The organism is Oceanobacillus alkalisoli, from assembly GCF_022213125.1.
Classification (GTDB): domain Bacteria; phylum Bacillota; class Bacilli; order Bacillales; family Amphibacillaceae; genus Oceanobacillus; species Oceanobacillus alkalisoli.
In genome coordinates, this window is record NZ_JAKNRA010000011.1 from 1 (window position 1) to 57,671 (window position 57,671).

Sequence of the window (57,671 nt, forward strand, 5' to 3'; positions counted from 1 at the left end):
GCTCGATCCACAATTCGTCACTCCGAAGAGATCTGAAAAGTTTCACGCGCTCGACTTGCATGTATTAGGCACGCCGCCAGCGTTCGTCCTGAGCCAAGATCAAACTCTCCATAAAAGTGTTTGTGATTGATGACACCGTCATCTATTCTTAGCTTCAAAAATTGATTCAGGGATAAAAAGCTTTCGTTAGATCAATCCAACGTTTTACTTCTTACCTCTTTTTCATACTGGTTGTTTTGTTCAGTTTTCAAAGAGCAATTGAATTTCTTGTCGTTTTTTGCGACGACTTTTAATTTATCATGTTTCCAATTGGCTGTCAACACTTTTTTTAAATCTTTTTTAATTTTCTTTCAGAACGGTCAAGTAATCGTTCGGATTGACGAACCGCTGAAAATCACAACAGAATTAACTATACCATAGTATTTTTATTCATGCAAGAGAAATTTTACATTTCTTTATTTCATCTTAATAAATGCTGTCACTTAGCCTTTTTTTACACAAACCTCTTGCCGGTAGATAAGGGAGGCACTCTTCTGTGCTAGCTACGCGTAATAAAAGTTGAAAAAGCTTTTCATATCTTTCTCTCATCGATTTCTTTAGTAATGCATCGATACGATTGTCTTCCAAATCCAATAATAGCTCTTCTAATTCTCGTTTGATTAAATACTCGATTTCCTTTTGTTCCATTTCATTTATTAATAATCCCAACATACTGTTCACTCCAAACATATTAACTTCTTCTACTTCCTTCATCTAAAACAAGATACAAGAACAAAACAACTTAACACCTATCATAAATATACGCAGGAAAAGCATAATTCCGTCGGTTATTTATAGATTTTCTGTTTTCATGTTGATTTACTATTCCCGAATTCCATCCATATACAACCTGTTTTTTTAATTTTCTTCTAAACCTATCGCTACTCCAGGATGTTTTTCATTTTTTGAAGTTCTCCCTCATATATATGAAGTAAGGACAAGTTATCCAAGGAGGAACGAAAATGGATCATTTCTATGTATTCAGCTTTAAAAAGAGAAGAAGATATTTTACGCTTAGTCTTATATTGCTATTAGCCGCTGGTTTTTTCATATTCCAATCCAGCATACTTGGCAGTAATGCAAGTGATGATGTTGCACTAACAAGGGGGAGCGTGGAAGAACCGAACATTGCACTTACCTTCAACATCAGTTGGGGAGAGGAGAAAGTACATGATATTCTCGATGCATTGGCAAAAGAAGAAGTACAAGCTACCTTTTTCCTGAGCGGAGAGTGGGCAGAGCGTCATCCGATAATTGTTGAAGAAATAACAGAGGGTGGACATGAAATTGGAATACTTGGGTATAGATACAAAAGTTATGTAGAACAGGATTTGGAAGAAGTGAGAAGGGATTTATTCCTTGCTCAAGAAGCTTTTGAAAAACTCGGATTTGAAGATATCAACTTACTTCGGACTCCTAGTGGGCGGTTTAATGAAGAGATACTAGATTTAGCCGAATCAATGGGCTTTGAAGTCGTGCATTGGAATATTAATCCGAATGATTGGAAAAATCCAGGTACAGAAAATATTGTAAATGTCGTCATGAATGACACGACGAATGGAGATATCATCCTACTTCACGCCTCCGACAGGGTCAAACAGACGGCCGCAGCGCTGGAAACGATTCTGCCAGGATTGAAAGGGAAAGGATTAAACTTTGTGCCAATCAGCGAGTTAATCAGTCAAGCCCATGCCGATATTGAATTGGTGGAATAAGTTTTACAAATACGAGAGCCGGGATAATGAACGATAGTAAAAGTCGTTACGATACCCCGGCTTCTCATATAAAGCACTCCCATATTTCTTCCACTATTTTCTGACATCCCCTTTCTTCTTACTAGAAATTTATTAAACATTTCACTATAATAGTACAAATTAGAACTTACTATATCTGCTGCAAAGACCATACAAATAGGAAGGAGTTTAAAAAATGAGTGAAAATGGGACGAAAAAAAGGAATCCATCCTCTCTAAATTATTAAATGTTATTTCTGGAAGCTTTGCACCTATCAGCGGAGTGCTTGCAGACGCAGGACTATTGAAAGCTGCACTTTCCATTCTCAATTCTGCTCATCCACCGTATTCCCAATCTTCATCGCCATCTTCGTTTATGCTGCCCTGGATAAGCTTTTAAGAAAAATCATTTATAAAGACATCCAGATGTTCATCAATCCTCTCATTTCATTACTTAGTCCCAGTTACTTTCTTGTATATGGACCATTTGGAAACCTGATTGGTGAGGGACTGGGAGCAACGATCAATTTCCTGAGTGACCGAAGCGGACTAAAAGCCGGTGCGGTCGGTGTCTTCATCCGTACAAAAGACAACGCTCTAAAATCACTTGCAGCGAGCGGTATTCTCCCAGGTTCATTAGACAGGACGACAGAGGCGATTTATTACAGGATTTTACTTCGTTTCATTTATAAGGCTTCTCGTCTAATGCTTTAAGCGGCTTATCTTCTGTGATTTCAAGCTCAAGCAAACCAGGCGTCACATCAACGTAAGTACCTGACTTCGGCTGTTAGAAGAGAAGCGCAATATCTGCTTCTTCATAGTTATCGGTTAACGTAAACTCTTCTAATTCACTAACTGCTTAGCTGCTTGTTTTCTATACGTTTCAAACATTTCCGTTAGCAACTTCACATTTGCTTCATTAATTCGTCTCTCACTAATCCAGCCATTTTCATATGCTGCTTTTAAGTTCTCGATATCATTCGAATCCGCAACAATATCTGTTCCAGCATTGACAGCTTTCGCAAAACACTCTGGGATACTCATCTCTTCCACGCCCCAGCTCATATTATTCACAATACCGCTGTTACCATTAATATTAGCCTTTAAAATCTAATCGTTCGTTCGCGTAAAATATCATTTAAGAAATAATAGTTGAAAGCAAAGCCAACTTCTTCAAACGGAATATCTTTCCCTTCGAATTCTTGGACAGTACTCACGGGTTCCTTCCGCCAGCTCATTCATTTTATTAACTCATTCCGCTGTTTCGGACGGGCTGAAGTTATCTCATAAAATAAAATGACGAAGATGTCTCTCTTCAATAGTGTGCGTCGTACCGTATACTTTACTCGTCGCAAAGATACTTTCACCTTTTTCTACAATTTCTTCATCAAGGATGCCATCATGGCTTGTCTTACTTTTATCCTCTTGATAAAGCCCCATTCTTCGGGAGTTAATAAGCATCATCCCAATTTTTTCGTCATTATCCATTAATGACACAAGCTTCTGCTCGCTCCTCTGGACTTAGACGCCGGTCTTCATAAGGATCGAACTTTCCATTCCAATATCTTTAAATTGTAATCCGTCTACCTTAATAAATTGCTTTCTTCTTAATTCCAAATTGGGCTGTTTTACACTTATCTTGACATTCCTCCTTGATATCGTCCTCTTTTTTTCCAGAAAAGACTTACACACGTGGAAAAGCCAGGCTATACTTGTATTAATGAATTGAGACTTCCCTTATAGACTCAGTCTTTTATGCTTTCGTTGTAGCGCTTTGTTTGCCCTTCTTCGGTGTTGCAGTTTCATTTCTTGCTGGGTCTTTCTTGGACTTGCCGTCTACTCGATTTGCGATGCGGTGCAAGCCAATGATCTGGTAGGTGTTACACGCAAGTAGCGGTGCAAACATTAACCAGACGTAATCCGAACCTTCCGCCATGAGTGCTGGTGTCCACTCTAACGTTGTAATCACAATCATAAAAAACAATGTTGGAATAAAGGCAGATGTATTTGTTTCCTTCTGTTTCCACTTGGCGACGAACCAAGAATAAAGGAAGAAGAGTAACGTGCCGAAAATCAACCAATATATTCCTATTCCACCATCTGACCCTCTGTATGGGAAATAAATTAAATCAAATAATATAAATGCAATCAACAGAATCTGCACCGCCGGCCAAAAGGAACGAAATAAGCTAATTCCGAATCGGTGAATATATAAATAAGCAAAATAACCGGTCATACTGACAACGGCAAAGGTAAGGCCTAAACCGACGAAAAACGTCAGTAATCCTAATAATTCCATCCAATTGATGGGATTAAGATAGGCAACATATGTATCCCATTTAATAATAAAGCTAATGATAATACCGGTAGCTCCGCCAATTACGAGCGTATTCCATAAAAACTTAATCAGTTTACGAATATTCACTGTAAATCCTCCTACACTTTCCATGCGTATGATTGTATTTTAACACGAACAGCAGCTTTTTTCCTCATTTTAACTGTATAGTTAGGAAGTTTGTCATACAAATTATAAATAGCAAGAAAGGTGGTGCATCATGAAAAAGCTTTTCTTCTTCATTTTCTTCCTCGTTTTCCTAACAGCTTTAACAGCTTGTGGCGGTAATCAGGCAGGAAAGGAGCAGGCAGATTATGAACAGACAAAAAAAATGGTGGTCGATATCCTGCAAACAGAAGATGGCAAAAAGGCATTGACCGAATTATTCCAAGATGAGAAAGTGAAGCAAGAACTAACCATCCAATCCGATGTCGTGAAATCTGCGATAAATGAAGTTTTAGTAAGTGACAAGGGAAAGGAAATGTGGCAATCACTCTTCAAGGATCCGAGTTTTGTCAAAGGATATACAGAAGCTATTCAAGAAGAGCAAACAAAATGGATGAAGGATTTAATGAATGATGCAGAATATCAAAAACAGATGCTTGAATTACTGCAAAATCCGGAAGTTACGGCATTGATTTTAGCAACATTGAAAAGTCAGCAATTTCGTGCCCACTTGGAAGAAACAATTCAACAAACATTAGAAACACCGCTATTTCAAGCAAGAATCCAAGAGATACTTCTGAAAGCTGCTGAAGAACAAGCAAAACAAAGTGGCGAAGACGAAGATAGCAGCGGAGGAAGTGGTGAACAGCAAGGTGGCGAAGAACAAAGCGGAGGAAGTGAAGGTGGAGGTGGTGGAGGTGGGTAAAAATAAAAAAGAGCCCTGGGCTCTTTTTACTTACCTACTCCACTTGGGCAACAATTTTTGCAGCAATGCGGCGAAATTCCTGTCCAGTTGGATGGTCTTCCTGATAAACCGACGGTGCAAATTCTTCCTCATCCATGTATGGCTGTTGGAGCGGAAGTTGGCCAAGTACTTTCGTTTTCAGTACTTCGGCTAGCTTTTTCCCGCCGCCTTTACCGAAAACATGTTCTTTTTCGCCAGTCACTTTACTTTCAAAATAGGACATATTTTCCACAACACCAAGAATCTCATGATCCGTCTTCATCGCCATCTGACCAGCACGTGCAGCAACAAATGCTGCAGTCGGGTGCGGGGTGGTGACGATTATTTCTTTACATGTCGGAAGGAGCTCATGCACATCCATTGCAATATCTCCTGTACCCGGTGGTAAGTCGAGCAATAGATAATCCAAGTCACCCCATTCAACCTCTGAGAAGAAACTATTCAGCATCTTACCGAGCATAGGACCACGCCAAATGATCGGCGAGTTATCCTCAACAAAGAATCCCATGGAAATAACCTTTACACCGAACCGTTCTACTGGTATGATTTTCTTGCCACGAACAACTGGACGCTCTTCAATTCCCATCATATCCGGTACACTGAAACCATAAATATCAGCATCAATGACCCCGACTTTTTTTCCGAGTCTTGCGAGAGCTGTTGCAAGGTTAACTGTGACCGTCGATTTACCGACTCCACCTTTTCCGGAAGCTATCGCAATAAAATTCGGATTCGATCCGCCCATGAGAGAGGCTTCTTTTGCTTTTTCAACAGCTGGTTGATGTTTCCGGATGATTTCATCTGGCAGCTGCTCGAAACGGAGCCCCACGGTAGTCGCACCATTTTTCTTTAGAATTCCGACAATTTCCTGTTGCATCTGCATCTGTTCACCGGTATTCATCTTGGAAATTCCGACTTTCACACTGACGTGATTCTTTTCCTCTCTAATGGTAACGCTCTTCACCCCGTCAGTTTCTGCCAAAGTAGTATGTATAAACGGATCTCGCACTGGACCCAAGAGTTCCATCACCTGTTCTTTTGTTAGCAATGTTGTCACCATCCTTATTTGCATTTATGTACATCCTCAAGTATAACACAAATGACTGAAAACCTAAGCGAAATGCATTTTGATGACGGTTTCACTCTTTCTCCTCTGCCGGCTCTGTAATGTAGCGTAATACCCCTCGGTAAATGCTTGCTGCCATTTGTTCCTGATAGTCATCCTGCTTTAACAATTCTCTTTCTTCCTCATTCGATAAGAAGCCAATTTCAACTAATGCTCCTGGTGCTTCAGCGTGTTTCAGAAGATAAATTCCATCTATCTCCAGCGCTTCCCGGTCTGTATTCTCTAGATTACTCCTTATTTCCTCTTGAACCATGCGAGCAAGATGCTCATTTTCATCAAATGATGGATAATAAAAAGCCTGCGCACCCCGCCAACGCTCAGAAGGCAAGGCATTCAAGTGGATCGTTAAAAACAGATCTGCCTGCTTATGCTCAATAAACTGCAGGCGATTTCTGATATCCTCTGATTTTCTTCGTGAGAGTCCCTGAGTATCTTCATCGGCGAGATCCTCGTCCGTTTCGCGGGTTAAATAAACAAGCGCACCTGCCTGCTGTAAATAGCGCTGCAGTTGCTTCGTAACCTTTAGCGCGATATCCTTTTCCACTGTATCATCTCTCCCAACCGCTCCTCCATCTGACCCACCGTGTCCCGGATCAAGTACAATCACTTTCCCAGATAAGGGGAGTGACCAAGACGCCCAAGTCGTATCTGTTTCCTTAATCGGCATCTGAATTAAATATACTAACAGGATCAAGCCAAAGGCCCACGTACCCATTTTAAAAAGACGTTCCATCCCGTCGCCACCTTTACTATGTCACTCAACCTTCGAACCTGAAAAAATTCACTACGAATCACTTTCATTCAGCGTAAGTATCCGAAACCGAAACTCTCTTCTGGAGATCCGCAGTCCAGACACCTCTCGCACTGCTGAGCGAACGTCAAGCCTCCTCGCGCTGAGCACTAAGGGGTCTCGCCAGGCTTACCTCCGAACAGGAAGTTCTAATGCCGGCGTTGGTCACAGGACGTGACCGTTTTTAGCCGGCCTCCCGCAGGAGTCTCGAGGTGTCTGGACTGCTACCAGAAAAGACCAAATCGGGCTCACTATTTAATGTACTGGAAAGAGGCAGGAATAATTTGTATTTAAAATAATCATCCCAACCAGTTCAGTTGCCCGGTGGACGGTGACTTCTGCGGGAACAGCACGAGTCTGGAGACCCCTTAGTGCTCAGCCCGAGGAGCTCCGGCAGTTCCCAAGGATGCGCATCCGTCCACCGGGCAACTGAACGGCGACTAGAGATACTTTCAAGAGAATGAGCAAATACTTACGCTGAATGAATACGACACTCGAGTGTTTTGGACTGTGAAAGTTGAGTATGTTATTAAAATTTTATGGGAGACAGGAGAGGATTATGACTAGGGAAATGTGGTATGCTAAGAAAGGAACGTTTATCACAAAAAGAAATGTGGTATGAAAAATATATAATGATGGAGAGGAGTTTTGTGATGATTTGGGTAGGAATTGGATTAATCATCATCGGAATTGCCCTATTTGCACTAACCGGCATCTTAATTAAACCACTTAATAAAGTAGCTGCTATTCTTTCTGATGTAAAAGAAACGACGAAAGAACTCCCAGAAACGGTCAAGGATATCAGCGGCCAAGCAAATGAAGCACTCCACACTGGTGTAGATACGCTTCAGCAAATAAATGTACAATTAAAGGAGCTCACTCCTATCTTTTACCTTGTTGGAGATGTAGGAAGAGCAACACATGAACTCTCCTCCAATATGGTAAATGCGGTGGAAGAGTTTGAACAGAAAGAAACAGGCACCTTTGCTACAAGGAAAAATTTAGAATCATTATACGGTGCTGCTACCTTAGGGATGATGATTTTTCAGAAGGCAAGAGAGTTCAATAATGAGAGAAATGTAATCGACAATGAATAGTTTTGAAAAAAATGCATGGTAACTGCAAAAAAACAGTTACCATGCATTTTTTTATTTCTTTGCAGCTAAACGTGCATCTTGTTTTATCTTTTCAAGCAGGTCAGCCCGTTTCTCACCGTCCTGATAGAACTTCCTTTCCCACGCTTGCGCCTTTTGGAGTAAGGAAGGGCCACCCGCATGCTCGTCCCGATAATTCGCAAAAACAGCAAGCATCGCGCCACTTACAACGCCACTAGCAATCGAAATAATTAGACTTTTAGTTTCCACCAGTAAATTCCCCTTCAGCATAATCATTTTTCAATTGCTGGCGTCGCTTTAACCAATAATAACCGAGGGCGAAAGAGCCGTATATACCACCTAGTTTATTCGTATCGGCAATACCTTTACCTGTCTCACTCTTCTCTTTCATCGACTCCGTTACATCAACAAGGGACGATGTCAGTTTTCTCGTCGCATTTCCAACATCTCCAACAATATAAAATAATGGACTTAATTGTTCCATTTTCTCATTCACATCCGCTAAGGTCTGATTACTTTCACGAATGATATTTGAGGTTTCATTCAACATATCATCGAGTTGTCCAGGAAGCTGCTGCACCGTCTTATCCACACCATCAAGTACACCGGCTAAATTATTCAACACATGTGCTACGAATACGGCTAATACAAGAAATGCAACTCCAATTAATAATACTCCAACACCTACTAATGTCATATCTATCCCTCTCTCCCTGTTACTTTTACGATATCATGCTTTTCACGAATTTTAAGTTCATTTTTAATCATCAGCTCATTTTTTTGCTTTGGTTGCTGACCTTTCCACGTGCCATATAATTGTACTGCTACCTCACTCCATTTGATCCCTTCAATAAACGGCTTCACTTTACGGTCCATTTCCGCATCCGTTAAATTACCTAGCCCATTTTGCAGAGCAGTATTGGCAGATTGAACAGATTCACCAAGTAATTGGACAGAATCAAACATACTATCCGTTGCTTGGACTTTTTCCGTCACGTCACCGATTAATTCATCTGTCTCTTTTATCGTCTGCAAAAGCACAGGGGTCATTTTCCCGACCTGTTCCTCAGCACTGCCTAATGTAACACTTAATGACCTCATTGTATTCGTCAACCGCTTCAGGACGAAACAAATATAAACTGTTGCAATTAGAAAGGCAATGGCTACAAGTAAAATACTAAGATATATAAGTCCCATATGTACTGTTCCCTCCTTTAGCATCCACATACTCAGGCATCTATTATAGAGATATTATACCACTAGATGGCGTAATTAAAACTTTTAACGTTTTAATGAATTTCATAATACGTATTTAATGCTTCACCATCAGCATATGTAGTTGAGTTGGTTCGTTCCCAACTACATATGGTGATGGAAAAGCTGACTTTGGTAATTATGAAATTCATTCGTTTTACAAAAATATTCTTTCCCATTTTTTAAAAAAGATTAATTTAAAACAAGTAGGGTATATAGTCTGTACAATATCTTGGTAATGTTAGTGGAGGTTAAAGGATAATGGGTAAAATTAAAACAACTGGAAAAGAACTATTAGAAAAATTCAAGGAAGATAACATAACATTTCTGGCAGCTGCTCTAGCTTATTATTTTCTGTTGGCAATTTTCCCGTTATTGATTGTCGGCTTTGCAATCATTCCATATTTTAATATTTCCGCAGATGATGCGCTCGGTTTCTTCTCAAGTGTTTTACCTGGAGAGATTGCAACTTTATTTGAAGAAAATATTATTAATCTGATTGACACTCCAAGGGGCGGGTTACTGACCATCGGGATTATCGGTGCGTTGTGGTCAGCGTCCAATGGAATTGATGCGTTCATCAAGTCATCGAACGAAGCATTTGATGTGGAAGAAACGAGGTCGTTTATCGTCGTTCGTTTAATTTCCCTCGGACTGACAATCGGACTGATTATCTCAGTCATTGTCGCAATTCTATTACCGGTCCTCGGAGATGTTATTTTACAACTTGTTGGATCCATCATTGGAATAACGGCTGGGATGGGAATTTTACTGCATGTCTTGCGCTGGTTGATTAGTATTATTGTGCTCACCACATTTATCATGTTACTATACCGCTTTGCACCGAATAAGAAAATACCTTTTAAGCACATCATTCCCGGAGCTTTACTTGCCAGTTTGCTCTGGCAGGTTATTTCATTCGGTTTTTCAATTTATGTCAGTAACTTTGGTAATTATTCAGCGACGTACGGGACGCTCGGTGGAGTGATTATTCTTATGACATGGTTCTTCTTGACAGGTCTTATCTTAATGCTTGGTGCAAGTATTACGGTTATTTATCATCGCCATAAAATCCAGAACGCTGCAGAGCTACATAAAGCAGCAAATATTTAGAAAAAGAACCTGTGGAGGATTCTCAGGCTGTCGCGAAACCCTCGGCAGCCTATTTATTTCTTTTAATAAAAAAGCTTGTAGTGAAACAACACCTACAAGCTGGCTCAGAGTAAAACGCTTATTTTTATCTTTTTGGTCTATTATTTACTTTTAACAATTAAAGTTCCAATTCCGTACAAACACATATATATAAGTACTATAATCCACAATAAAGATGTAGGAACACTCTCAATACTTAAAAAAGTTGTAATTATCAATGATAGAAAGAGAAGACCTATAAATATTTGAGATGCAAATATCTGAAACTTCAATATGTTTCTTAACGTTCTTTCATCCATATTAGGTGTACTGTCAGATTTTCGTTTAACTTGAATTATATTTACTACAATTAATATTATTGAAACAGGCAACGTCCCTATAAATGGCGCTACTGTGAACCCATCCCCACGAATGACAACTCTTATGAATTGAGCTAGTAACTCCTAGTAATTACTGAGTATAATGGTGAATCTGGAGAGATTCTAATGCAGAATACACTAAATGAAAAGGGAGAAGTAGAAGAATCTAATAGTCTAAGCGAAATTGATCGAGACAGCTACTGGTTTAAGGTTATTTGCGGTTTGGCAACTAGCGGTTCTTGTTCATTGGGGTGTCTAGCTTTAATTGGTGTACCTGGGGGATATCCAGCATGTACATTACTATGTGGTGCCCTTGCTAGTGGAGCTGCATGCTAATTTTGTGAAAAAGTCTTAACTTGAAGTTGGAACTAAAATATAAGAGTACATTAAAAATAATAAACCAATTTCCTCATTAGCTGGTGAGTGTAAACTAAACTGTGTAAGTAAAAGAGCGTACGAATCTTACTTCACAGTTTAGTTTTTTATTGCCAGACCAATGTTATAACGATTGGGAATTTATTCTATCGACTAAATCAAAGCGAAAAGGAAAACAGCTGAATTAACGAAACAAATTCTAGTAAATGTAGAAGATACGCAGAATGCACCTATAGATATATTTGAGTCCATGTTTGAGTTCGAATAATTGCCACAAATAGAAGGATATTCGGTAATAGTTAAGAAAATATTATCTGGATAATAACCCACTAACAAATGGCTGTAACCAGTCATTCTCCTTCATATGGAATGATTCCTTCGTTACCTGCCTCCATTTCAGCGGGGTAATGTACGTTGCCCCTTCTCTAAGTTGGCGAACAGGTCCTTCAGCTAGTGAGGTATCTACTTCAAGCCCGGAAGTTATTTCAAACTGGTTATCTTCATATAACCCGGTCTCAACGGCTTTCTGTTCCAGCTTCCCAGCACTTGTCATTTGCCATACGCCCCCATTTAATAAAGCACCATCAAAAATAGTCGTCGCATTCATCGATTCTTCCAGCGTAATGGTAAGTGTCCCGTGATAACCTGGTAATAACTCTGATTCCATTTCGGCCCCAGTTTCCTTTTCCGTTTCTGTTTCTTCACCTTCTTCATCTTCCTCTGGCGTATCTTCTGGGAAATTTGCAGTAAATGGGTAAATACTTTCTTTTTCCACATCAAGTTCGACCGGAGAATCATCGAGTGAATCAACAGAACCTTCTAAAAGAACATCTGTCTCTTCTAACTGTAAAATAGCGGGCATACCTGTCTCTACTTCTAATCGCTCTGCTTCACTTAAATCACCTGTTGCGTGAAGATCCGTACTTTCGATAACAATTAAAGGATTACCGAGATCTGTAGAAATCTGCTTTATTTTCCCTGCGAAAGGACTTTCATATGTAATCATGTCACCCGTATCCCGGAGCTCTGACAGTTGATTTTCCACTGTCGTTAATTCCGTCGTTTTCGCAGCTAATTCTTGCTCTTTCTCTGCAATGAATTGTTCTTTCATTAGTTCTGCTTCAACCGGGGATTCTGGAAGTTCAACGAAAATATCTTCTTCCGTAATCAAAACCGAGCTCGCTGGATTAAATTCATTCGCAGGAATATGATATGCCTCCATTTGAGATATCGCTTGTTCAATTGCTGCCATTTCCCCTTGTACACGTTCCATCTGCTGAAGTAAATCTGATTCCGTTTCATAATAATTTTCCACTCGGTAGGTGAATAAACTTGAACCTGGTGTTACTTCTTCCCCAACCGCAACGAGGAACTGCTGGAAGACTCCCTCCGTCCGGTCAAAGTAAATTTCTTCTTCATCTGCAGCCTCTAAGACAACTGGTTTATACAACTCTTTCTTTAAATCAGCAGTCACACTTTCCGACCATTTATTCACGTAAGAAACTCTGTCTACTCGTGCTTCATCGTCTAAATATACAAGAAGTAAATTCAACGCGATGAACACAAGTATCCCTAATTGAATAAAGCGATTCTTTCTCATTCAAACCACCCACTTATCATATAAGAGTCAGCGAATGCTATGGTTCCCGCAAGCACCCAGCCGAGCACATGGAGCAACAAGATAAATGCCCATAACGTCCGGCTTCCGATTTCTGAAAGCGTATGTAAGAACCGGTATTGGAACCAAATAATCCAAAATTGAAACAATGTGATTGCACCAAAGAAATAAATAAACCAATCCATTTCCGTAATATAGGAAGCGATAATTCCAAAGGAGAGCGGTGATGCAAACCAGTCCAGTCCCGCAAATAATGCAAGAGGAATCCACAGTAGTCTTTCGATCAGCATAACCGAGAGCACAACCTGCTGCATAATGACGAGCTTTCCATAAGGTATTTCCGTAATTAAATAGAAAATCAGACTGGGAATGAAAAGAATGAATGCAGCAAATAAAGCACCATAAATCATTCTGCCAATGACAAACCATAATTTACTCGTTTCATATTCAGTTGCACTTAGCTCCGCGGCTCCTCCTGCAAGCATTGAGCTGCCGATTCCCAAATAAGCCATCCACCCGTAAATAAGTACCGCAACGAGAATCAATAGAGTACTAGTTTTTCTTACGTTGGATAGTCTTTCTGCTTGTCTAATCCGAAAGATATGATCATAGATTGATGTGAAAAATTTAAACAACTGGACACGATAGAGCATGATTCGACTTCCTTTTATAGTTTATATGTAGTGAATGAATTTCATAATTACCAAAGTCGGCTTTCCCATCACCGTATGTAGTTGGGAACGAACCAACTCAACTACATACGGTGATGGTGATGCATTAAATACGTATTATGAAATTCATTAGTAGTGACTTACATTTTAACCCATGTACCGAATAATTTCTATGTATATCATTAGAAAACTTGACATTCGTCAATGCTTTACGGCGAATGCTTTAGTAGCGCTGCTGCAAAAGAAAGAATTCCCGCTTATCTATCTCCAAAAAAACCGGCAGACGTAATGAACGGTGCCAGTTCTTTTATGCAGCTTCGATTAGATTTCATCAAATAAGACAGTAACAGCATCAGCAAGCTTCTCATACTTCTTATAAACCTTTTGATAAGCTTCGTGATTTTCTTTATTTGCAGTAATCTTCTTCTCCGTCGGCAGATTCTCTTTAATATCTTGGAAAGCCTTCGCTTCACCTGCCGCAACAAGTGCCACCCATGCTGCACCCCACGCTGCATTATGGTGTGTTTCTGAAAAGTATAGATCCTCACCGAAAATATCAGCTAAAATCTGAACCCAGATTTCAGAACGCGTCAGCCCACCGTTCACCGTAATTTTTTTCGGTGCTCCGGCAAGTTTTTCAAGTGATTGGCTAATTTGGTAAATATTAAACGCTATCCCCTCTAATACCGCACGGGTTACTTCTGCTTGTGTATGCTCCACCTGCAGACCATAGAAGTTTCCAGCTGTTTTCTGCACCCATAATGGAGCACGTTCGCCGTTTACATATGGTAAAAAGAGAATGCCATTCGCTCCTGGCTCAACATCTTTTGCTGTTTCAATAATAGCTGTAAAGTTGCCTGGGAATTTAATCAGGTCTTTGAACCATTGCAGAACGATACCACCATTATTCGTCGGTCCGCCAATAATCGACGTATCATTCGAGAAGGCATAAGTAAATGTCTCCATCTTATCGTTAATCGGCGCCCCGTCGATGAACTGACGAATCGCACCACTCGTCCCAACAGAAATATTAACCTCTCCGGGAGACGTTGCCCCACTCCCAAGGTTCGCAAGCTGTCCATCTGCAGAACCGATGATGAATCGATGGTTAGCTGGAACTCCTAGACTTTCCTTCACTTCAGGAATAAGCCCAGTCAACTCATAAGTCGGCTCAACAACGGGAGCGAGCTGGGATTCCTCAACACCTGCAAGTTCTAAGGCTTCCTTATCCCATACCTGGTTCTTCACATCAAACATCCCGGTAGATGATGCCATCGCGTAATCAATCACACGTTCACCAAACCAATGATATACGAGATATTCCTTCATCGTCATAAAACTTTTCGCCTGTTTATAAGCAGGTTCTTCATTTTCCTTCATCCACATTAGCTTCGTAAATGGAGTCATCGGATGAATCGGTGTTCCCGTCCGTGAATAAATCTCATCACCTTTACCATTATCCAGCAATCTTTCTGCCTGTTCGCCCGCACGGCCATCCGACCATATCAGCATTTTTGATAAGGGATTTCCGACTTCATCAACACAGATCAATGAATGCATCGCTGTGCAAAGCCCAGTAGCTACAAGCTCATATTTCTCCTCATCAACCGCAGCGAGTACATCCCGCATTACCTTTCTTGCTGCAGTTTCTACCTCTTTCGGATCCTGCTCCGCGTAACCATACTCCGGATAATGCGTCGTCACCATCTCTTCCGCTTCCGCATACAACTTCCCTTTCGCATCAAAAACAACCGCCTTCGCACTCGTCGTCCCTATATCTAAACCAACCACTAATTTTCCCTTCACAATCCTCATCCTTTAAGCAATAATTATGGGACACAGGGTCAGAGGCGTTGTCCCATTTTTTAAAAGTATACTATTTCATTAATCATGATTGAACGGAAAAAAGTTTTGAAGGAATACGCTTCCCTCAAAACCTCTTCTCTCTTTCCGGGTCAGGAGCTTGTCTTCCTCCGTGAGAGGAAACCTGTCTCTATCGCTCCCTGTCGTCCGTTAACTCTTATTATATTGTCATGCTTCCATACCCACCGTCAACACGGAGGAATGTACCTGTTACGAAGGAAGATGCTTTATCAGATGCTAGGTAAACCGCTGCACCAATTAACTCTTCCGCTTCACCAAAACGGTTCATTGGTGTATGGCGCATAATATCACTAATTCTTTCATCATCTAAAATTTTACGGTTTTGTTCCGCTGGGAAGAACCCAGGAATAATTGCATTCACACGAATACCATTTGGCGCGAACTCGCGAGCTAAGTATTGTGTCACACTGTTGATACCCGCTTTAGATGCTGAGTATGTGAATACACGTGATAATGGCGGATCAGAAGATACAGAAGAAATATTAATGATACTTCCCTTTCTCCCTTGATCAACCATTTTCTTAGCAAATAATTGTGTCGTGAACACGATTCCTTTTAAGTTGACATCCATGATACCATCCCATTCTTCCGGGGTAAGTTCAAAAAATGGTGTCGAACTGTTTCTGCCAGGTGCATTCAATAAGATATCCCAGCCGCCTGCCCATTCTTCAATTTCTTCAGCAGCTTTGGAGATTGTGTCGAGCTTAGCTACGTCACCGTAAAATGCTTCTGCTTCCCCACCGCTTGCTTTAATTTCTTCAGCAACTTCTTTAGCTGTGTCCAAGTTACGTCCAACAATCGCTACACGTGCGCCTTGTTCAACTAAACCTTTAGAGATTGCACTTCCTAATGTACTATTCCCGCCAAATGCGACTACTGTTTTACCTGTTAAATCAAATAAATTAGTCAATATAGTCCCCTCACTTTTGTTTTTATGCTACCCTAAAATAAATTACCATTCTCATCAAAATCAAGCTCATATACATCCGATACCTGTTCAAGGTCAGGATGTTTATTCACATGTTCCAAAAGGGTTTCTGAAACTTCAATTTCGCCGAGCTCTAACGTGTTCGTAATCCGAACAACTGTTGCTTTTGTAAAATCAAGAATGTTACACGTCTTGATCGCCGCTTGATAAGCTTGCTTGTCGTTTTCCAATGTTGTGGAAATATGAGTTGGTCCGACGACAGTTGATGTTAGACCATTCGCATATGTTCCGTGTCGATCCATTTTATTAACGAGCCGCTCGGTTGTAAAGTCAGCTGTTCCGACCCCATTAGCATTTCCTTCTGACTCTGACCTTAAGTCAAGAACGGCCATTTTCGATACATCTGGCCCGCCATGAGCATATGGCGTCGGGTATCTCCCCGTAATGTTCGGATCCATCCCATCACCACTAATGTTCTTGCCGATCTCATCAATGATCAATACATCAATTTGATCGAAATGAAGTTTCGGCAACAACTCCTTCGCCCTCTTCTGAAGTCGGGTTTCCCGCTCCTCAATGTCTTCAGGCCTCATCACAGCAACTTCTGCTACTTTATCAAATGGATTTTCTACGGTCGCTACTGCAAAAAGAATCGGCATCTTCTCTAATGCAACGCGAGCCATCTTCGGAATATTATCCGCCATGTGCTTAAAGCCCATCTGATGACAAGCTTCCGCACCTTTTTGCTTCCCTAAACCGATACTAATCATCTTCATGATTCCACTTTCAACCGGTCCTCGGAATGCGGTATGCGGTTTAATCCGGTTAATGACAACAATTCCGTCCGCTTCAGAAGCAAGTTTATCGATATAAACTGGCAGACCATTCTCGAGTTCATCGATTTTGATTACTTCCATTGATGAACGGATTTCTGCTCCTACTGTTCCCTCCGTTACACCAAGGTGTTCAAGTACTGCCTTTTGCCCTAGTGCTGTTGCGCCCCCGTGACTTCCCATAGACGGCACGATAAAAGGAGTCGCTCCAAGTTCCTTTAAGAAGTCAACCGTTACTTTTGTAATATCAACAAGTCGGTCAACCCCTCTGCTCCCAACAGCAAGCGCAATTTCCATCCCAGGTTTGACGAATTCTGCAACTTTTTCCTTGTCCAATTCCGCTCGAATTGCTCCCGGCACATCTTCAATTTTTGTGTCATTAAAGGTTTGCCGCACTTTAGCCATCTTTGGAATCGGAATATCCTTTAACAATTCATGGAGAATACTCATCTTTTGTCGCCTCCAATTTTTTATATTCTTTTAACTTGTTATTACTTCATACCCTTATGGCAAACATTTTATAAGGATTCATTGAAATCCCTTTCATTCAGCATGAAAAAAGAAGACTTAATTAGTTTGACGGGTAAATTAATGTCTATCTCTAGAATAACACTTCCTTGTATGGTCGTCAATTTTAAAATTACCCAAGAAAAAGAACAAGCCTAAACATATCGATTCTTATGCTTTAGGCTTGTTAAAACTATTGCTTTTTTCTTTTTTATTTAGGTTCAAAGTTGAAAGTAACGTTTGGCATTTTCATAACTGATATTTCTTACATATGTGCTTAATAATTCCATATCTTTCGGCGCTTTTTCTTCTTCAACCCAAGTTCCGAGAATATTACATAAAATTCTGCGGAAATATTCATGTCTCGGGAAGGATAAGAAGCTTCTGGAATCCGTCAGCATACCGATGAAGTTACTGATTAAACCGAAGTTAGCTAACGTCTTCATCTGATCTTCCATTCCATCAATTGTATCGTTGAACCACCAAGCTGTTCCGAATTGCACCTTTCCTGGTATTTCATCACTCTGGAAATTCCCTGCCGTTGCAGCAATTATATTGTTATCGCGTGCGTTCAAGCTATAAAGAACCGTCTTCGGAAGCTTGTTATTGATATCCATTGCATCGAGTAAGTTCGATAATTTATTTGCAAGCAGATGATCACCTACAGAGTCAAATCCGGCATCCGGTCCTATTAGTTTAAACATGCGCGTACTGTTGTTACGAAGCGGGTTAATATGGAGCTGCATGACCCAACCTTTATCCGCATAAAGTTCACCTAACACTACCAATGTATATGTTCTAAATTGCTCGACTTCTTTCTCCGTTAATACCTCGCCTTTTAAGCGCTTCGCGAAGATTTGAGCGACTTCATCTTTCGTTGCCTCTTCATAAAACATCACATTAATTCCATGATCCGAGCTGCGGCAGCCATTTTCATCAAAGTAGTTCACACGGTTTTCTAGCGCTTGTAAAAACGCATCATAATTTTCAATCGAACTGTTTGTTACTGCTTCCAGCTTTTCCACCCAAGCTACGAAATCATCATTCTCAATACCTAAACCTTTATCTGGTCGGAAGGAAGGAGACACCATAACAGAGTAATCTGTTTCCGCTAAAGCTTGGTGTGCTTTCAGATCATCTGTCGGGTCATCTGTCGTTCCAACAAATTCGACTTTTTTATTTTTCAGCAAAGCTCTTGTCGATAAATCAGGCGTTTTTAATTTGGCATTCGCTGCTTCCCAAATTGCTGGTGCAGATTTCTCATTTAACAATTCATCGATACCGAAATAACGTAATAATTCAAGGTGGGTCCAGTGGTAGAGCGGGTTTCCAATTGCATGCGGAACCGTTTTAGACCAAGCTAAGAACTTCTCGTAAGCAGGCTTGTCTCCAGTGATATAACTTTCTGAAATCCCATTCGCACGCATTAAACGCCATTTATAATGGTCTTCCCCTAACCAAACATCTGCTAAGTTATCATAATTCTTGTCCTCAAGAATCTCATACTGGTTCAAGTGGTTATGGTAATCGATAATCGGTAAATCCTTGGCCGTGTCATGATATAACTCACTGGCAGTGTCATTGTAAAGTAAAAAGTCGTCTGTGATAAACGTTTTCATTTTTTAACCTACTTTCCTTTATAATTAAGTATTTCTACGCTTTTTAAATAACTTTCATTATTTGTTTGCCAAACAAACAAAAATGCACTATACTTAATAGTATATGTAAACGCTTTACAATTCAAGTAAAAACCATTAATGAATTTCATAATACGTATTTAATGCTTCACCATCACCATATGTAGTTGAGTTAGTTCGTTCCCAACTACATATGGTGATGGAAAAGCCGACTTTGGTAATTATGAAATTCATTCCCATAATTAATTTTTAACATTTATATTAACCTACGAATTTATTAATATAGACAACACATAACTATCATTAAATCTATCATCGTCTTTTAACGTTCTATAAACGGTTTGATATAATAGATAAGTAAAAGCACAGTAAATTTAAAAGCCTTTACAGTCTATATTGTAAAGCATGTTGGTTTTTATAGTTTGTTCTGTAGACAAACCATTAAAATTCTTCAGCTTATGAAAAAAGTGAGAAATTTCTATTTATTTAAAAGGGGGAACCGGAATGGTTATTGGGGATGGCGCCTATATTAAAAAATTGAACAGATCGCTGATTTTGCAAAAGATTATTGAACATGAATTTATTTCGCGTGCAGAAATTGCTAAGATAACAGGGTTAAACAAAGCAACAATTTCCGTACAAGTTGCTGATTTGCTGGATGCAAAACTTGTGCAAGAAACACAGCAAGAGCATAATACAGTCGGCAGACGACCAATTATGCTTTCCATTAATGAAAGTGCGGGTTATGTTCTTGGTATTGATCTTGACTTTAAAGAAATTAAATTTCAAATTTCCGATTTACAAGGAAACATAGTAGAAACCAATACAATAGCAATCAATACAGAAGTATATGAAGAAATACTATATATTCTTATCGAAGAAATTCGTGATTATAAAGAAAAGTATTCTACGTGTCATTACGGACTCGTTCAGGCAATTATCGGTGTTCATGGCACAGTAAATAATGATGAATGGATTCAATTCATTCCAAGATTTCACTGGAGCAACAAAGACTTAAAGTCAGATATTGAACGGGAAGTTGATGTTAAAGTTTCAATTGAAAATACAGCGAACCTATCGATTTTCGCTGAAAGAGTTTATAAATATCCAGAAAGTGACAATATGCTCGGTATCGTACTGATCTCGGGAATTGGAGCAGGGATTATTAATGATGGTAAGCTAGTAAAAGGGCATGATGGCTATGCTGGTGAAATTGGTCATATGATTATTTCCCCTTTTGGTCAAGAGTGCCGCTGCGGGAATTCCGGCTGCTGGGAACTTTATACAGCAGAGCCGGTTGTCTTTTCACAATTAATGGAAAGACTTGACCGACCGAATTTAAGTTATAACGACATTAAGCAATTATTGGCTGTATCGGACCCAACTACTTGCGAAGTTATGAAAACCTTTATCAGTTACGTATCTATCGGCTTGAATAATATGATTAATTCTTATAATCCCGAAACGTTGATTATTAATAGTGAACTATTGAAGGTTTATCCAAACGCGATTGAAGAGATTGAAGAAAACCTTCAATCATCAGTCAGTGTTTATCAACAAATCGTTTTATCTGACCTTGGAAAAGATGCAAGTGTATTAGGGGCCTGTGCGCTTGCTATCCAAAACTTCTTCCAAGTTGAAGAAGTCGTATTTTCAAGAGAAGAAGTGTTAGATTAATTATATGTTTTGGCACAAAAAAACGAAGACATTCTTTTTGAATGTCTCCGTCTTTTTTGATTAGAACCAATTTGTATGGAACGTTCCTTCTTTATCTTTACGCTCATACGTATGAGCACCAAAGTAGTCGCGTTGTGCTTGGATTAAGTTTGCTGGTAAATCTTCCGCACGGTAACTGTCATAGTAAGCAATTGCGCTTGAGAATGTTGGTACTGCAATACCATGCTCAATTGCAAGTGCAACAACTTCACGCAATGCATCTTGATAGCCTTCCACAATCTCTTTGAAATATGGGTCCAGCATTAAGTTCGCTAAGTTTGCATTGTTATCATACGCATCTTTGATCTTTTGCAAGAAGTCTGCACGGATGATACATCCCCCACGCCAGATCATTGCGATGTCACCATACTGGAGATCCCAATTGTTTTCTTCAGATGCTGCGCGCATTTGTGCGAAACCTTGCGCATATGAAACAATTTTACTCATGTATAGAGCTTTACGTACCTTTTCAATCAATTCTTTACGGTCGCCATCAAACTGGGATGGAGTTGGACCAGATAATACTTTGCTTGCTGCAATACGCTCATCTTTCAAGGAAGAGATGAAGCGAGCAAACACGGACTCTGTAATAAGCGGTAGTGGAACTCCAAGGTCAAGCGCGTTCTTACTTGTCCATTTACCAGTTCCTTTTTGACCAGCTTTATCCATAATTACCTCAACAAGTGCTTTGCCTGTTTCGTCATCTTTCTTCTTGAAAATGTCTGCTGTGATTTCGATTAAGTAACTGTCAAGCTCGCCTTTGTTCCACTCAGCGAATACTTCACTTAATTCGTCAGCTTCCATGCCAAGAACGTGTTTCAGAATGAAATATGATTCACCGATTAATTGCATATCACCATACTCAATTCCGTTATGAACCATCTTCACAAAGTGACCTGCTCCATTCGGTCCAATGTACGTAACACATGGGTCGCCTTCTACTTTTGCAGAAATTGCCTCAAAGATCGGGGCAACAAGCTCATACGCTTCCTTCTGTCCGCCGGGCATGAGTGATGGGCCGTTTAATGCACCCTCTTCTCCGCCGGATACACCCGTACCGATGAAGTGGATACCTGTTTCGTCCAACATTTTATTACGTCGCATTGTATCTTCATAAAGCGTGTTTCCGCCATCAATTAGAATATCGCCTTCTTCTAAATATGGTTGTAAGGATTCGATTGTTGCGTCCGTAGCTGGACCTGCTTGAACCATCAGCATGATTTTACGTGGCTTTTCAAGAGAGTTTACAAATTCTTCAATTGTTTCTGCACCAACGAAATTTTTGCCTTTTGCTTCGTTTGCTAAGAATTCTTCTGTTCTCGCGTACGTACGGTTATACACCGCAACGGAATAACCTCTGCTCTCAATATTCATTGCAAGGTTCTTACCCATGACTGCTAGGCCAATTACACCAAATTGTTGTGCCATATTAATCCCATTCCTCTCATAGATTGTGGTTTTTTATATCATCAATAAAGCTTTATATAAACATAATTACCATTACTTTAATCGGTATTCAAGATTAAATCGAGAACCAAAAAGGGACGATTTCCCTTCCTATTTATTCAAAAACATAAGGATTCCTTCCTGTCTCTCCCACACCAATTAATTGACTGGTCAAACAAATTAAGTGTTTTATAAATACATCATATCGAACTAGTACAGATTTTACAAGTAATAATGTATGGGAATACAAAGTGAAACTTCATTTAAATGGGGGGATTCCTTACCCCACCAAATGTTAGTTGAACAGAATCAGGAATTTACGGACTGTTTATCCTCCTCCTTCACCTTTTAGGCTTCCCTCATGTTAGAGTTGGGGGGATTACAGACCGTTAATGCGTGACAAATTGTAGAAATTACAGATTCATCATATAATCATTATATCAAATTAACGTTGTATATGGGTATTCAAATAAAGACTGCTACCCCTGTAAATTGTTTACATAAGATAACAGTCTGATTTATCTTTATCTTTTAAAACCCTAATAAATCTAAATGCTTACCAATATGTTTTTCAAGACCGACACGATATTCATCTTCATGTTTAATAAGTTCTGTGAAAAAGTCATCTTTGAATAAGTAAGCATTATTTTCATCTTTCGCAGTTAAAATGAGGCCGTAAGTGACATGGAATACTTGTCTTGCTGCATCGTTATCCATGTAACTCGACAATTCCTCATCTGAAACAGTATCTAACGGTTTAATACTAGTTAGATCTGGGGTCACATGATAATAATTCAATGCCTCATTGAAATTCTCCAGAGCAAATCGATGCATTACTCGATATAATTTTGGATTTGTTTTGGCAATTACGCGAATAGCTTCCAACCAGTTTGTACCTGCTGTTTTTACGTGGAGTACATCACCTGTATACTTTGCAATAATTGGAAACGCCGAGAATTTATCACTGCCCGAGTGGATACTGAGCTTATAGCCGAAGTAATCAGCGATTTTCGCATGTTTCTCTAGTTCCGATTCAAATTGTTCCAAATCTCCAATGTAGTCGATTCCTTTTTGGAATTCACCGCAAAATCTTGGTGCAAGGCTAGTTACTTCTACTCCCTGATCTAACAATTCTTTTGCAACAAAGAAATGTTCTGCTGGTGTGGTGATTGTTTCTGTTTCATCAATTGAAACTTCAAAGTCGATTGCCCTCGTTTTCGTGCGGATATACGCATTATAAACATGCACCATGTAATCAATGGCCTTCTCGTATACAAGAACATTCTTCATTAATTCTGTTTCATCAAATACGATGGAGATACCATCGACATCGAACGTTTTATTTAAATAATTACTTTCAAAATGCTGTCTCGTTTCTACTGATAATGCTTCGTACTTTTGCCGAATCTCACTCTCAGTTAAATTCGAGACTCCATTCACAATAAAATCTGAACAATCTAAGGTGAGCATGGACATGCCAATAGAAAGCGCATGTTTGATATCTTCCTCTTCTTTCAAATGGTCCCCGTCTGCTCCAAATCCGCCTTTATATCCTTCTTGAAAAACTGCAAAACTTGCAGCATCTACAATATCAGTCATTGATCGATTGGTCAGATTCAATTCACGAATACTTTGTTGGGCAAGAATCGGTTTTATATTGCGATTTCTTATCGTCTCGATATGACCGGGCGACGCCAGTCCCAGTCTATCGCCGAGGCCCATTGTTGCTATTTTTTTTCCGAATGCCTGTGGAACCGTGTAATCAAAATAGCGATTTAAAACAAGGCGGTTTTCATGGGATAACGGGCAAACCTTGCCTTTTCCCTCCATAACTTCACCAGATAATTCATCAAACAAGCTTCCTTCACCTGCAGCTAAAAGCTTTTTCCCTTCAGAATCATGTATCATCAACAAGCGTACCTCGTCATATTTTGTAAAAGACTTCTGATATACTTTAACACCTGTAACTTCTAAATCGATATTTTCATTTTTCATTTGCCCAAGAACTGTTTCTAACATTTTCATCTCTACAACTCCTTGTTTAAAGTCTTTCTTACAAAGAAATAATCGTTTTATTCGTTCTGAAATTACCAGCTTTGAAAAATTCCGGTACTTCGTCAAAATCAATCCGATTTGTTACATAAGAATCCTTAATTAAACCTTTTTCCAGACATTCAATCACATATTCAAAATCTGACTTCATCGCATTCCTGCTGCCCATTAAGGTTAATTCCTTTGCATGGAAATCAGGGTCAAAGAAGCTTATCGTGTCCTTCACAAGTCCAACATAAACAAGTTTTCCACCATGGGAAACATATTCAAATGCCTGGGTCATGGATTGTTTATTTCCAGTAGCATCTAACACGATTGATGGGAGTTCTCCATCATTCAACTCAAGAATGTTCTTTAAAGCTGTATCCCCAGCAATTACGGTGTGGTCAGCTCCTGACCAAGCTTTGCATGTTTTTAACCTTTCTTCACTCAAATCCATAATGATTGTTTTGGCACCTGCCAATTTCGCAAACCGAGCAACTCCCATTCCAATTGGTCCAGTACCAATCACGAGCACGGTCTCATCCTCTTTAATATCAGCTCTTCGTACAGCATGCGCCCCTATGCTCAACGGTTCAACAATCGCAGCCTCCTCTAGAGATAAATCATTCACGGCTAAGATGTTTTCCTCTGGAAGCTTGAATAACTCGGTCATCCCTCCATCCCGATGGACACCAATTACTTCCATATTTGTACAACAGTTTGTTTTTCCATTTCTGCATGCGATACATTCCCCGCAATGTACATAAGGGATTACTGTCACGACATCCCCTTTCTTCACAGATTCTACACGCTCCCCCACCTTTTCAACTACCCCGGATAATTCATGTCCCAATACACGAGGATAATCGAAAAATGGCTGATTTCCGCCATAAGCGTGAATATCCGTACCACAAATCCCAATTTTCTTAATTGAAATAAGTACCTCTTTTTCTTTTACTGTATGATCCATATCCTGAGTTATTATTTTCATTTCATTTGGTTCTGCACATACAATCGTTTTCACTTTTTAAAACCTACTTTCTAATTTTGTTAAAGCTCTTTTCATGCCTAATTTATCAATTAATATAAAATAATTAGCGATAGTTTCATAGAGTTCCGGCAATTCCTCATTTGTTGTCAGAAAGTCCCGCTCTATCATTTTTTTTATAGAGTTTACTATTTGATTTCTTGACTGATTTTTCACTTTATAAAACTCTTGAAACGACATAATCGTCCATTCATCATCGGTAATTTTATATTCAACTTCTTCTGCTACGCCTCTATAAAAGTAAAGTAGCGTTGCAAAAGAGAATGTCAGTCGTTGAGGAATTCTTTCATGGTTCTTCATATATGCGTATAAGCTTGGCCAAACCCTTGCTTTATATTTCGAATAGCTGTTTAAGCTAATGTCTGTTAGTTTATGATCCAAATAGGGATTGGAAAAACGATCGTACATTTGCTCGATATATTTTTCCGATATTGCTTCTATTTCAGGATTCAGTGTCACCGCTATCTCTTTCCGAAGTGTTAGATTAATAAATTGGAAAATACCTTTATCCTTCATTCCTTTACTGACTATATCTATACCACACAATATTCCTAGTGGAGCAAGCATGGTATGCGCTCCATTAAGTAACTTCACTTTTAGTTCCCGGTACATATTTATTGAGTCAAACTTTACGTTTAATCCGGCTTCTTTGAGTGGCAGTTTAGACTCCAACTCTTTCTCACCTTCAATCACAAACAAATGATAAGGCTCAGCTACTGTCAGTAAATCATCACGATAACCGAGCTCTTGGTAAATTCCTTCTGCCTTACTCTTTGGATATCCGGGTACAATACGATCAACAAGCGTATTACAGAAACTGCATGCATGATTCAGCCATTTAACAAAATCATCCGGCAAATCCCAATCAGTCGCAATTTGAATACAAATCTGCTTTAGCTTTTTTCCATTATCTTCAATGAGTTCACAAGGAATTATCGTCCAACCTTTAAGCTTATCCCCCTCAAAGTACTTATAGCGATGGTAAAGTAAGGAGGTAACTTTGCCTGGATAAGATTTCGGGCATTGTTTTGGGTCAAACCCCTCTTTCACATAAACAATACCTGCTTCTGTTGTATTCGAGAATAGGAATTCAACCTGTTCCTCTTGAACTAATTTTAAAAGAGACTCCCACTCTTCGTATGGATTAAAACCCTTCGCAATGGAATCTACCAAATGTGTTTCTTTAACAAATTCCCCGTCGACATTACCTTCTAAGAGCAATGTAAATAATCCGTCCTGCCGATTAATGAGTGGAGTTGCCAGGTCACTAGGAAGAGCTTGCACTGTAGCTACCCTTCCATTAAAATCTGTCTTTTGATTCATGACAGAGATCATCCAGTCGATAAATGAGCGAATGAAGTTTCCATCACCTATTTGCAGCACTTTAACAGGATACGCCTCATCTACCCGATCACCTTGTAATCTACCAACTAATTCTTTGTTCAATCTTTTCATTTCACTCATGTTAACACCTCACAAGGATAGTTTAAGACCAATTCGTTAAAACAGCGTTGGTAGCAACAAGGAAATTTGTGGGATATAAGCAATTAATAGACTTGCAATAATTAAAATAATAATAAATGGAATACTCGCCCTTACAAAATCTTCAATTTTCGTTCCCGTTATCGAACTCGTAACAAACATGATCGTACCTACTGGCGGTGTGATTGTACCAATGCTTAATGTCAAAATAAAGAATATCCCAAAGTGTACCGGGTCAATGCCATACTCTGATAACAACGGCAGGAATAAAGGTGTCAAAATAATAATTGCAACGTTCCCCTCAATGAACATCCCTAGAATTAACAGAAATAGTAAAATAACAACAAAGAACACAAATCTTGATGAAATTATTTCTGTTATGGAACCAGCCAACATCTGTGGAACTTGTTCTAACGTGAGCACCCATCCAAATGCAGTACCAGCGGCAATAACCAATAAAATTCCAGCACCGGTATGTACGGTTTCAACAATCGCTTTCTTTAAATCTCTTAATCCCATTTCGCGATAAACAAATAATCCAATGACTAAAGCATATAGAACAGCAATTGCTCCTGCTTCCGTAGCACTGAATATACCAAAACGAATACCACCTATAATAATAATCGGGAAAACGACTGCTAAAGCAGCATCCTTTAAACCAGAAAAGAACTCTTTCGCTGTTGCCTTCTCTTTCTTCTCCGTTTCCAAGTTATGCTTTTTCGCATAGAAATGAACGTAAATCATCAGTAATACAGCAAGTGTAAGTCCAGGAAGAATACCCGCCATAAATAAATCACCAATAGAAACATTCCCAACATATCCATACATAATAAGTGCAATACCCGGCGGAATGATAGGCGTGATAATTGCTGCAGTTGCTGTTAATGCAGTGGAAAAGGCTTTGTCATACCCTTTTTTCACCATGCTCGGCACAAGCATTTTTGACTGCATCGAAGCATCCGCAATATTCGAGCCAGATAGTCCACTCATTAAAACACTAAGCGTTACGTTAACCTGTCCTAAGGCACCCGGCAGTGGCCTTGTAATAATTTCAGCAAAAGCAAGCAGCCGTCTTGTAATTCCTGTATAGTTGAGTAAAATCCCCGAAGCCATAAAGAATATAATCGCCATCAATGGTACAGATTCCAAGCCGCTAATCATTCTCTGCACTAATACCATTGCATTAAAGTCATTGGCAAATATGAAGTAGAGTGCCACACTTGCAATAATTGCAAATGCAACCGGGACATTAATAAAAATTAGAAAGATTAAAGCTACAAGCATAATTGTTAAAGCCATTTATAAGTCCCCTTTCATAGGCAAATCTCTTTGAAAGGATTTGATCAAATGTCTGGTATAATGATACGTAATTAAGACCCCGCCGAGTGGCACAGCAATATCTATCCACGTGTAGCCAATTCTTAAAGTCGGCGTAACTTTAGCCCCTGCATTGGCAGCCAGTTCAAACCCCAAATAAATAAACACATAAAAGAAAACAAAATATAACACCGCTGACCGAAGAATCTTTGTCGCCTTTTTAATCCTTTCAGGCAACTTTCCTACAAAATAATCAATACCTATATGCCCTTGTCTTTTCATCGTTGAACTTGCCCCGACAAAGACTAACCAAACGTATAGTGCTAACGATACTTCTTCTGCCCAAAGAATTGGCATGTTAAATATATAACGGAAGATGACATTGACAATTGTAATACTGATTACTCCTACCAAAGCAATGGAAGCAATGAAATCGTCAACATTATGAATCCATTTTTTCATCATAGAAACCCCCTTATCAGTTGCGTACGAACATTGATGTTATTAATTCTCTTCTAACAACGACTTGACTGTTTCATATAAGCCATCTGACCAACCTGGGAAGGATGTATAAACTGCTTCAGCTTTCTCCCTGAACGGCTCAAGATCTACTTCATGAATTTCAACACCTTGATCTACAAAATCTTCTAACACTTGTTCATTCAATTCTCCCAGAACTTCTCTGCCATACTCTGCCGCTTCAATTCCTGTTTCTTTTAAAATGTCCACCGTTTCTTCTGGTAGCGTATTCATGAACTCTGTACCTGCAATCCACGGACTCAATATTTTCGTGTGCCCTGTCAATGTCAAGTATTTTGCGACCTCATTTGTTTTTGAACCGGCTAATACAGGCAATGGATTTTCTGCACCATCAATCAGTCCTTGCTGCAACCCCGTATAGGTGTCTGATAAAGGCATAGGCGTTGGTGATGCACCAAGTGCTTCGAACGTATTTATATACATACTATTGTTTGGAACACGAATTTTTTTACCCTTTAAATCCTCTGGAGTATTCACCGGGCGAACAGTCATTAAATGACGCTCCCCATATATCGTAGTCGTGTTAATAATTTCAATGTTTTCCTCGTTTAATTGATTTTCTAAATCAGCGAACCAATCTGTAGTTGTTAAGTTAATAAGCTCATCAAAATCATCTGTTAAATATGGTGCTGTTAAAATTCCTGCATCCGGAACATAATCCATCAGAAAGTCATAACCCGTAAAAATAACAACATTATTCCCCATGATTGCTTGCTCCACAACATCTTTCTCAGAACCTAATTGTGAACTCGGATAAATATTCAACTCCAACATGCCATCACTTTTTTCAGCGGCTAATTCTTTCCATTTTTCCGCCATAAGTGCTATTGGTTCATTTGGATTATTCCCATGTGCAATATTAATTACGATTGGCTCTTCCCCGTCCTTGCTGCTTGCTGAACTAATATTCTCTCCACATCCCGCTATCAACAGGGAACAGGCTGCTAATAAACAAAATAATATACCTCTTTTTATTGAATGCATGATGGCTTCCCCCTCAGATAAATATCATTATTTTGATAAACTAATGAATTTCATAATACGTATTTAATGCTTCACCATCACCATATGTAGTTGAGTTTGTTCGTTCCCAACTACATATGGTGATGGAATAGCCGACTTTGGTGATTATGAAATTCATTCAAACTCGAAGATTTTTACCTAAACTTATTAAACACTTACTTTCCCCTTTGTTATAGAAAATTACTAGTTTATTGAGTTGCTTATCCTCCTATATCTACACGTCAGTTAGCCCTAATAACCCGAATAATTAATCAATATACCGTTTTCATCATTCAGGAAAAGATAGTAGCACTTACGCTTAACAATGATTTATATAAAGCGTCTTCACGCTTTCATCAAATAACAACGTTGTTATTTTAGTGAAAGCGGAATAAAATGTATAGAAAATCAATCTAGTTAATTAAGTAAGTACAACTTTAAATTATATAGAATATAGCGTTTTCAAATCAATTAACAACGTTGTTAATTTTATGGTATACTAGTTTCTAAGAAAATGCAAACATTATTCGTTTGGCATTTTTTTGAATACAGAGATAGGTTATCTAAATGAATTATATCTTTATTTTAAATGGAATTAATAACAATGTGCTATAACTTTAATTATCCTTTTACTAAATTGTGTAGCACCCATCGGAAAAAACATTTATTTTAATGAATTTCATAATACATATTTAATGCTTCATCATCACCATAAGTAGTTGGTTCGTTCCCAACTACATATGGTGATGGAAAAGCCGACTTTGGTAATGAGGAAATTCATTCATTTAATAATATTTTAGAAGCAGGTGAACAAATATGAAGGTTACTATTAAAGATATTGCAGCTGTTGCTGGAGTAAGCTATTCCACCGTTTCGAAAGCATTGAATAACAGTCCCCTTGTTCAGGAGAAAACTAAAAGGAAAATTATCAAACTTTCACAAGAAATGGGGTATAAACCAAACTTTGCGGCTCGAAGCCTGGTATCGAATCAAACAATGGTTATTGGTTTGATCTGGCCGACGATTGATAGAATTGTTTTATCCACATTAGTAACTAAAATAAGCAATGAAATAAGAAATACTGACTACTCGATGGTACTTTCCGTTGATCCTGTTGAAACATCAATTGAAACTTTCAAACGTTTCCAGGTTGATGGCATTATATTATTTGAAGAAAACATCAGTAATCCAATCGAAACCGAATCATTGCCAATATTATCATATGGGGTAATAAATGACGCTAGAAAAAATTACCCGACTATCGATCCGAATTATGAAGAAGCCATGAATAAGGCAGTGAAATACTTATTCGGTTTAGGACACACGAAGATAGCATATATTAGCAATCTTTCATCACCTGATCCGATGCAAATTGAAAAAAATAGAAGCTTCCGTAAAGCGATGCAACTCCATGGTCTTTCCATAAAAGATGAGTATATAATTGATACAGAAGGATTTAACTTTTATGACGGATATACAGCTACAAGTAAATTATTAAATCTGCACGACCGACCTACTGCTATAGTTGGTGGAAGTTATGATTTAAGCTCCGGGATTATCCGAGCCATCTCAGAAAAAAAATTAAGCATCCCTAAAGATATTTCAGTAATCAGCTACGATAATATCCCTGAAATGGAAAATACAGAAGTCCCTTTAACCTGCATAGGAGTTTCTATTGACCAACTAGCAACTGAAATTGTACATTCTATGATTAAGTTCGTGGAGAATAATGTAATATCAAATCCAAAACAATTTAATAAAAAGATGAGCCCTGTGCTTGTTGAAAGAGAATCCTGCGGAACACCAAGTTGACTACTTAACGTATTACCCAATCACATGTAGATAATTCATAGAGTTTTAAAATTATTGATTAAGACTGGAGGGAATGGGTATGAATAACATCATTCTATTTGATGGGGAATGCAACTTTTGTGATGCAAGCGTCCAGTTTATTATAAAAAGAGATCCAAAAGCTGTTTTCTCATTCGCTTCCCTCCAAAGTGATATAGGAAAACAACTTTTAGCTGCATACGAACTCTCTGGGAATATCGACAGCATGGTGCTTATTACAGACGGGAGAGCCCACATCAAATCCAGTGCTGCACTACGGATTGCCAAGGAGTTATCTGGGATATGGAAATTAGCTTACGCCTTCATCTTTGTGCCACATCCCGTTCGAGACTTGTTTTATGATTTTGTCGCGCGAAACAGATATAAATGGTTTGGGAAAAAGGTAATCTGCACAATCCCTTCTCCTGATGTGAGAAAAAGATTTTTATAACAGCTCTTTCGCCAACAACCGATACACATCCAACCGCTTCTCTTGTGAATGCGGGATACTCACAATCATCGCTTCATCAAAACCATATTGCTCCTGCTGCTCCCTTAACGTTGCCGCCACTTCCTTTGCACTACCGACAAGGTGCAATTTACGATTATCCTGAATTTTCATCTTGTCCACTTCTGTTAATGGAAAATCCTTTGCCTCTTCTGGTGTCAAAACTTGCATGTTTTTCCCTTTCATGAAGAGCAGACGCCAAATATCCTGCGGTTTCGCTTCAAACTCCGCTTCTTCCCTCATTTCCGCAGTCGTTACCATATAGCAAACATTAATTTCGGGTTTATCCATGAAACTGGAAGGTTCAAAGCTATTCTTATAGATATCAAATACTTCTTTTTCCATCTCTCCGGTGAAAAACTGAGCGTAAGAATATCCCATACCATTGCGCCCTGCTTGTGTTGCACTGTCACCCGTTGAACCGAGCAACCATGCTTCCGGCAAAGTGACCTGATAAGGTGAAGCAATCATCCGGTGATATAACGGATCGTCCGGCATCTCGTCGTTGATGAGCTGAAGTGCGGTTTCTAATTTCTCATACATATTATGGACCATCGGCTGCCTTCCTTCCGACAACGCGTAAATGGAATAATTATCACCGCCCGGAGCTCTTCCTACTCCGAAGTCAATTCTCCCTGGGGAAAAAGCACTTAATGTTTTAAACACTTCGGCCATCTTCAATGGGGAATAATGCATCATCATGATCCCACCAGTTCCGATTCGGATATTCTTCGTTTTTGCAGCTAAGTGGGCTGCAGTGATTTCCGGTGCGGAGCTTGCGAGCGTGTCCGTATTATGGTGTTCAGCCATCCACATGCGGTGGTACCCTAACTCATCCCCTAAAACAGCCAATTCTTCCGCTTTCTTTAAGGCATCAGGTGCTCGGTTTCCTTTAGTAATTGGAGCCTGATCCAGTATACTTAACTTCATTCAATCGATCCCTTTCCAATATTTCTAGTCTATAACCTAGTATAATACATCACTTTTTCAATGCCATTCATATGCCTACATTAAAAAATCCTAAAGCAGCCGCAAGGACCACTTTAGGATTGCTCTATTAATTCGTAATATAACTCTTTATTCTCCGTATATAATTATGCCGGATGAAAATAAAGTAAATGATTTGAATAAGAGTAAAGCTTCCAAGTACAAGAACGGAACTTTCCAGCATACTATAGTTAAACATGTTTTTAAGTGCGGTTAACGCAACAGCCCCGTGAATGACCGCAGTGATGATAGGGATAAAAAACAGTAATGCCAGCTGTGTTGTTAGTACCTTGGATAACTCCTTATCGGTCAGTCCGATTTTGCTAATCATCGCGAACTTCTGCTGTTCATTTTCTATATCGGCATACAAGCGGAAGTACAAGAAGCTACCTGCTGCTACGAAAAATACTACACCAATAAACAATCCGATAAACAAAACCGTACCAAATGATTGATTGATAACATACCAATCATAACCGAGATTACTAAAGGTAAAGTGCTCCCCGTATCCATTCGTGTCACTTACGCCTAAGTCTTCCAGGAGCTGTTCTCCCATATCCGCTGTTGCCTTCCAGTCATCTACCTGGAAAACATAGAAGGTTTCCTGCTCAAAGTCCATGATTGCATCGTAAAACGCATCGTCGACAATTAAATAATCGTCAAACGTACGCATCAGAACCGAACCAAATGCCGTTTTCTGATTAATTTCCTTACCAGCAAAGTCAATCGTGCGTACCTCTTCTATATCCTCCGCCTCCATCATCGTACTATGATAATAAAGGTAAGCCGCCTCCTGCCCATCTAACGCAACCTGCTCCTCGCTCCGTCCGCCTGCTTCTGCAATTGCATTGAATTCCGATTCCGAAATAACACCTGTGAGCGGAACATATTCAGTGGCCAGGCTCGGTATCGAAACATTTTTAATATGAACAGGTAATTTTTGATACGAAAGACCATCTAATTTCTCTTCAATAAGTTGGATATGCTCTCCTTCTTGCTCGTTCTCAAAACTGGAGGAATATTCAATTGCAAATGGACGCTCTTCCGCTAAGCTATTCGTAAGCATAAACCGGAAACCGACAAGCGTACCTATCGCCGTAAACGCAACCGTCGATACAATCGCAACAAAGAAGAAGGTTCGCGCATTATCCTTCATCCGGTGTGCCAAATCGGAAAACAATACGAGATTCGTCTTTTTCCAAAACAGTCCTTTTCGTTTTTTCAACCGATTGATGATAAAGACACTTAATTGGGTAAAAAGGAAATAGGTCCCAATAATGACGATAACTGTTACAGGAATCATGGCGAAGACCACTTTATCCCCTTTCACCGTTAAAGCGACACCATAGCCAACCGCAAGTAACACAGCAGCTAATAACGAGAGCACAACAGAAGCTTTCGGTTCCTTCTTGGGGACAGCACTTCCTTTGATTAAATCAATTAATTTATTCCCTTTTAAGATGAACACTGTAAAAAAGGAAATCACAACAAATAGAAGTAAAAATGCACCACAAGTAAGAATGATCGCTTCCCATGGCATATAAAACGGTAAGGATTCTTTTAATTCCAGGACCGATTCTGCCGTCATCAAGATAATCTTCGCAAACACAAGCCCGATCCCCACACCGGAAATGGTCGCAATGGAACCGATCAACACATTTTCTAAAAAGACCATCTTACGCAATTGCTTGTTCGTCATTCCGAGCATGACCATTAAGCCGAACTCCTTCTTCCGTGAGTGGAGAAAGGCACTCATCGATACGAGCACAAAAATAAAGGAGAAAACATAAATAATTCCTTCAGCAAAGTGCAGACCTACCGTAACGCTCGGATGTACTTCTTTTAATGCCGGATGAAAGGCAAAGATTCCATAGACAAAGAAAACCATTACCGAGAATAAGCTACTAAGGAAATATGCAGCATAGATCCGTTTATTTCGTAAGACATTATTAAACGCGAATTGACGAAAGGTCACTTGCATCCCCTCCCAACAGCGATAACACGTCAATTATTTTTTGGAAGAAAGCTTGACGATTATCCCCGCGCTGAATTTCGTTATATAACTTCCCGTCCTTAATAAAGACAATCCGCTCCGTGAAACTTGCAGCAATCGGATCATGGGTCACCATCATCATTGTTGTCCGGTCCTCTCGATTAATCTGCTCAAGCATTTCCATTACCGTCCGAGACGCTTTCGAATCAAGGTTACCTGTTGGCTCGTCCGCGAGCACCATTTTCGGCCGGTGGATAATTGCCCGGGCAATTGCCGTCCGTTGTGCCTGTCCGCCGGATATTTCGTAGGTACGGTTTTGTAAAATTTCCGAGATGCCGAGCTTGTCAGCAACTGCTGCGACACGCTTTTCCATTTCCTTGACCTTTGTTCCCTCAAGTGTAAGCGGCAGGACAATATTTTCCTCCACGGTCAATGTCGACAGCAAATTAAAGTCCTGAAACACAAAACCCAATTCCCGGCGGCGGAACTCTGCCATTTCATTATGCTTCATCTCTAGCAGGTTCTTGCCATTAATAAGTATCGACCCTGAAGTCGGCTGATCAATTGTTGCAACCATATTGAGCAATGTCGACTTCCCGCTTCCGGAAGGACCCATGATTCCAACAAACTCTCCTTCTTCAATAACTAAATCAATATCTTCAAGCGCCTTATGCGTAACTTTTCCATCATATATCTTACTTAACTTTTCCGTTTTTAAAATATCCATGTTAAAAACCCCTTTCCTTCTACAGCTAGTGTAAAAGAAAAGAGGAATTTTAAACATCGGTATAGCTTTCAATTAGCTTACATTTCTGTAAGGTTCCTTATTTATCGAATATTAATTTGAGTAATGTCCCTTTTCCATGCGTGGATTCGATTTCAACCGTGTGGCCCAGTTTGTCACATATATCCCGAACGAGCGAAAGCCCCATCCCGGTCGATTCCCGATAAACCCTTCCATTTTCTCCCGTAAAAAATGGGTCAAACACCCGTTTGATATCTGACTTGGGAATACCGACTCCCTCGTCTTCGATCAGTAATTGGACACCTGCTTTCGTTCTAGCTTCGGATATATAAATCTTATCGGATTTGCCTGCTGAGTATTTTACAGCGTTTGTCATGATTTGATTAATAACAAAAGCTAACCATTTTCCATCTGATTCCACGGTAACTTCTGAAAGATTAAGCTCTGGGTAAACTCTGTTCTTAATGAATAAGCGTTTATTATCACGAATCACTTGTTCGACTGCCTGTTTTAACGGAACGGGCTTCACATGAAAGTCTTGTGCAAACACTTCTAGGCGTGCAGCATATAATACCATTTCCAGTCCCTTTTCAAGCTTATCTGTTTCTTCACGGATACTATGGATCTGCTCATCATCATAATCCTGAATAATTAACTCAATGACGGATAATGGCGTCTTCATCTGATGCACCCATTGGTTAATGAATGTCATATGCTCATTTTTCTTACTGTTTGCAACGGCTATTTCCTCGATATATAAACGATGCTGTGCTTTTAAGAGATTGCTTAAGGCAGCAGAAAGTGGTGCAGCGTCGAACGTGTCAAACACTTCCTCCAGCCGGGCGATAGGACTTGTCAAGACTTGATAGAATTTCCGTAATGTGATGTAACGATATACTAAATAGCCTGTTAAGAAAAAGATGCCTAAAAATAAAATATAAAAGATTAAGGATACTTCACGAAAGTCGCTTAACCAAAGCACAGTCACGATAACTGCTAGTTGAATAACATTAATTAGAATGAGCGGAAACTGGTCACGAAAAAATAGTTTTATCATGAACCCCGCTCCCAATTCACGATGAGCCGGTAGCCTGCACCCCGGATCGTTTCTATTGCACCTTGAATTCCTAACTCCTGCAATCTTTTTCGGACACGGGTAACATTCACGTTCAGTGTGTTTTCATCAACAAAGGCTTGGTCATCCCACAGCTTTTCAAGAAGTAAATCCCTTGATACGACTCTTGGAGAACGACTCATCAGCACCTCAAGCAGCACAGCTTCTTTCTTGGTGAGCGTAATTACTTCTCCACTCTTCACTAATTCCAGCCGTTCCACGTAAAGAGTTAATCCTTCCAGCTCAATTGTTCGTTCTTCCACTTTTGGTGCATATTCCCCGTAGGCTCTCCGTAAGTTGCTCTTAATTTTCGCAACGACGACTTCGTAGGCGAATGGTTTCGTAATATAATCATCTCCACCATTTTCCAGTGCCATGACTTGATCCATCTCCCCTGAACGAGCGGAAATGAATATGATCGGACAAGTGGAGATTTGTCTAATCTGTCTGCACCAGTAGAAACCATCAAAGCTAGGTAAATTAATATCCAATAATAGAAGATCTGGCTGAATTTGTTGGAACTCTTCCGTTATTGCATCAAATTGCTCTGCAATTACTGCGTCATAGCCATATTTTTGCAAATGGCTCTGCAGAAGGGTGGCAATCTTCGGGTCGTCCTCGATAATTAAGATTTTCGCCATTGGCAATCTTCCTTTTCATCCGATTTTGATTATCTCCAGTATAACGCATGTTTGCAAAATAGGAAAAAGACACTTTCTCAAAGATAGAGGCGAGGGAGTATCCAAGCAACACAAAAAGGCAGTGTCATTATTCACTGCCTTTTTGTAGAGATGCCATCACTTTCTTAAACTTGTACGCTATTCTATCTTGTCTAGCATGACCAACAGATTCTTATAATTAGATAATGTTTCTTTATCTTCAATTTTAACACCGGAACTAAAATATAATATATCTCCTGTTCCACTGCTCATCTGATTCCTTGCTTCGAGAATTCGTTTCACGTTTTTCGCCGTACCAATACTTCCAGAAATAATATCGACTTCTTCAGGAAATATGCTCCTCATATTCTTTTGAAAAAAAGGGAAATGGGTACACCCAAGCACGACTGTCCCAATCTGTTTTAAATCAAACGAAGCAAGCTCTTCTTTTAAGTATGGTACCACTTTCTCTTCCCGGAATTTGAAGCGCTCCGCAAATTCGACGAGCTTGGGAAGAGGTAGACTCTCCACAATATCCTGATGATCGATTCGCTCTACTAAGTTATGATACTTTTCCTCTTTAAGCGTTAAATTCGTTGCGAGTACTAATACTTTTTTTCGCTTTCCCTCACATCTTTGGACAGCGGGCTTAACGGCTGGTTCAATCCCTAATATAGGGATATCGTACTTTTCACGAAGGTCGTCGACTGCAATACTTGTTGCCGTGTTACAAGCAATCACCAGCGCTTTAATTCCTTGTCCAACCATAAAATCAACAGCATTAAAAATATATTCCTTTACCTCTTCTTTTGATTTTTCACCGTATGGAGCGTTTGAGGTATCTGCGTAATAAATATAATCTTCTTTCGGTAACCATTTCAATATTTGATGAAGAACGGTCAACCCGCCTACTCCAGAATCCAATATGCCTATTCTCACTGTTTTCACTCTTTCTCTCTATTGCACGCCCGAATCAAAAATAGCTCTCTTGCCTCATAAGACTAGAAGCCTCGGAAGTCCCCAAAGATTGGTGTGAAGAGGGAATTAAAAATGGTGAACATATCAAAAAACAATATAATTCCCATCACGATCATGATGCTCCCGCCGACTTTCATGAAGGCACCACTATATTTTTTAATCCACGTAAACTTCGCAATAAAGAATGCCATTAACAGAAACGGAATACTAAAGCCTAAAATATAAGCCCCCATATACCAAATGCCTTGAGACGGATTCGCACCCACAAGTGCTAACGTAGCTGCTAATATCGGTCCCATACAAGGAGTCCAGCCCAGTGCAAAGGTTAAGCCAATCAACACGGTGCCTAGATAACCAGAGGGCTTGTTTTTCACGTTCAGTTTATGGTCTTTCATCAAAAGAGTCGGGTTAAATATCCCAATCGTTACTAGACCAAAAAATACGATGAAGATCGCACCGACTTGACGTATGATATCTCCGTATTGCATATACCACGTCTCGATTAAAGTGGCGCTTCCAGTCGATCCTAGTCCGAGTACAAGATAAATGATTGAAAACCCTAATAAAAAGAATAAGGTATGAAATAACGCTTTACGTTGTCTTCCCACTTTACCGCTTTGTACATCTGACACACTTAATCCAGTAATATAGGATAAAAATGCTGGATAGAGCGGAAATACACAGGGTGACACAAAGGATAATACACCTGCTCCAAATGCTAGAATAATAGAAACTTCCGTCAGCATGCTCCATCTCCTTTGCTTTTCTATTTCATTTCTTTACATTGATTTAATTGATATAGTGCCAATGCAAGTTCTTCTTTAGAATAATTCATAAGCAGCGACTTTATTTGATTTCTTTCTTCTTCAGAAAGCGTCTTTATCGTCTCAGGTGCACACATGTCAATCTTCCCCTTCACAAATGTCTTCGCTAATCCTTATCCTACATAGGATAAGTGTTTGTTATCACGATACACTTGATTGATTGTTCCCCCACCAAGGCATTCTTCTCCTTGATAGAAAACAACTGCTTGTCCCGGGGCTATCGCACGAATTGGCTCATGGAAAATGACTTTAACCTTTGAATCATCCAATCTTTCTACTGTTACTTTATTATCTTGCTGACGATAGCGGAATTTAGCTGTACATTCAAATTTATCCGGAATATCACTGCTTGAAATCCAGCTGACATGATCGGCTATAATGCTATCCGAGTAAAGCAATTCATGATCTGATCCTTGGCCGACATATAGAACATTCCTATCCATGTCTTTTCCAATTACAAACCAAGGTTCGCATCTCCACCGATTGCAAGTCTCCGTCTTTGCCCGATTGTATAATACATTAAGCCATCATGTTCTCCGACAACCTGACCATCAAATGTTTCAATCGTTCCTTTTTGAGCCGGCAGGTAACTGCTTAGGAACTCCTTGAAGTCGCGTTCACCGATGAAGCAAATGCCTGTACTGTCTTTTTTAGATGCAGACGCGAATCACGTCTTCGCTAGAAAAGGTATGAAGCACTTGACCGCGGATGGCACGTAAATAATCTTCTCGAAGTGCTAGTTGTTCGACCTTTTCGGCTTTTGTCTATCCGGCTTCCCGCACTTTTTTCGCTAATTCATTAATCCTTGGCAACAATTCAATCATCATTTTCACCAACCTTACTCTGTTTCATGATTATTCAATAACATCTGTATGGAAACAACGTACCATATGGTTTATCATTGTTTCTCCTAAATCCGTAAATGTCGCTACGCCACGTTTGTGAATAGCTGTTTTGAAACCTTCTGCATCCGCTCCTGAAACGGTTAAAAAGTCACAAATATCGGTCGTCACTCCAACGGTATGAACCTTTTCCACCCCCGCATTCCTGAAAATTTCGGCAAGACCTGTTTTAAAGAATGCGTTATAGTTTGTCTTTGGTGAATAAATTAGATTTTCATTATCCTTATTCGCTTGGTACCAGTCATTTAATTCTCCGTACAGTTGTTGGCCTTCCGTATCCACAATATTATGAGGCGGCCATAATTCAAAGTGAGGGTCATTTGGTTGATGGGCATCCATGGATACAACAACCATCTTTCCTGCTTCTAAAAATTCCGTTGCTAATTCCTTGATGTATGGAACAATTTTCTGTGCTGGTTTTCCGACAGTCAACGGTCCGTCATCTGCTACAAAATCATTACTCATATCAACAATTAATAACGCTTCTTTTACCACTTTAAACCCACTCCTACCTAATATTTTTCAAACTGTGTTTTTTCGCCTCTTCGATATTTCTCATCTTATTATCCCAACACGCCTGACTTAAATCAACCGGGTATTCAGCCGGGTTTAAAGAACGCTTGTATTCCTCCCATAAAAGATCCAATCGCTCCTCAGCGTAAGATTGAATCTCTTCGATTGACGGATTTTCATACACAAGCTTACCGTCCGTAAAGATTTCCTCATGCAAATCCTGCGCAATGAAATTGGTGACAAACGTTCCGATGTACGTATGCACGGGATGGAACATATGAAGTTTAGATTCTTTTTCAGGTTGTTCAAAATCAAGGGCGATATAATCCCCTTCTGATTTATTCGTCAGTTTGTTAATAATGCGGTATACCTTTTTCAAACCTGGTGTTGTAACTTTTTCAGGACTTGAAGAAATTTTGATTCGATCTGTCATCTTTCCACTCTCATCTTCCATGGATACCATCTTATACACAGCGCCTAGAGCTGGTTGATCGAAAGCAGTAATTGCTTTCGTGCCAATTCCCCACGCATCAATTTTCGCTCCTTGGGCGTTTAAATTCATAATGGTATATTCATCAAGATCATTTGAAGCGATGATTTTCGTATCAACAAATCCTGCTTCATCTAACATTTTCCTTGCTTCCTTGGAAAGATAAGCCAGATCTCCGCTGTCTAACCGAATACCTGCAAAATTGATATCGTCACCAAGTTCTTTTGCAACTTTAATCGCTGTTGGAACACCTGATTTTAATGTATCGTAGGTATCCACTAGAAAAACACAATTCTTATCAGATTTTGCATACTTGTGGAATGCGATATATTCATCTTCATATGCTTGAACATAGGAATGGGCATGTGTCCCGGCAACAGGAATACCAAAGCGTTTTCCTGCTCGAACATTACTCGTACCGGAGAATCCGCCGATAAAAGCTGCTCTCGTTCCCCATAGTGCAGCATCAAATTCATGAGCACGTCTCGTACCAAACTCGGAGACAAGCTGGTCCTTTGCAACTTGCTTAATCCGTGAAGCCTTGGTTGCAATAAGGGTCTGGTAGTTCACAATATTTAACAAAGCTGTTTCAATTAACTGCGCTTCGACTAACGGAGCTTCGACACGAAGAATGGCTTCATTACCAAATGCAACCTCTCCTTCCTTCATCGCTCGGACATTCCCTGTAAAGCGTACCGTTCGTAAATAATCAATGAAGTCTTGCTTGTAACCTAGCTCTATTAAATAACTCAAGTCACTTTCAGAAAAATGAAAGGTCTGGAGATAATCGATGATTCGTTCTAACCCAGCAAATATCGCGTACCCATTTCCAAATGGCAGATTCCTGAAATACAATTCAAAAACCGCATTTTTATGATGAATATCATCTTCCCAATAAGCTTTTGCCATATTAATTTGGTACAGGTCGGTATGAAGGGCGAAACTGTCATCAAGATAGCTGTTCATAACAATTTCCTCCTAAGCTTACTACTGTCTTTGTCATTACCATTATAAACCATCTTTACCCTAACTGTTTATCCAATTGTTTCTTCACTTTTTTTGTAAGAGTTCTTTTGCAAACTCAACAAGTTCATGTGCTTCTTTTGTCCGGATAAAATTAACATCTAAACCATCAGAACCCAAGCGGAAACGATCGAATGCATCCGCATCTTTGAAAATCTGATATAGGAGCACATCACGCTCACTGAGTGTTGAGGATTTTTCAATTTCAGATAAACCTAATGCAGCATCCTAATCATGGTAGGCGGTAATATAGTAGGTCGCTTCATGATAAGTCAGGTCGGACTCGCGGCAATACGTCTTATAGTACTATCAATTCCATATTTATCTGCAAATTCACCAAAGTACTGCTGGAAGGTTTCATCTGCCTCATACCAGTTCAGTCCAGCTGCCGCAGACATCCCTGCCGCTCCGCCAACTATAATCGCCTCAGCTTCTTCGATTTTTTGCAATAAGGTTAGGGTATAACCTTGATATTGTTGATCTTGCATGCTGCGAGTTCATCCAATCGCGTTTTGCAACATAACTTAACATGAATCTAAATGTATTATATAGTTTATATAGATATAATAATAGTATGTACTTTTTTGATACATACTCTCTAAGAGGTTAGTGTAGAATGGAAATAAATAAGAATCATGTTTTGGACAACCAGGAGCCTGCTTTTGGATATACACTTTCCATCATTAATGGAAAGTGGAAAATGCAAGTTATTTATCACTTATCTCGGAGTGGTGTTATCCGCTACAAAACTCCAACGCAGAATCGGTAAGATCACGCATAAAACACTTAGTACGACGCTAAAAGAAATGATTCGTGACGGGATCATCCACCGTAAAGAGTATCCGCAGATCCCCCCTAAGGTGGAATACAGCCTTACTGAAAAAGGGCACTCCCTCTGGCCTATCATTCAAGAAATGTGTCAATGGGGATTGGATAATCAGCCTTTTGAAGAGTAATTAGTCGATGGTAGCTTCAAACTGTATAAGGAAAGAAAAACCCGGGATGAAGTTTTATCACTTCATCCCGGGTTTTAAGTTTGATTATGATGATCTACATTTCCTACCATTTTACTAATCGTTTAATCCGCGTTAAGATGATGTAAAAGTGTCTTACAAGGGGTGGACTAGATGAATACAATCATCGATGCAATTGGAATAGAAATAGTCGAAGTGAAAAAGGAGAAAGTAACAGCGACAATGCCTGTACACGGACCGACACGCCAGCCTTATGGACTGCTTCACGGCGGAGCATCAGTAGTGCTTGCAGAGACCGTAGCCAGTGTAGGAAGTATGAATCTAGTAGATGCGAAAACGGAAGCAGCCGTTGGACTTGAAATTAATGCGAATCATATCCGCAGTATGCGTGACGGAAAAGTAGTCGCGGTTGGAAAACCACTCCATATCGGGAGAACAACCCATATATGGGAGATTAACATTACAGACGAGGCAACAGGCAAACTGGTCTGTGTATCACGCTGTACGGTTGCAGTCATTAAAAAATAATGGATGAAAATATTGTAATGGAGAAGAAGAGATGGACAGACAGAATAGGAAACTAGGATTTCTCTTAGTTATTATCGGTGCAACACTCTGGGGAGTCGGTGGTACGGTTTCCCAAAAGCTTTTTCAAGATTTCCAAATTGAAGTAGATTGGCTTGTTACCGTCCGGCTGCTTATTTCGGGGGTCTTATTATTAACGATTCAATACCTCTCAAGGGATAAGAAACAAGTATTCGATGTTTGGAAAAATAAACGAAATACGTTCCAGCTCCTTATATTCGGACTTTTTGGTATGCTTGCGGTCCAGTATACATTTATGGCTTCGATTAACCACGGAAACGCAGCGGTTGCCACTCTATTGCAATATCAGGCACCGATTATGATTATCGCCTATTTGTTGATACAAAGGCAGATGAGATTAAGAAGGATGGATTTGATCACCGTCTTCCTCTCCTTAAGCGGTTGTTTCTTATTGCTGACGAATGGTTCCTTATCAGGATTATCTGTCCCTGCTCCAGCAGTCATCTGGGGAATCCTATCTGGAGTCGCTCTCGCTTTTTACACCTTATATGCTGCTTCACTCCTCGCCTATTTCGATTCTCTCGTTATTGTCGGCTGGGCGATGGTCATTGGCGGTGTTACGCTGAGCTTTATTCATCCGCCATGGCAAATGGATTTTGCGAGCCTACCACTAGAAGGGTATCTTTATTTATTGTTCATCGTGATTTTTGGAACGATGATTGCCTTTTGGTTTTTCATTGAGAGTTTAAATAGTCTCTCACCAAAAGAAACGAGCTTGGTTGGAAGCCTTGAACCGCTCGCCGCAGTTTTAACGACCGTGTTTTGGCTGAAAGAACCGTTTGGATCCTTTCAATGGCTTGGAACAGCTTGTGTGATTGCAATGATAGTCTTTATGGCTTTAGCGGATAGTGAGAAAGCTGCATTTGAATAAGGAAAAGACATTCAGGAATATGACTTGGATGTCTTTTTTATGCATCTTAGTAATTTTTACTATCTGCTTGGGTTCATTATACCTTTAATAGGTTACAGTTCGCTTTATGGTATTTTGGGTGTTGTAGTATTAGCTTCGACTGTGCTCTATTTCATTTTATATGGCAGAAAAGAAAAGGAAATGTTAAGAGTAACATAAAAAAATCCGAACAATCTAAGGAAAATTTGGCCTTAGGTTGTTCGGTTTTTTTCTATCGATAAAACACCTTTTTATAAATCATCAAACCCGTTCAAATCACTTACTTTTGTATAGGCACGAGATTTTTGCTCGAAGAAATCTGTCTTTGTTCCATCAAAGTTATCTACATATGCCCGAATCCACTTCATCGGGTTATCGAAGTAGCCATCATAAATTTCACTTAAGCCGAGCATTCTTAGCATCTTGTTCGCCCGGTATTTAATATAGCCTTCCATTTCGTCCAAATCAATTCCCTCGACATTTGCTAATACATATCTGGACCAATGGATCTCCTGTTCCACGGAGTGACGGAACGCCTCATATACCCACTCATTGAATGCTTCCGTATTATATTCAGGATTCTCAGCTAGCGTCGCGCGGAATAATTCGCCAATATATCTCCCGTGCTCAAGCTCGTCCCGGTTAATATAGCTGATCATCGTACTTGTTCCTACCATCTTATTATTTCGTGCTAAGTTATAAAAGAAGGCGAATCCGGAATAGAAAAACATTCCTTCCAGTAGAGAGGTATAGACCATGACTTTTAATATGTTTTCGATTGTCGGATTTTCTGCAAACTCATTATAAACTTCGATAATCCGTTCATTCCGCTGTAGGAGAACGGGATCCGTCCGACCTAACTCAAATGATTTATTCTGTTCATCCAGCGATACGACAGATGATAAAACATACGAGTAGCTTTCATTATGCACGGCCTCTTGTTGAGCAATTACAGCCATAATGGACTGTACAGAGGCGTCTGTCGCATATAAAGATAATAATAAAGCCGTCCGTGTCTGTGGTGCATCTAACGTAGACAGTAATCCAATAATCTTTAAATAGGCATCCTGTTCATCTGCAGTTAACTCCGGAAACTGCCTGATATCAGAAGACATATTGATTTCATCTGCTTGCCAGTAGTTTCCTAGTAACTTTTTGTAAATCTGATACCAGTGGGGATACGCAATATCATTCCAATTTAAAATACCGCTGGATTTCCCCCCAAAGATTCCCGTTGATTTATTAGGATTTTTTGGCTCTAACGTTCTTGCTTTTTTTAAAACTACAGTCATATTTATATTCCCTGCCTCTTTTTATTTTCTATTATCGCTTATCCTATACGCCTGCCGTCATCCAGCTCTTTTGCTCTTTTTCTTTTCTTACACCTTCTATAATTCCGTCTACCCAATTGGTAACTTTCAGCTCTTGGCTTCCCCTTGGAGACTGCTCTACCTTCAAACCTTCCCACGGGCTATTATAAAATTTAGCTAGTTTCGTGACCGCAAGACAAAACATCTCTTCCCCACCAAACTGGGTTTCTCCTGAACCAAATACTGCAATATTATTCGGCTTATACCCGACATCTGCTACAAAGTCTTTTACATCAGCCGGTGTGCTTCCAAGATCCCAAGTAAACGTCCCTAACATAACGACATCATAGTCACTTAACTCGGGAAAATACGCACCTATACCGATTTCATATAACTCCGGTTGATAACCGAAAGATTCAATCCTAGCCTGAATCATTTCTGCCATTTCTTCGGTATTGCCGCTAAAACTATGGTAAGCGATAAGAATTTTCATTTATTTCACCCCTAATTAAAACGTGCGAATCCCTTATCATCGATTTTCGATTGGTTCGGAACAGAGGAGAGCATAACGCTCCCCTATTCATTATTGACACCACTCACACTCTTCAATATCTGTAGAAGATGAACGTACATAGTAAGTTGTTTTCAGTCCGCTCTTCCAAGCTTGTAGATGCAAGTCTAGTAAGACGGAAGCCCGGATGGTGTTCGGCACATAAATATTAAAGGAAATACCTTGGTCCACATGTTTCTGACGCATGGCATTCTGTTTGACCGACCAGCGCTGATCAACAATATAAGCGGAACGTCTGTAGATATGATAATTATGGTGGTCCATATCTGGTGCGGTTACAGGCATCTTAAAGTCTTTCTTCTCTTCATGATAAAAAGGTTTGAATACTGGGTCGATTCCTGCAGTAGAGCCGGCAATAATCGAAGTAGACGCATTTGGTGCGACAGCCATTAAATAACCATTGCGGATCCCCGTGTTCTTAACCCGCTCCTTCAATGCCATCCACTCTTTGGAATCATCGTATCCTCTGTTATCAAAGTACGCTCCTGTACTCCATTTACTTCCTTCAAATACCTGATAGCTGCCTTTTTCTTCTGCTAAATCTGCTGATGCGGAAATCGCTAAGTAGGCTATTTTTTCATAAATAGCATCGGTATATTCGACAGCTCGCTCTGATTCCCACTCGATTCCTTCTTTTGCAAGCAGGTGGTGGAATCCGAATGTTCCTAGTCCAATCGCTCTGTACTTTTGGTTCGTGAGCGTTGCTTGTAATAATGGTAACGTATTAATATCAATGACATTATCAAGCATGCGCACTTGAATTTTGATAAGGCGTTCCAATACATTATCTGGTACAGCCTTCCCTAAGTTAACGGAACTTAAGTTACAAACAACAAAGTCACCAGGCGTGTATTTTTTCACAACGGTATTTTCTTCCGTGAGATATTGCTCAACAAATTCTGTCGGGGATTGGTTTTGCGTAATTTCCGTACATAAATTGGAGCAATAAATCATTCCAGTATGCGTATTCGCATTCCGGCGGTTCACTTCATCACGGTAAAACATGAATGGTGCTCCTGTTTCCAGCTGGGAACGCATAATTCTTTTCATAATTTCAATTGCTGGCACTTTCTTTGCCGAATCTAAATTAGCGTTGATACATGCTTCATACTTCTTGCGCCATTCTCCTTCGCCTTTCTCTTCATCATAGGATTCCTCCAGGGAAAAGCCCATTACCTCGCGCACTTCATGAGGGTCAAATAAATACCAGTCGCCCCTTTTTTCTACTTGTTCCATAAACAAATCTGGAATATTAACCCCTGTATAAATATCATGGGCACGCAGGCGGTCATCCCCGTTATTTAGTTTCAAGTCAAGGAATTCTTCAATATCTCTGTGCCATATGTCCAAATAAACTGCTATCGCACCTTTTCTCGTACCGAGTTGATCGACACTTACCGCTGTGTTATTTAACTGTTTAATCCATGGTACAACTCCGCTGGACATCCCTTTAAATCCTTTAATCGAACTGCCTCTAGCACGGATTTTACCCATATAGACACCAATTCCGCCGCCATTTTTCGACAATTGGGCAATATCACTATTACTATCATAAATTCCTTCCAAACTATCGTTTACCGTATCAATAAAACAACTCGACAATTGGCCATGGCTCTTCCCCGCATTAGCTAATGTTGGTGTCGCGACCGTCATATATAAATTACTTAACGCCCAATAGGCTTCGAGAACATGTTCTTTCCGATTCGCGACCGGTTCTTCTTGCATAAGATGCATGGCAATAACCATCCAGCGTTCCTGCGGCAATTCATAAACATTCTTTTCATGGTCCATTGCGAGATAACGAGTTGCCAATGTATAAATTCCCGGATACGTAAATAATAAATCCCTTTCCTGTTCGAGCGACGAACCGAAATAATCGATTTCCTCTTTCGTGTAGCTTGAAAGAAGATGAGGAGAATAAATTCCTTTATCGGTCAATTGCTTTAATAAATCGTAGAAAGGACCATACGAAAGAGCAGTGTCATAGCCCCTATTTTCTGCAGCCTTTTGATAGAGTTCATGCAAATAAATCCGTGTTGCAAAATAAGTCCAGTCTGGTGTTACTTCGTCTATATTTTCAAGTGCATGGTTAATTAAAGCATTATATAAGTCGTCTTTTGCTTCTTGTGTTACCAAAAGCGGCTCAACTTTTTCTTTATATTTATCTGTTTGAATATTTAATCCATCGGCCCACTCATTGATTAATTCCATCCCTTTAGGGCTTTTTGTTTGATTCATTATTTGCATTTTATTTCCTCCCTTTATGTATAAGCATTAAAAAAACCGTTCACTTTCGGGATGAACGGCAAGAAAAAACGACAAAAAAGCATAATAATATTACATACTACAACTTCTTATCATTTTTCCTTTCTCACACCCCGAAGAAACAAAAAACTACAAGTTATGGCAGGTCTCCTGGCTCGTGCTCTTCCTTCTATAGCCCTTCCCATATCGACACCTTACAGCAAGCGATACGGTGGTTTGCTAAGTCGTACACACGTACAGTTGCGGGGGCAGCTCCAGTTTTTAACTGGATTCCCTTTTAAACAGATAAACTGTCACCATTACTCATATACTACATTTAGTATTAAATTGTATTATCAATCACTATATATTGAATTCTATCATAGAGTATACCCGTTTTCAACAATTAATAACGAACGAAAAATGATTCATTATCTGGAAGGAAATTTACTCAAATATTCATCCTAAACTATAACCTCAGGTATTGCAATATATAGGACTTGTCTCTATCTAGTAGTAGCTTACATCTACGAACATACAAAAACTGCATGGAACAAGGATTTGTTAAAACCCTAGATTCCATGCAGTTCATCCTACATATCGCTTTTTATCCTCCCGCTTGATTCAATCACCAAATATTGATTAGCGGGACATGGCGGTCAGTGCATTTATCCCAGTTTAATATTATTACTGAATTACTATCGTTTTAATCTTGTGTTTTTCCCATTATAAGTAGATACTAAGAGTATAAACAAAACTGGCTATCCTGCTTCACACAGCATAAGAGAGGAAATATGATATGGAATCAATCGTCGACTTTTTCCGAAAAACAGGAGTAAAACGCATTATTATTTTTAGTTTAATCATTCTAATTCTTTACAGTGTAAGAAGTTTAATAAATATTATCCTCCTTACTTTTATTTTTTCATTCTTAATGAATGGGCTAGTTGAATTCACGGTGAAACGGATCAAATTCAATCGAACGATTCTCGTATTACTGTTATATTCGGTAATCGTCAGCTTATTAACGGTAGGTGCTGTGAGGTACTTGCCAATTATTACGATGGAAATCAGTCAAGTCATTAAGCAGATTTCAACTTTCTCTTTCGAATCGTATGATAACCCATTTTTTAGTTTTATTGAGCCGATCATTTCAAGCGAGCAAATCACGGGCTACATAGAAAACGGCTTTTCATTTCTCTTAAAATCGATTACAGATATTAGTACGGTGAGTGTACAGGTATTAATTTCGTTAGTACTCAGTTTATTCTTCCTGCTCGAAAAACCTCGCCTGCTCGCATTTACGAGTAAGTTCAAAAAAAGTAAAGTTGCACCGTTCTACCGGGAGATCGAGTACTTCGGCAGAAAATTTTCACGCACTTTTGGTAAAGTAATCGAAGCACAATTCATGATTGCCCTGATTAACACATTTCTTACGATGATTGTATTAATGATCCTTGGATTTCCGCAGATCTTTGGATTATCCATTATGGTCTTTTTCCTAGGACTTATCCCTGTTGCTGGAGTGATTATCTCACTTATCCCGTTATCTCTCATTGCCTATACAATCGGAGGATTTTTAACTGTTCTTTATCTGCTCATCGCAATTATGATTATCCATGCAATCGAAGCGTATATTCTCAATCCAAAATTGATGTCTTCTAAAACAGATTTACCAGTGTTTTATACATTTATTGTCTTGATTTTTTCGCAGCATTTCTTTGGCGTCTGGGGATTGATTATCGGAATTCCAGTGTTTGTATTCCTGCTCGATATCCTGGATGTGACGAATAATGATACACACGAGCAAGTAAAGTAAAGATTAGGCTTTAACTAGTAATAGATTTAGATAATAGAACACAAACAGCCGCTATTAGAATATCTTACACATTCTACTGGCGGCTAAACATTAACCAAAAACCCGTATCGAGATTTTTTCTCCCCACACTTACTAGCTTGTAAAAAAAGCAGGGACAGTGCTTGATTATTTATTGTGACATATACGGACAATGAATAACTCTCTTCCCGCGATCCTTCATTCATGCACGACCCATGTATCACCAAGCATATCGTGAATCCCTTGTTTTTTGGTATCAAAGGCAACGACAAGATACAGTAATTGTGCAATGAATAAAAAGCGATAGAAGAAGCGTCCGACCAACTCTCTAAAAATAATATCGTTCCATTGCAGAGGCTCGAGGTCTTTGCGAATCACTTTTAATCCAAATATCATTTTTCCGATTGTCTGTCCATAAAACTTTGTCATTAAAATAAAGTATAGATACAATACGAGAAGGCTCAGAATTCCTGCGACCGTCCAATAACCAATCTCGATTGGTTTTCCTTCGTTCATAAATTTTAATGGACTAAGCACAATACCATTTATACTAAACACGATGACTAAGTCGGCTAAATATGCCCAAAATCGCATCCAAAATCCGGCATACCTTCTTGTTTCCGTAGGCGATGCTGTATATGCAACTAAATCTTCACTCATGGCAATCTAGCCTCCTCATCTTGAATATAAATACATGGCTCTAGGAGCATTTGCTTCTCGCAGCATATTATTTACTGCATGTAACTCTGACCCTTTGCCAAACTTATCCTGCAGCGTCATGCCTAAAAATTGATTGAATTCAAAACCGCTTGTATACTCAATCACGGTAGCATCTTCCAGATTATAATCCTCTTTCATCATCGCAATGGTATCATCCAGCGTTCCAATTTCATCGACTAAGCCATTTTCTTTTGCTTGCGCTCCAGTATAAATGCGACCATCACCCAGTTCTCGAACAGTTTCCTCAGACATGCCACGTCCATCTTCAATGACTTGAACAAAGTCACCGTAGAGTTCATCAATCATCGTTTGCAGCATTGCTCTTTCCTCTTCCGTCATCTCACGTGAACCAGACATAATATCTTTGAATTCGCCACTCTTTATCGTGTTAAAATCAATGCCTAGATTATCAGCAAGCTCGGTATAATTCAACGACTCCATAATGACACCAATTGAACCAGTTAATGTGGCGGAATGAGCGACAATTTTATCGGCTGGAGCAGAGATGTAGTAACCACCAGATGCTGCTGTATTCCCCATCGAAATATAAACAGGTTTTTCATAGTTTTGCTGAATGTTTAGTATCTTTTCATGAATCTCTGCACTTTCTACAACACCACCACCCGGTGTATTTACGTCTAAAATAATAGCCTCTACATTTCCATCCTCAGCAGCGTGATCAAGTAAATCCAAAAACCTTTGATGCCTATATGTAACACCGCTTAATAAACTTCCTGCACTATCTTCCATAATAATTCCATTTAGCTCGAGCACAGCAATTTTCTCGAAGCTAGTTCCTTGTTCGATTACTTCTTCACTAAACTCATCATTAAAGCTTTCAAAAAGTGTAGCGGAATCCGTCGAAGCAATGCTTGTGCTAATTTGTGATACAATCGAGACAACGAATAAACCAATTGCGATTATTAATGCGATCCAACGCTTTTTATCCAATATGTATACACCCCAAGTCCATAGTTTTTAATGGAAAATATCAATTCTCATTTTGATTTAACTTTACTCTAACTTATTTCGATACACAACTCTAGTGCTACAAATGATATCATGTAATGCTCTCTTCTCCTTATTCCAGCCGGCCATCATGTAACCAATCATAATTGGAATAGCTGAAACGATATAAGCAAACACTCTACCAAGTGATTTCCAAAAACTGATCTGTGTCATGTCTGGATTTACAACCTCAATGCGACAAATCATTTTCCCCGGACTACCTTTAAACTTGCTCGCTGTAAATATAATTACGAAAATGACCGTATAAATCAAATTCGAAATGGTTTCCGATGTACTTAGTCCATACAATTCATCCGAAAAAATATCAAACGTATTAAAATACCTCTCGTCATTAATTAGCGTAGCGATAATCCAAGTTAAAATTCCAGTTAAAACACCATCGATTAGACTTGCTAGAAATCTTATCCAAATCCTGCTGGTTTATAACTTCCCATTTTAAACAACCTCCTATTTTTAACTAGGATACCAGAATTCATTACATTATATCATTGATTATAAAGTTTTCTATACTTATTTTTAGGCTTGTACAATTTGATAGATTATAAAAAAACGCCCGTTTGGAAAAGTCCAAACAGGCGTGTTTTTGATATAATAAACGCTTAACGTTTTGAGTTTTATCGGCTATCAATTTATGTATAGTCTATCCGTCTGAATCCCGTTGTATCAATATCTTCATTTGGATAAATTGGATTGATAGGGATGTAAATGGATTCGTATGGATTTGGTTTCCATCTTTTTGCATCATTATAAAGATGATTATTAGTATGACACTTAACTTTTATCATTTCTCACACAAAACAAAAATCCTAATTTTGTTCCTTCTCTTTAAATGATTTTATTAACCTTTTCTAAATCCTTTCAAGAACTTCATGTTTAAATCACTAATTTCTGAAAAATGCCATTCAAACGTTGTAAGTATTCGATGAAATTCAAACAGCATTACTTCAATTTTATCTCCATCATTTTCATCCAAGGAATTAAAATCATTTAATAAATCTTCTAACTCACGTGTTAACAACCTAAATTCATCTATGTTCTTGGTTCCCTGTCTATTATAAAATATGCTACGGAGCATTAAAGCCAGATAATATGAATAATCCGCAATGAAAGAAGCAATTTTTGCCAAGGAAACACTCGTACTAAAGATTATCAAAAAGGACAAACTTTAAAATATAAATTTGTCCTTTCTGATTTTAATTTAGTTATTCTACTTCTAGGAATATCGCATTATTTTTAATACGACCTATTATTTAAACTTGCCTTAAAATCTTTTGAAACTCTGCTTCCTCCTCATCTTCATAGCCTCGGAATATAATATCGATAATATCTGAATGATTGAACACTAAGTGTGTTCCTCGTCCATGTAGCCTTCGGGATAAAAGACTCCTAAATAATCATACATAGATTGTTCTGGTATCTTTTCGCCTCTAGCTTGAATCTCTTCCATTCCCTCTTCTGTAATGATTTGTTTTCTTCCATAAATCATTAAACGTTTATTTCCACCTCTCAATAAAACAATTGATCCGTTCGGCAATAGTTTTTCCATTATTTTATTTCCACTCCTTGTTTGATAAGTTTTTCCTTTTTCTTATTTCCATGTGGTTGATAGATGACATATTTCATATTGGCTTTCATGAAAAAATAACGATGCAAAAATTTTGCTGCAGTGTAGCTACAAATAATAGCAAAGAAATATATACTAACCATTGAAATAATATCTTCTAACATCGTATTTTTTTCTATTAATACATAAAATAAGTATCCTATCCCCGGAGAGGCGGTTACCAATCCCATATACTTATACTGATTACTTTCTTTTCTTTCTTTTATCGGATCACCGGAATATTTATGTAATTGATATTTCACTAAAATATAGACCAATACAATTGTCACTATAGCTATAATAATATAAAATACCGTGGAGGTAATTTGAAGCACATGAAATATCACCCACACCAAGGTTATGAATAAAGATATTCCTCCAAGCGCTCCCCAAACACCCATAAATAATATCACCTCTAATTGAGTCGAATATGGATTTTTTATCATCAGTCTTATCCACCACAAATGAATAATAAGGACAAATGGTAAAACGATCCATAAAAGTTCTATCTTTAACAACATTGAAAATCCTAAAAGTAAAGGGGCATCATATATTATCAAAACTAGTACAGCCACACTCCATTTAACATCACCAACATAAATAAATTCCAAATGATCTTTAACATATAAAGCCAAATCCTCATATCTCGTTTCGGGATCTATTTTCACTATTTTCCATCCCCCTGTACTATTAAAATATTACGAATATAGATTTTTTAAACCAACCGGCTACTGTTTTTCCGAAACCTTTCACAGCATTAGTACCAGCTTGTACTAAGTCTTTTCCATGATCCCTTAGACTTTGGCTAGTCCCCCAGTTAGAATCAATAATTTTTCCTACTGTCTAAGATGCCACTAACCCTACTCCAGCACCTGCTAATAATGGTAAACCTACTGTTCCAACTACCGCTGCAGTAGCTGCCCCGGCTACTGCCATTGTCCCAATACCAGCCACCACATCAACCGTTGCATCTCCAACTATCCTTTGAGTAGATTCTCCTTCTTGGATATTGTCTTTTATATTAAATCCAGCATCAATCACTATACCTGCCCACCCTGGGGCTGCTTTTTTTGCTTCGAATTGCGATGTTTCTTTAGGTATATAGGAATCAACCGTTGCTTGCTTCAAATCATGTGTAACTCGTTCAAATGTGGCAATAAATCGCTTTTCTTTTAGTCTTTCTCTTTCTTCTTTTGTTGGTACGTTTAGTTCTTCTAATAACTGTTGATCCATACAATGTTTACATGCTCCCGCTATGCCTTTAGGAGTTTCATATAATTTATATAGACTTCCACATTGCTCACATTCTTTTTCATGATGTTCTTTGAAAGGAATTGATTTTTTAAGAACTGATCCAATAGCTTCCACTGATAGCACCTCCTAGAATCTATCTCTATTCGGATCGTAATCTATTTGGTTTACAGCTTGCTTATTTCGGTTTTTGTGATTCTTATCGATTTCTTCAACGGTTAGTAAGGATTCGTTTTGCCAGTTTCTTAAGATGCCTTCCGTATATTTAAGTCGTCTAGCATCATTTTCACAAGCAATATTTAATGCCTTTAAAATGACTTCACTGGGATCCTTAAATGATGAATCATCCAACCACAGCAACAACTGTTTTTTTGCATGAATGTTATTCACACCAAATCCGTTTTTATCCCAAAATTTAATAATCTGCGCTACGTCTTTATCTTGTTCTTGTTCTATTTCTATATCTTGTTCTTTATCTCTTTCTAGTTCTTCTTCTGTACCGTCACGTGACGTCACGCTAACGTCATCTGTTTTATCTTCTAGTAATTGCTGTTTCTTTCTTTCGCGATACCTTTTGTTACGCTCTGCATTCAACTTCCTTACACGGTCCATTCCTTCAACATTTTGATGCTTTTCCCAATTTGAAATTCGAATAAAAGAATCGTCATCAATGTGAATCATCCCGAACTCTTTTAGTGTTTTTAAAGCGAGCCTCACTGTATTGAGCGACCTATCGAATATCGTTGCCAGCATCTCTTCTGTATAAGGGACATTTTCGTTCAAATAAATATAACCGTTGGCATTTGTTCTCCCGGCCTGTGAAAGTAGTTTAATCCAAATGATTAGAATGGTATCAGCCTCTGGAAGCTTCTCTATAAGTTTTATTTTTTCATCATCAAACATGGCAGTACTTAACTTAATCCATTTAATGTTGCTCATTTTTTACCTCCAGAATTAAACAGGTTTAAATAATTTCAGGCAATTTAGATGCTTACTTCCCCTCCTACATACTCTTTGAGTAACTTTGGTGAAATATGGTATGTCCATTTACTAGACATTTGAATTGCAATACCAATTGGTAAAATATCCCGTTGTAATCCAATTCGCACAAATTGTTCAGATTTCCCCAAGATCTTTGCTGCCTCAGAAACTTTGATATTCATGCTTTCTTTCTCATCAATACTTGTTTCCAAATCAATCCCTCCAAACGAATTGTTTTATCTTTTATTCAGTTGACAATACTTTTGTCATAGTAAAATACTTCATCGAAACTTAAATCGTTAAAGCTCCGCAGAACACCTGCAATAAACTTACCTCCCGGATTTCTCTTGCCATTCATAATTCGGTTAACAGTAGTTTGCGTAACTCCTACCTTATCCGCAAATTGACTTTGAGAAATATCCTTGTCTTTCAAATACGCCTTCAAAAAGTCTAAATTAATTAAAATGACATTTACATCTTTCAAATGAACCCTCCTTTTACCTTTTGGTAATTACCTTATGGTAATACCTTAACATTAACAATTACCATTTGGCAATACTTTTTTATATTTTCCTTAAATAAATTTCCTTTTGGTAATTATTTTTAGTAATATAAGTGTAGAAGGGTATCAGTGTTTAGGAGAGAAAACTATGACCAATCAATTTGGAGAGTATCTAAAAGCAAAAAGGGATGAAAAAGGTTACACCATCAATCAACTTTCTTTGTATTCAGGTATTAGTGCTGCTCAATTGTCCAGAATCGAAAATGGAAAAAGAGGCATTCCCAAAGCTGAGAATATCCAAAAACTTGCGGAAGCACTATCCATTCCTTATGATGAAATAATGAGGGTGGCTGGTTATTACAAACCAAACAACACCAAGCAAGAGGAAGATCTTCCTGAGCTGTCAGATAAGGAAGAGCGTGATATAGCTAAGGATCTAGAAAAAATGATAAATAACTTATCTAATGATGATGCATACTCACAATTCGATGGAAGGTCGATAGATGAAATGGATAAGGAAGATAGAGAACTACTAATTGCTTCATTGGAAAATTCACTTCGCATGGCTAAACGAATGGCAAAACAAAAGTTTACCCCCAACAAATATAAAAAATAAGGTATTCTATGGCGCATTTAATGCCTAGGAATACAGCAATAAAACTTATTGATAAATATGGAACAAATTGCCCTTTTGAAATAGCAGAGCGTAAAGGTATCATCATTATTTTTGAATCTCTG

Annotated in this window: 58 protein-coding genes, 1 rRNA gene, 4 pseudogenes and 1 riboswitch (1 of these 64 running past the window's edge); of the genes and pseudogenes, 15 read left to right on the top strand and 48 right to left on the bottom strand. The window is 39.0% G+C overall.

Annotation, left to right across the window (positions count from 1 at the left end; all coding sequences use genetic code 11):
* Both L3V42_RS13190 and L3V42_RS13195 read right to left on the bottom strand, forming a co-directional pair.
* A 16S ribosomal RNA gene (locus tag L3V42_RS13190) occupies positions 1-115 on the bottom strand; the annotation flags it as partial.
* Between the two features lie 350 nt (positions 116-465).
* Positions 466-711 carry a hypothetical protein gene (locus L3V42_RS13195; RefSeq protein WP_235763081.1) on the bottom strand — a complete coding sequence of 82 codons (246 nt, stop codon included), beginning with the start codon at positions 709-711 and terminating at the stop codon, positions 466-468.
* 290 nt (positions 712-1,001) lie between these two features.
* Between L3V42_RS13195 and pdaB the strand changes: the two genes are divergently transcribed.
* Both pdaB and L3V42_RS13205 read left to right on the top strand, forming a co-directional pair.
* Entirely contained in the window at positions 1,002-1,754 is a 753-nt protein-coding gene (gene pdaB, locus L3V42_RS13200; RefSeq protein WP_235763080.1) for a polysaccharide deacetylase family sporulation protein PdaB, read from the top strand.
* 443 nt (positions 1,755-2,197) lie between these two features.
* The gene (locus tag L3V42_RS13205) at positions 2,198-2,485 is read left to right on the top strand and encodes a hypothetical protein (RefSeq protein ID WP_238472185.1); all 288 of its coding nucleotides are present in this window, start codon (positions 2,198-2,200) and stop codon (positions 2,483-2,485) included.
* Positions 2,486-2,614: 129 nt separating this feature from the next.
* On the opposite strand, the gene L3V42_RS13210 is transcribed toward L3V42_RS13205, so the two are convergent.
* The 3 genes from L3V42_RS13210 to L3V42_RS13220 form a co-directional block, all read right to left on the bottom strand.
* Positions 2,615-2,815: a hypothetical protein gene (locus tag L3V42_RS13210; RefSeq protein ID WP_238472186.1), complete on the bottom strand. Its 201-nt coding sequence runs from the start codon at positions 2,813-2,815 to the stop codon at positions 2,615-2,617.
* Between the two features lie 240 nt (positions 2,816-3,055).
* The gene (locus L3V42_RS13215) at positions 3,056-3,268 is read right to left on the bottom strand and encodes a hypothetical protein (protein WP_238472187.1); all 213 of its coding nucleotides are present in this window, start codon (positions 3,266-3,268) and stop codon (positions 3,056-3,058) included.
* A 256-nt stretch (positions 3,269-3,524) separates the two neighbouring features.
* On the bottom strand, positions 3,525-4,196 hold the full coding sequence (locus L3V42_RS13220) for a KinB-signaling pathway activation protein (protein ID WP_235763075.1): 672 nt from the start codon (positions 4,194-4,196) through the stop codon (positions 3,525-3,527).
* A gap of 130 nt (positions 4,197-4,326) precedes the next feature.
* Here L3V42_RS13220 and gerD point away from each other — a divergent pair, with 130 nt between their 5' ends.
* Entirely contained in the window at positions 4,327-4,977 is a 651-nt protein-coding gene (gene gerD / locus L3V42_RS13225; RefSeq protein WP_238472188.1) for a spore germination lipoprotein GerD, read from the top strand.
* A gap of 34 nt (positions 4,978-5,011) precedes the next feature.
* On the opposite strand, the gene salA is transcribed toward gerD, so the two are convergent.
* Together salA and cwlD are read right to left on the bottom strand one after the other, a co-directional pair.
* Positions 5,012-6,064: an iron-sulfur carrier protein/transcriptional regulator SalA gene (gene salA / locus L3V42_RS13230; protein ID WP_235763089.1), complete on the bottom strand. Its 1,053-nt coding sequence runs from the start codon at positions 6,062-6,064 to the stop codon at positions 5,012-5,014.
* 91 nt (positions 6,065-6,155) lie between these two features.
* On the bottom strand, positions 6,156-6,875 hold the full coding sequence (cwlD, locus tag L3V42_RS13235; protein ID WP_235763073.1) for an N-acetylmuramoyl-L-alanine amidase CwlD: 720 nt from the start codon (positions 6,873-6,875) through the stop codon (positions 6,156-6,158).
* Positions 6,876-7,510: 635 nt separating this feature from the next.
* Here cwlD and L3V42_RS13240 point away from each other — a divergent pair.
* On the top strand, positions 7,511-8,029 hold the full coding sequence (locus L3V42_RS13240) for a DUF948 domain-containing protein (protein WP_235763072.1): 519 nt from the start codon (positions 7,511-7,513) through the stop codon (positions 8,027-8,029).
* A 51-nt stretch (positions 8,030-8,080) separates the two neighbouring features.
* Here L3V42_RS13240 and L3V42_RS13245 read toward each other — a convergent pair whose 3' ends face one another.
* The 3 genes from L3V42_RS13245 to L3V42_RS13255 are packed head-to-tail and all read right to left on the bottom strand — an operon-like array spanning position 8,081 to position 9,244.
* Positions 8,081-8,296 carry a hypothetical protein gene (locus L3V42_RS13245; protein WP_235763071.1) on the bottom strand — a complete coding sequence of 72 codons (216 nt, stop codon included), beginning with the start codon at positions 8,294-8,296 and terminating at the stop codon, positions 8,081-8,083.
* Entirely contained in the window at positions 8,286-8,744 is a 459-nt protein-coding gene (locus L3V42_RS13250; protein WP_235763070.1) for a DUF948 domain-containing protein, read from the bottom strand. Before L3V42_RS13250 ends, L3V42_RS13245 begins: the two co-directional genes overlap by 11 nt.
* Before the next feature lie 2 nt (positions 8,745-8,746).
* Positions 8,747-9,244 (bottom strand): DUF948 domain-containing protein, encoded by a 498-nt coding sequence (locus tag L3V42_RS13255; protein WP_238472189.1) that lies wholly within the window; start codon positions 9,242-9,244, stop codon positions 8,747-8,749.
* A gap of 318 nt (positions 9,245-9,562) precedes the next feature.
* Between L3V42_RS13255 and L3V42_RS13260 the strand changes: the two genes are divergently transcribed.
* Positions 9,563-10,414, top strand: coding sequence for a YihY/virulence factor BrkB family protein (locus L3V42_RS13260; RefSeq protein ID WP_235763068.1), 852 nt, complete (start codon positions 9,563-9,565; stop codon positions 10,412-10,414).
* A 488-nt stretch (positions 10,415-10,902) separates the two neighbouring features.
* Positions 10,903-11,148, top strand: a complete 246-nt coding sequence (locus L3V42_RS13265; RefSeq protein WP_500797183.1) for a hypothetical protein — start codon at positions 10,903-10,905, stop codon at positions 11,146-11,148.
* A gap of 349 nt (positions 11,149-11,497) precedes the next feature.
* On the opposite strand, the gene L3V42_RS13270 is transcribed toward L3V42_RS13265, so the two are convergent.
* The 6 genes from L3V42_RS13270 to uxaC form a co-directional block, all read right to left on the bottom strand.
* Positions 11,498-12,787, bottom strand: coding sequence for an efflux RND transporter periplasmic adaptor subunit (locus L3V42_RS13270; RefSeq protein WP_238472191.1), 1,290 nt, complete (start codon positions 12,785-12,787; stop codon positions 11,498-11,500).
* Positions 12,784-13,458 carry a hypothetical protein gene (locus L3V42_RS13275; protein WP_235763062.1) on the bottom strand — a complete coding sequence of 225 codons (675 nt, stop codon included), beginning with the start codon at positions 13,456-13,458 and terminating at the stop codon, positions 12,784-12,786. The genes L3V42_RS13270 and L3V42_RS13275 overlap by 4 nt, the downstream gene beginning before the upstream one ends.
* A gap of 339 nt (positions 13,459-13,797) precedes the next feature.
* Entirely contained in the window at positions 13,798-15,282 is a 1,485-nt protein-coding gene (locus L3V42_RS13280; protein WP_238472192.1) for a gluconokinase, read from the bottom strand.
* A 217-nt stretch (positions 15,283-15,499) separates the two neighbouring features.
* Positions 15,500-16,270, bottom strand: a complete 771-nt coding sequence (locus tag L3V42_RS13285; RefSeq protein ID WP_238472193.1) for an SDR family oxidoreductase — start codon at positions 16,268-16,270, stop codon at positions 15,500-15,502.
* A gap of 32 nt (positions 16,271-16,302) precedes the next feature.
* Positions 16,303-17,571 carry a nickel pincer cofactor-dependent isomerase, group 22 gene (locus L3V42_RS13290; RefSeq protein ID WP_238472194.1) on the bottom strand — a complete coding sequence of 423 codons (1,269 nt, stop codon included), beginning with the start codon at positions 17,569-17,571 and terminating at the stop codon, positions 16,303-16,305.
* Between the two features lie 278 nt (positions 17,572-17,849).
* Positions 17,850-19,247 (bottom strand): glucuronate isomerase, encoded by a 1,398-nt coding sequence (gene uxaC / locus L3V42_RS13295; protein WP_238472195.1) that lies wholly within the window; start codon positions 19,245-19,247, stop codon positions 17,850-17,852.
* 522 nt (positions 19,248-19,769) lie between these two features.
* On the opposite strand from uxaC, the gene L3V42_RS13300 reads away from it, so the two are divergent.
* Complete coding sequence (locus L3V42_RS13300) at positions 19,770-20,942, top strand: ROK family transcriptional regulator (protein ID WP_238472196.1); 1,173 nt, start codon at positions 19,770-19,772, stop codon at positions 20,940-20,942.
* 60 nt (positions 20,943-21,002) lie between these two features.
* On the opposite strand, the gene gnd is transcribed toward L3V42_RS13300, so the two are convergent.
* The 7 genes from gnd to L3V42_RS13335 form a co-directional block, all read right to left on the bottom strand.
* Entirely contained in the window at positions 21,003-22,409 is a 1,407-nt protein-coding gene (gene gnd / locus L3V42_RS13305; protein ID WP_238472197.1) for an NADP-dependent phosphogluconate dehydrogenase, read from the bottom strand.
* Between the two features lie 549 nt (positions 22,410-22,958).
* A complete protein-coding gene (locus L3V42_RS13310; RefSeq protein ID WP_238472222.1) occupies positions 22,959-24,446 on the bottom strand; it encodes a tagaturonate epimerase family protein in 1,488 nt (495 codons plus the stop codon).
* Positions 24,447-24,480: 34 nt separating this feature from the next.
* Positions 24,481-25,485, bottom strand: a complete 1,005-nt coding sequence (locus L3V42_RS13315) for a zinc-binding alcohol dehydrogenase family protein (protein WP_235763055.1) — start codon at positions 25,483-25,485, stop codon at positions 24,481-24,483.
* A gap of 3 nt (positions 25,486-25,488) precedes the next feature.
* A complete protein-coding gene (locus tag L3V42_RS13320; RefSeq protein ID WP_235763054.1) occupies positions 25,489-26,973 on the bottom strand; it encodes a tagaturonate reductase in 1,485 nt (494 codons plus the stop codon).
* 36 nt (positions 26,974-27,009) lie between these two features.
* A complete protein-coding gene (locus L3V42_RS13325) occupies positions 27,010-28,290 on the bottom strand; it encodes a TRAP transporter large permease (RefSeq protein WP_238472198.1) in 1,281 nt (426 codons plus the stop codon).
* Entirely contained in the window at positions 28,291-28,770 is a 480-nt protein-coding gene (locus tag L3V42_RS13330) for a TRAP transporter small permease (protein ID WP_235763052.1), read from the bottom strand. It lies immediately after the preceding gene.
* A gap of 42 nt (positions 28,771-28,812) precedes the next feature.
* A complete protein-coding gene (locus tag L3V42_RS13335; protein ID WP_238472199.1) occupies positions 28,813-29,832 on the bottom strand; it encodes a C4-dicarboxylate TRAP transporter substrate-binding protein in 1,020 nt (339 codons plus the stop codon).
* Between the two features lie 834 nt (positions 29,833-30,666).
* Between L3V42_RS13335 and L3V42_RS13340 the strand changes: the two genes are divergently transcribed.
* Complete coding sequence (locus L3V42_RS13340) at positions 30,667-31,662, top strand: LacI family DNA-binding transcriptional regulator (RefSeq protein ID WP_235763050.1); 996 nt, start codon at positions 30,667-30,669, stop codon at positions 31,660-31,662.
* 79 nt (positions 31,663-31,741) lie between these two features.
* The gene (locus tag L3V42_RS13345; RefSeq protein WP_235763049.1) at positions 31,742-32,131 is read left to right on the top strand and encodes a thiol-disulfide oxidoreductase DCC family protein; all 390 of its coding nucleotides are present in this window, start codon (positions 31,742-31,744) and stop codon (positions 32,129-32,131) included.
* Here the strand turns inward: L3V42_RS13345 and L3V42_RS13350 are convergent.
* From L3V42_RS13350 to L3V42_RS13400, 12 genes and pseudogenes are all read right to left on the bottom strand, one after another.
* On the bottom strand, positions 32,126-33,118 hold the full coding sequence (locus tag L3V42_RS13350) for an LLM class flavin-dependent oxidoreductase (protein WP_235763048.1): 993 nt from the start codon (positions 33,116-33,118) through the stop codon (positions 32,126-32,128). The genes L3V42_RS13345 and L3V42_RS13350 overlap by 6 nt on opposite strands.
* Before the next feature lie 127 nt (positions 33,119-33,245).
* Entirely contained in the window at positions 33,246-35,150 is a 1,905-nt protein-coding gene (locus L3V42_RS13355) for an ABC transporter permease (protein WP_238472200.1), read from the bottom strand.
* Positions 35,125-35,895: an ABC transporter ATP-binding protein gene (locus tag L3V42_RS13360; RefSeq protein WP_238472201.1), complete on the bottom strand. Its 771-nt coding sequence runs from the start codon at positions 35,893-35,895 to the stop codon at positions 35,125-35,127. Before L3V42_RS13360 ends, L3V42_RS13355 begins: the two co-directional genes overlap by 26 nt.
* A 97-nt stretch (positions 35,896-35,992) precedes the next feature.
* The gene (locus L3V42_RS13365; RefSeq protein WP_238472202.1) at positions 35,993-36,970 is read right to left on the bottom strand and encodes a sensor histidine kinase; all 978 of its coding nucleotides are present in this window, start codon (positions 36,968-36,970) and stop codon (positions 35,993-35,995) included.
* Entirely contained in the window at positions 36,967-37,668 is a 702-nt protein-coding gene (locus L3V42_RS13370; RefSeq protein WP_238472203.1) for a response regulator transcription factor, read from the bottom strand. Before L3V42_RS13370 ends, L3V42_RS13365 begins: the two co-directional genes overlap by 4 nt.
* A 177-nt stretch (positions 37,669-37,845) precedes the next feature.
* Entirely contained in the window at positions 37,846-38,625 is a 780-nt protein-coding gene (murI, locus tag L3V42_RS13375; protein WP_238472204.1) for a glutamate racemase, read from the bottom strand.
* Positions 38,626-38,687: 62 nt separating this feature from the next.
* On the bottom strand, positions 38,688-39,410 hold the full coding sequence (locus tag L3V42_RS13380; protein WP_305082625.1) for a cytochrome c biogenesis CcdA family protein: 723 nt from the start codon (positions 39,408-39,410) through the stop codon (positions 38,688-38,690).
* Between the two features lie 20 nt (positions 39,411-39,430).
* Complete coding sequence (locus L3V42_RS18340; RefSeq protein WP_255771021.1) at positions 39,431-39,565, bottom strand: hypothetical protein; 135 nt, start codon at positions 39,563-39,565, stop codon at positions 39,431-39,433.
* A 36-nt stretch (positions 39,566-39,601) separates the two neighbouring features.
* Positions 39,602-40,152 (bottom strand): annotated as a pseudogene (locus L3V42_RS13385) (aminomethyltransferase beta-barrel domain-containing protein); the annotation flags it as partial.
* A gap of 190 nt (positions 40,153-40,342) precedes the next feature.
* Positions 40,343-40,885, bottom strand: a complete 543-nt coding sequence (locus L3V42_RS13390; protein WP_235763042.1) for a cysteine hydrolase family protein — start codon at positions 40,883-40,885, stop codon at positions 40,343-40,345.
* Positions 40,886-40,898: 13 nt separating this feature from the next.
* Positions 40,899-42,359, bottom strand: a complete 1,461-nt coding sequence (locus L3V42_RS13395) for a nicotinate phosphoribosyltransferase (protein ID WP_235763041.1) — start codon at positions 42,357-42,359, stop codon at positions 40,899-40,901.
* A gap of 329 nt (positions 42,360-42,688) precedes the next feature.
* On the bottom strand, positions 42,689-42,904 hold the full coding sequence (locus tag L3V42_RS13400; protein WP_238472205.1) for a hypothetical protein: 216 nt from the start codon (positions 42,902-42,904) through the stop codon (positions 42,689-42,691).
* A gap of 128 nt (positions 42,905-43,032) precedes the next feature.
* Between L3V42_RS13400 and L3V42_RS13405 the strand changes: the two are divergent.
* The 3 genes and pseudogenes from L3V42_RS13405 to L3V42_RS13415 all read left to right on the top strand — a co-directional run bounded on the left by L3V42_RS13405 (position 43,033) and on the right by L3V42_RS13415 (position 44,867).
* Positions 43,033-43,372, top strand: a pseudogene (locus L3V42_RS13405) (winged helix-turn-helix transcriptional regulator).
* Positions 43,373-43,543: 171 nt separating this feature from the next.
* On the top strand, positions 43,544-43,918 hold the full coding sequence (locus tag L3V42_RS13410) for a hotdog fold thioesterase (RefSeq protein WP_235763039.1): 375 nt from the start codon (positions 43,544-43,546) through the stop codon (positions 43,916-43,918).
* A gap of 31 nt (positions 43,919-43,949) precedes the next feature.
* Positions 43,950-44,867, top strand: coding sequence for an EamA family transporter (locus L3V42_RS13415; RefSeq protein WP_235763038.1), 918 nt, complete (start codon positions 43,950-43,952; stop codon positions 44,865-44,867).
* A gap of 269 nt (positions 44,868-45,136) precedes the next feature.
* On the opposite strand, the gene L3V42_RS13425 is transcribed toward L3V42_RS13415, so the two are convergent.
* The 3 genes from L3V42_RS13425 to L3V42_RS13435 all read right to left on the bottom strand — a co-directional run bounded on the left by L3V42_RS13425 (position 45,137) and on the right by L3V42_RS13435 (position 49,004).
* Positions 45,137-46,177, bottom strand: a complete 1,041-nt coding sequence (locus L3V42_RS13425) for a ribonucleotide-diphosphate reductase subunit beta (RefSeq protein ID WP_238472206.1) — start codon at positions 46,175-46,177, stop codon at positions 45,137-45,139.
* Between the two features lie 43 nt (positions 46,178-46,220).
* Positions 46,221-46,688: a flavodoxin gene (locus L3V42_RS13430; protein WP_235763036.1), complete on the bottom strand. Its 468-nt coding sequence runs from the start codon at positions 46,686-46,688 to the stop codon at positions 46,221-46,223.
* A 90-nt stretch (positions 46,689-46,778) separates the two neighbouring features.
* Entirely contained in the window at positions 46,779-49,004 is a 2,226-nt protein-coding gene (locus L3V42_RS13435; protein WP_238472224.1) for a ribonucleoside-diphosphate reductase subunit alpha, read from the bottom strand.
* 150 nt (positions 49,005-49,154) lie between these two features.
* Positions 49,155-49,347: riboswitch (cobalamin riboswitch) on the bottom strand.
* A gap of 462 nt (positions 49,348-49,809) precedes the next feature.
* Here L3V42_RS13435 and L3V42_RS13440 point away from each other — a divergent pair.
* Complete coding sequence (locus tag L3V42_RS13440; RefSeq protein ID WP_235763035.1) at positions 49,810-50,829, top strand: AI-2E family transporter; 1,020 nt, start codon at positions 49,810-49,812, stop codon at positions 50,827-50,829.
* Positions 50,830-51,045: 216 nt separating this feature from the next.
* Here the strand turns inward: L3V42_RS13440 and L3V42_RS13445 are convergent, their stop codons facing one another.
* The 10 genes and pseudogenes from L3V42_RS13445 to L3V42_RS13490 all read right to left on the bottom strand — a co-directional run bounded on the left by L3V42_RS13445 (position 51,046) and on the right by L3V42_RS13490 (position 56,915).
* Positions 51,046-51,507, bottom strand: coding sequence for an RDD family protein (locus L3V42_RS13445; protein ID WP_238472207.1), 462 nt, complete (start codon positions 51,505-51,507; stop codon positions 51,046-51,048).
* A 15-nt stretch (positions 51,508-51,522) separates the two neighbouring features.
* On the bottom strand, positions 51,523-52,518 hold the full coding sequence (gene sppA, locus L3V42_RS13450) for a signal peptide peptidase SppA (protein ID WP_238472208.1): 996 nt from the start codon (positions 52,516-52,518) through the stop codon (positions 51,523-51,525).
* A 63-nt stretch (positions 52,519-52,581) separates the two neighbouring features.
* The gene (locus L3V42_RS13455; RefSeq protein WP_369412904.1) at positions 52,582-53,007 is read right to left on the bottom strand and encodes an RDD family protein; all 426 of its coding nucleotides are present in this window, start codon (positions 53,005-53,007) and stop codon (positions 52,582-52,584) included.
* A gap of 427 nt (positions 53,008-53,434) precedes the next feature.
* Positions 53,435-53,722: a hypothetical protein gene (locus L3V42_RS13460; RefSeq protein WP_235763032.1), complete on the bottom strand. Its 288-nt coding sequence runs from the start codon at positions 53,720-53,722 to the stop codon at positions 53,435-53,437.
* A 124-nt stretch (positions 53,723-53,846) separates the two neighbouring features.
* Positions 53,847-54,142 (bottom strand): annotated as a pseudogene (locus tag L3V42_RS13465) (DUF4176 domain-containing protein).
* Entirely contained in the window at positions 54,142-54,867 is a 726-nt protein-coding gene (locus tag L3V42_RS13470; RefSeq protein WP_238472209.1) for a hypothetical protein, read from the bottom strand. The pseudogene L3V42_RS13465 and the gene L3V42_RS13470 overlap by 1 nt, the downstream one beginning before the upstream one ends.
* Positions 54,868-55,042: 175 nt before the next feature.
* Positions 55,043-55,567 carry a hypothetical protein gene (locus L3V42_RS13475; RefSeq protein ID WP_238472210.1) on the bottom strand — a complete coding sequence of 175 codons (525 nt, stop codon included), beginning with the start codon at positions 55,565-55,567 and terminating at the stop codon, positions 55,043-55,045.
* Positions 55,568-55,579: 12 nt separating this feature from the next.
* Complete coding sequence (locus L3V42_RS13480) at positions 55,580-56,389, bottom strand: phage replisome organizer N-terminal domain-containing protein (RefSeq protein WP_238472211.1); 810 nt, start codon at positions 56,387-56,389, stop codon at positions 55,580-55,582.
* Between the two features lie 44 nt (positions 56,390-56,433).
* Positions 56,434-56,643, bottom strand: coding sequence for a hypothetical protein (locus tag L3V42_RS13485; RefSeq protein WP_200411717.1), 210 nt, complete (start codon positions 56,641-56,643; stop codon positions 56,434-56,436).
* Positions 56,644-56,678: 35 nt separating this feature from the next.
* Positions 56,679-56,915, bottom strand: coding sequence for a helix-turn-helix transcriptional regulator (locus tag L3V42_RS13490; RefSeq protein ID WP_077356198.1), 237 nt, complete (start codon positions 56,913-56,915; stop codon positions 56,679-56,681).
* Between the two features lie 166 nt (positions 56,916-57,081).
* On the opposite strand from L3V42_RS13490, the gene L3V42_RS13495 reads away from it, so the two are divergent.
* On the top strand, positions 57,082-57,549 hold the full coding sequence (locus L3V42_RS13495; RefSeq protein WP_238472212.1) for a helix-turn-helix domain-containing protein: 468 nt from the start codon (positions 57,082-57,084) through the stop codon (positions 57,547-57,549).
* A gap of 8 nt (positions 57,550-57,557) precedes the next feature.
* Positions 57,558-57,671 (top strand): annotated as a pseudogene (locus L3V42_RS13500) (ImmA/IrrE family metallo-endopeptidase) (it continues 335 nt past the right edge of the window).

Coding starts and splice junctions, on each gene's coding strand:
- L3V42_RS13195 (WP_235763081.1), bottom strand. CDS start 711: ATGTTGGGATTATTAATAAATGAAATGGAACAAAAGGAAATCGAGTAT.
- pdaB (WP_235763080.1), top strand. CDS start 1,002: ATGGATCATTTCTATGTATTCAGCTTTAAAAAGAGAAGAAGATATTTT.
- L3V42_RS13205 (WP_238472185.1), top strand. CDS start 2,198: ATGTTCATCAATCCTCTCATTTCATTACTTAGTCCCAGTTACTTTCTT.
- L3V42_RS13210 (WP_238472186.1), bottom strand. CDS start 2,815: ATGAGTATCCCAGAGTGTTTTGCGAAAGCTGTCAATGCTGGAACAGAT.
- gerD (WP_238472188.1), top strand. CDS start 4,327: ATGAAAAAGCTTTTCTTCTTCATTTTCTTCCTCGTTTTCCTAACAGCT.
- cwlD (WP_235763073.1), bottom strand. CDS start 6,875: ATGGAACGTCTTTTTAAAATGGGTACGTGGGCCTTTGGCTTGATCCTG.
- L3V42_RS13240 (WP_235763072.1), top strand. CDS start 7,511: ATGCTAAGAAAGGAACGTTTATCACAAAAAGAAATGTGGTATGAAAAA.
- L3V42_RS13250 (WP_235763070.1), bottom strand. CDS start 8,744: ATGACATTAGTAGGTGTTGGAGTATTATTAATTGGAGTTGCATTTCTT.
- L3V42_RS13255 (WP_238472189.1), bottom strand. CDS start 9,244: ATGGGACTTATATATCTTAGTATTTTACTTGTAGCCATTGCCTTTCTA.
- L3V42_RS13260 (WP_235763068.1), top strand. CDS start 9,563: ATGGGTAAAATTAAAACAACTGGAAAAGAACTATTAGAAAAATTCAAG.
- L3V42_RS13270 (WP_238472191.1), bottom strand. CDS start 12,787: ATGAGAAAGAATCGCTTTATTCAATTAGGGATACTTGTGTTCATCGCG.
- L3V42_RS13275 (WP_235763062.1), bottom strand. CDS start 13,458: ATGCTCTATCGTGTCCAGTTGTTTAAATTTTTCACATCAATCTATGAT.
- L3V42_RS13290 (WP_238472194.1), bottom strand. CDS start 17,571: ATGAGTATTCTCCATGAATTGTTAAAGGATATTCCGATTCCAAAGATG.
- uxaC (WP_238472195.1), bottom strand. CDS start 19,247: ATGAAAACGTTTATCACAGACGACTTTTTACTTTACAATGACACTGCC.
- L3V42_RS13300 (WP_238472196.1), top strand. CDS start 19,770: ATGGTTATTGGGGATGGCGCCTATATTAAAAAATTGAACAGATCGCTG.
- gnd (WP_238472197.1), bottom strand. CDS start 22,409: ATGGCACAACAATTTGGTGTAATTGGCCTAGCAGTCATGGGTAAGAAC.
- L3V42_RS13310 (WP_238472222.1), bottom strand. CDS start 24,446: ATGTTAGAAACAGTTCTTGGGCAAATGAAAAATGAAAATATCGATTTA.
- L3V42_RS13320 (WP_235763054.1), bottom strand. CDS start 26,973: ATGAGTGAAATGAAAAGATTGAACAAAGAATTAGTTGGTAGATTACAA.
- L3V42_RS13325 (WP_238472198.1), bottom strand. CDS start 28,290: ATGGCTTTAACAATTATGCTTGTAGCTTTAATCTTTCTAATTTTTATT.
- L3V42_RS13330 (WP_235763052.1), bottom strand. CDS start 28,770: ATGAAAAAATGGATTCATAATGTTGACGATTTCATTGCTTCCATTGCT.
- L3V42_RS13335 (WP_238472199.1), bottom strand. CDS start 29,832: ATGCATTCAATAAAAAGAGGTATATTATTTTGTTTATTAGCAGCCTGT.
- L3V42_RS13340 (WP_235763050.1), top strand. CDS start 30,667: ATGAAGGTTACTATTAAAGATATTGCAGCTGTTGCTGGAGTAAGCTAT.
- L3V42_RS13345 (WP_235763049.1), top strand. CDS start 31,742: ATGAATAACATCATTCTATTTGATGGGGAATGCAACTTTTGTGATGCA.
- L3V42_RS13350 (WP_235763048.1), bottom strand. CDS start 33,118: ATGAAGTTAAGTATACTGGATCAGGCTCCAATTACTAAAGGAAACCGA.
- L3V42_RS13360 (WP_238472201.1), bottom strand. CDS start 35,895: ATGGATATTTTAAAAACGGAAAAGTTAAGTAAGATATATGATGGAAAA.
- L3V42_RS13365 (WP_238472202.1), bottom strand. CDS start 36,970: ATGATAAAACTATTTTTTCGTGACCAGTTTCCGCTCATTCTAATTAAT.
- L3V42_RS13370 (WP_238472203.1), bottom strand. CDS start 37,668: ATGGCGAAAATCTTAATTATCGAGGACGACCCGAAGATTGCCACCCTT.
- L3V42_RS13380 (WP_305082625.1), bottom strand. CDS start 39,410: ATGCTGACGGAAGTTTCTATTATTCTAGCATTTGGAGCAGGTGTATTA.
- L3V42_RS18340 (WP_255771021.1), bottom strand. CDS start 39,565: ATGTGTGCACCTGAGACGATAAAGACGCTTTCTGAAGAAGAAAGAAAT.
- L3V42_RS13395 (WP_235763041.1), bottom strand. CDS start 42,359: ATGAACAGCTATCTTGATGACAGTTTCGCCCTTCATACCGACCTGTAC.
- L3V42_RS13400 (WP_238472205.1), bottom strand. CDS start 42,904: ATGCAAGATCAACAATATCAAGGTTATACCCTAACCTTATTGCAAAAA.
- L3V42_RS13410 (WP_235763039.1), top strand. CDS start 43,544: ATGAATACAATCATCGATGCAATTGGAATAGAAATAGTCGAAGTGAAA.
- L3V42_RS13415 (WP_235763038.1), top strand. CDS start 43,950: ATGGACAGACAGAATAGGAAACTAGGATTTCTCTTAGTTATTATCGGT.
- L3V42_RS13425 (WP_238472206.1), bottom strand. CDS start 46,177: ATGACTGTAGTTTTAAAAAAAGCAAGAACGTTAGAGCCAAAAAATCCT.
- L3V42_RS13430 (WP_235763036.1), bottom strand. CDS start 46,688: ATGAAAATTCTTATCGCTTACCATAGTTTTAGCGGCAATACCGAAGAA.
- L3V42_RS13435 (WP_238472224.1), bottom strand. CDS start 49,004: ATGAATCAAACAAAAAGCCCTAAAGGGATGGAATTAATCAATGAGTGG.
- L3V42_RS13440 (WP_235763035.1), top strand. CDS start 49,810: ATGGAATCAATCGTCGACTTTTTCCGAAAAACAGGAGTAAAACGCATT.
- L3V42_RS13445 (WP_238472207.1), bottom strand. CDS start 51,507: ATGAGTGAAGATTTAGTTGCATATACAGCATCGCCTACGGAAACAAGA.
- L3V42_RS13480 (WP_238472211.1), bottom strand. CDS start 56,389: ATGAGCAACATTAAATGGATTAAGTTAAGTACTGCCATGTTTGATGAT.
- L3V42_RS13495 (WP_238472212.1), top strand. CDS start 57,082: ATGACCAATCAATTTGGAGAGTATCTAAAAGCAAAAAGGGATGAAAAA.